This is a genomic window from Cellulomonas fimi, from assembly GCF_028527925.1.
Lineage (GTDB): Bacteria > Actinomycetota > Actinomycetes > Actinomycetales > Cellulomonadaceae > Cellulomonas > Cellulomonas fimi_C.
Genome location: NZ_JAPESW010000007.1, coordinates 57,672 through 114,505 on the forward strand (window position 1 = coordinate 57,672; position 56,834 = coordinate 114,505).

Consider the following 56,834-nt stretch of genomic DNA (forward strand, 5'->3'; position numbering starts at 1 on the left):
AGCCCGTCTCCGTCGGTGCCGGCGACAAGTGGCCCGCCGCGCACTACTGGTACTACTACGCGCTGCGCGAGTGCTCGCAGGACGTCCTGACCGACGCCGTGACCAGCCTCGACTTCTCCGACGCGTGCTTCCTCAACGCGGGTGCGGACCTCGAGGACCTCATCAAGACCGAGCCGTTCAACGCCGGCTTCCTCTCCACCCCGGCCCAGTCCGGCCCGACCTCTGCCTCCGGCCTGCTGGCGACGGGCAAGGTCGCGATGGAGCTGGCCGGCCACTGGGAGCCCGGCGTCATGCAGGGCCTCACCGAGGACGGCAACGGCCTCGGCGAGAACACCGGCTGGTTCGCGTTCCCCGAGGTCCAGGGTGGCCAGGGCGAGCCGACCGCCGCGCTCGGTGGCGGTGACGCGTGGGCCGTGTCGCAGGACGCGCCCGACGCTGCCGTCGACTTCGTCAAGTACCTGCTGTCCGACGAGGTCCAGAAGGGCTTCGCCGAGCTCGACATGGGTCTGCCGACGAACCCGACCGCCTCGCAGTACGTGTCGGACCCGGCGCTCGCCGGCCTCCTGCAGGTCCGTGACGCGGCCCCGTACGTGCAGCTCTACTTCGACACCGCCTTCGGCGCCTCCGTCGGTGGTGCGATGAACGACGCCATCGCCCTCATGTTCGCCGGGCAGGCGACCCCGCAGGACATCGTCGACGCCACGCAGGCGGCGGCTGACGCGGAGAAGTGATCCACGTGGCAGACGGAGCGACCGCCCGCATGGGCGCCCCCGCCTCCTCTGCGACGTCCCCCGCGGTGACCCCGGTCGCCGGTCGTGCCTCGGCACGGCCGGCGGCCGGGGGGCCCGGAGAGCGTCGCTGGGGTGGCAAGACCCTTCGCCGGAACCTGGAGATCGCGTTCTTCGTGACGCCGGCCCTGGTGCTCTTCCTGGGCTTCGTGGTGTGGCCGATCATCAAGGCCGCCCAGATGTCGGTGTACCGCTGGAAGGGCTTCGGCCCCATGGTCGACTTCGTCGGCCTGAAGAACTACGTCAGCGTGCTCCAGAACGAGGTGTTCACCGACGCGCTGGTGCACAACCTGATCATCGTCGTGGCGTCGATCGCCATCCAGCTCCCGCTGGGCCTCGGCATCGCGCTGCTGCTCAACCGCAAGATGAAGGGCCAGGGCACCCTGCGCACCATCATCTTCGTCCCGTACGTGCTGGCGGAGGTCATCGCCGCCGTCGTGTGGTTCCAGCTCCTGCAGCCGAAGTACGGCGTCATCGACACGATGCTCGCGGCGGTCGGCCTGTCCGGTCCCGCGCAGGGCTTCCTCGGTGACCCGGACGTCGCGCTCTTCACCGTGATCGTCGTGCTGACCTGGAAGTACCTGGGCCTCGCGATCATCCTGTTCCTCGCCGGCCTGCAGGGCGTGCCGGACGAGCTCTACGAGGCGGCGCAGCTCGACGGCGCCGGCTGGTGGGACATCCAGCGCCGCATCACGATCCCGCTGCTGGGTCCGACGCTGCGCACCTGGGCGTTCCTGTCGATGATCGGCTCGCTGCAGCTGTTCGACATGGTGTGGATCCTCACCGGCGGCGGCCCGGCCAACGCCACCACCACCATGGCGACGTTCCTCGTCACCGAGGGCACCAAGCGCCAGAACTACGGCATCGCCGCCGCGGCGTCCGTGATCCTCTTCGTGGTCGCCCTCGTCGCCGCCCTCCTCTACCAGTACTTCATCCTCCGGCGTGACACGCTCGGGGACGCCCCGCGGAAGAAGGCGAAGGCATGAGCGTCGCACCGATGGTCCGGCCGCAGGCCGCCGTCTACCAGCCCGAGGGCAAGCAGCGCGCCGGGACCGGGAACGCCCTGCAGGGCGGCAACCCGCTCGTGTGGGCGATCGCGCTGGTCGTCATCGGCCTCACGCTCGGACCCGTGCTCTACGGCATCCTCGGCGGCTTCCGCACCAACGCGCAGCTCGCCGAGTCCCCGGCCGCGCTGCCCGACCCGTGGGTGTTCAGCAACTACGCCAAGGTGCTGACCAACTCCAGCTTCTGGACCTACGCGTTCAACTCGACGGTCATCGCCGTGCTCACCACCGCGATCGTCGTGGTGTTCGGGATCATGGCCGCGTACCCGCTGGCCCGGTACCAGTTCAAGGGCCGCGAGGCGCTGTTCATGGTGTTCGTCCTCGGTCTGCTGTTCCCGACGACCGTCGCGATCATCCCGCTGTTCATCATGGTCACGCGTGACCTGCAGCTCGGGAACACCTGGTGGGGCGTCGCCCTCCCGCAGGCCGCGTTCGCGCTGCCGGTGACGATCGTCATCCTGCGGCCGTTCCTCATGGCGCTGCCCAAGGAGCTCGAGGAGGCCGCCCTCATCGACGGCGCGTCCCGGCTCGGCGTGTTCTGGCGGATCCTGCTGCCGCTGTCGGCCCCCGGGATGGTCACGGTCGGCGTGCTCGCGTTCGTCGGCTCGTGGAACGCCTACCTGCTGCCGCTGCTGCTGCTGCAGGGCGACATGCGGACCCTGCCGCTGGGTGTCGCGGACTACTCCTCGGAGTACTCGTCCGACACTGCGGGCGTGTTCGCGTTCACCTCGCTGGCCATGATCCCCGCGCTCGTGTTCTTCCTCGCGATGCAGAAGCGGATCGTCAACGGGCTGCAGGGCGCGGTCAAGGGCTGAGGCCCCGCGCGTCGGCGCGCCGGCGGGTCGTGCCCGCCTCCGGAACACAAGCACGTCCAGAAGGAGTGGATCCGTGACGGATCTCCAGGTGTCGCGCCCCGCGGGCGTCGACGAGCGCGTGCAGGACCTGCTCGCGCGCATGACCCTCGAGGAGAAGCTCGCCCAGATCGTCGGCTTCTGGGAGAAGTCCGACGGCGAGGCCGTGGCTCCTCTGCAGGGCGAGTTCACGCGCGAGCAGACCCTCGACGACGCGTCTCGGCACGGGCTCGGGCACCTCACCCGCGTCTACGGCACGCGGCCGGTCGACCCTGCGGCGCGGGCGCGGTGGCTCTGGTCGTTCCAGCGCCGCCTCGTCCGTGAGACGCGGCTCGGCATCCCGGCGCTCGTGCACGAGGAGTGCCTCACCGGGCTCTCCGCGTGGCGGGCAGCGACGTTCCCGACGCCGCTCGCGTGGGGCGCGTCGTTCGACCCCGAGCTCGTGACCCGCATGGGTGAGGTCATCGGCGCGTCGATGCGCCAGCTCGGCGTGCACCAGGGCCTCGCCCCGGTGCTCGACGTCATCCGGGACCCGCGCTGGGGCCGGGTCGACGAGTGCATCTCCGAGGACCCGTACCTCGTCGGCACGCTCGGCACGTCGTACGTCCGGGGCCTGCAGTCGACGGGCGTGCACGCCACGCTCAAGCACTTCGTCGGCTACTCGGCGTCGCAGTCGGGCCGCAACTTCGGACCCGTGCACGCGGGTCCGCGGGAGATCGCGGACGTGCTGCTGCCCCCGTTCGAGATGGCGATCCGCGACGGCGGCGTGCGTTCGGTCATGAGCGCGTACGTCGAGATCGACGGCGTGCCGGTCGCGGCCGACCCGACGATCCTCACGGACCTGCTGCGCGGGACGTACGGCTTCGACGGCACGGTCGTCGCCGACTACTTCGGCGTCGCGTTCCTGCACCTGCTGCACGACGTCGCGCCGGACCTGGGCGACGCCGCGGGTCAGGCGCTCGCCGCGGGCGTCGACATCGAGCTCCCGACGGGCGACGCGTACCTCGAGCCGCTCGCGACCGCGATCCGCGCGGGCAAGGTCGACGAGGAGCTCGTCGACCGCGCGGTGGCGCGGGCGCTCCGGCAGAAGGCCGAGCTCGGCCTGCTCGACGCGACGTTCGACGACGAGCCCCCGACCGACATCGAGCTCGACAGCGACGAGCACCGCCGGATCGCCGCGCGGCTCGCGGAGGAGTCGGTCGTCCTGCTGACGAACGACGGCACCCTGCCCCTGCGGCCGGGCCTGCGCGTCGCGGTGATCGGCCCGAACGCGGACCGGCCCGAGGCGATGTTCGGCTGCTACTCGTTCGTCAACCACGTCCTGCCGCACCACCCCGAGGTGGGCGTCGGCATCGACGTGCCGACGCTGCGCCAGGCGCTCGCCGCCGAGCTCACGGGCTCGACGGTCGTGGCGGCGCGCGGGTGCGCGGTCGACGACGACGACCGCAGCGGGTTCGCCGACGCGGTGCGCGTCGCGACCGAGTCGGACGTCGCGGTGCTGGTCGTGGGCGACCACGCGGGGCTGTTCGGCCGTGGCACGGTCGGCGAGGGCTGCGACCGCGACGACCTCGAGCTGCCGGGTGTGCAGCGCGAGCTCGTCGAGGCCGTCCTGGAGACGGGCACGCCCGTCGTCCTCGTGATGCTCACGGGCCGTCCGTACGCGGTCGGCTGGGCCGTCGAGCGCTGCGCCGCCGTGGTGCAGTCGTTCTTCCCGGGTGAGGAGGGCGGTCCCGCGCTGGCCGGCATCCTGTCGGGTCGCGTCAACCCGTCGGGCCGGCTGCCGGTCAGCCTGCCGCGGTCCGCGGGCGCGCAGCCGTTCACGTACCTGCACCCGACGCTGGGCGGCGACGGCGACGTCACCAACCTGTCGACCAAGCCGGTCCTGCCGTTCGGGCACGGCCTGTCGTACACGACGTTCACGCACTCCGACCTCACGGTCGAGCCCACGGCGACGACGGGCGGCCCGCTCGTCGTGACCGTCCGCGTGACGAACACGGGCGAGCGGGGCGGCGACGACGTCGTCCAGCTCTACGGGCGGGACGTCGTCGCGAGCGTGACGCGTCCGGTCGCGCAGCTGCTCGGGTACCAGCGCGTGCACCTCGAGCGGGGCCAGACGGCCGTCGTCGAGCTGGTCGTGCCCGCCGCACGGCTCGCGTTCACCGACCGGACGGGGGAGCGCGTCGTCGAGCCGGGCGACCTCGACCTGTGGGTCGGACCGTCGTGCGCCGAGCGCGAGACGCAGGCGCGCGTGACGCTCACGGGCGGCGTGCACCGGCTCACGCCCGCGGACGGCCGCTGGACGGCGACCGTCGTCCGCTGACCCGTTCCCGCGGCGGAGGGTCGGGGCTCGCTGCTGGTGAGCCCCGGCCCTCCGTCGTCCGTGGACCACGGTGCGGACGTCGAGCGGCCCGTGGCCTGCGGCGGCGTACTGTGACCGGGCGCTGCCGACGGGCAGCCGTCCGCCCGCCTTGCCGTCCGACATGCCCCGCTTGCCGCACCGACGAGGTCCCCTCGAAGGAGAACTGCCGCGATGAGCCGTCCTCTGCGCTCTCGTACCTCGACCCACGGCCGCAACATGGCCGGTGCCCGCGCGCTGTGGCGCGCGACGGGCATGACGTCGGAGGACTTCGGCAAGCCGATCGTCGCGATCGCCAACTCGTACACGCAGTTCGTCCCCGGGCACGTGCACCTCAAGGACATGGGCGACCTGGTCGCGTCGGCCGTCCGCGAGGCCGGCGGCGTCGCGAAGGAGTTCAACACCATCGCGGTCGACGACGGCATCGCGATGGGCCACGGCGGCATGCTCTACTCGCTCCCGAGCCGCGACCTCATCGCCGACTCGGTCGAGTACATGGTCAACGCGCACTGCGCGGACGCGCTCGTGTGCATCTCGAACTGCGACAAGATCACGCCCGGCATGCTCAACGCGGCGCTCCGGCTGAACATCCCGGTGATCTTCGTGTCGGGCGGGCCGATGGAGGCCGGCAAGGCGGTCGTCGCCGACGGCGTCGCGAAGACGCACCTCAACCTCATCAACGCGATCAACTACTCCGCGGACGACAACGTCTCCGACGAGGCGCTCGGCCGCGTCGAGGAGAACGCGTGCCCGACGTGCGGCTCGTGCTCGGGCATGTTCACGGCCAACTCGATGAACTGCCTCACCGAGGCGCTCGGCCTGTCGCTCCCGGGCAACGGCTCGACGCTCGCCACGCACTCCGCGCGCCGCGAGCTGTTCCTCGAGGCCGGCCGGACGATCGTCGACCTGGCCCGCCGCTACTACGACGACGAGGACGACAGCGTCGCGCCGCGCTCGATCGCCAACCGCGCCGCGTTCGCCAACGCGATGGCGCTCGACGTCGCGATGGGCGGCTCGACCAACACCGTCCTGCACGTGCTCGCCGCCGCGCAGGAGGCCGAGCTCGACTTCACGCTCGCGGACATCGACGCGATCAGCCGCCGCGTGCCGTGCCTGTCGAAGGTCGCGCCGAACCACCCCGACTTCCACATGGAGGACGTGCACCGCGCGGGCGGCATCCCCGCGCTGCTCGGCGAGCTCGACCGCGCAGGCCTGCTCGACCACGACGTCACGTCGGTGCACACGCCGACGCTCCGCGCGTGGCTCGACGACTGGGACATCCGCGGCGGCAAGGCGACGGAGCGGGCGCTCGCGCTCTTCCGCGCGGCCCCCGGTGGCGTCCGGACGACGCAGGCCTTCTCGACGTCGAACGTCTGGGAGTCGCTCGACACCGACGCCGTGAACGGCTGCATCCGCGACGTCGCGCACGCGTACACCGTCGAGGGTGGCCTGGCCGTGCTGCGCGGCAACCTCGCCGAGGACGGCGCGATCATCAAGACCGCGGGCATCGACCCCGAGCTGTTCCACTTCGTCGGCACCGCGCTCGTGTGCGAGTCGCAGGACGAGGCCGTCGACAAGATCCTCCGCAAGGAGGTCCAGCCGGGCCACGTCGTCGTCGTGCGGTACGAGGGCCCGTCGGGCGGTCCCGGCATGCAGGAGATGCTCTACCCGACGTCGTTCATCAAGGGCCGGGGGCTCGGCAAGGTGTGCGCGCTCATCACCGACGGCCGGTTCTCCGGCGGCTCGTCGGGCATCTCCGTGGGGCACGTCTCCCCGGAGGCGTCGGCCGGCGGCGCGATCGGCCTGATCGAGGACGGCGACGAGATCGAGATCGACGTCGAGACGCGGCTCATCCGCATCAACGTCCCCGACGAGGTCCTCGCCGACCGGCGCGCCAAGATGGAGGCGTCGGAGAACCCGTGGCAGCCGGTGAACCGTGACCGGTACGTGTCGCCGGCGCTCCAGGCGTACGCCGCGATGGCGACGTCGGCCGACCGTGGTGCCGTCCGCGACGTGAGCCGCATCCGTCGCGCCTGACCCCGACGCCCGGCCACGAGCACCCCTCGGGTCCCGTCACACCGGGCGACGGCTGTCCTGCGCCGGGCGGGGGCGGGGGACGGTCGCGACGCGCGGGGGCCGCTCCAGGAGCGGCCCGATGTCCTCGCGCGGGGCCGGGCGGCCGAACAGGTAGCCCTGGCCCTCGGGGCAGCCGAGCGCCCGCAGCGCGTCGGCCTCGTCGTCGGTCTCGATCTGCTCGGCGACCGCGGGCAGGTCGAGGCTCCGGCACAGGTCGACGATCGCGCTCGCGAGCGCGCGCCGGCGACGCCCTTCCTCGCCAGGCTCGGCCGCGAAGCGCGTGAAGGCGCCGTCGATCTTGACGATGTCGACGGGCAGGCGCTGGAGGTAGGCGAGCGACGAGTAGCCGGTCCCGAAGTCGTCGATCGCGACCCGCACGCCGTGCTCGCGCAGCCGCGCGAGGTGCGACTCGACGAGCGTCGCCTCGGGCTCCTCGGCGGCGAGCAGCGCGGTCTCGGTGATCTCGAGGACGAGCGCGCGGCCGGGCAGGCCCGCGTCGTCGAGCGCCCGCAGCACCCGCTCGACGACGTCCGGCTCGCGCAGCTGGCGTGCGGAGACGTTGACGTGCACGCGCACGCCGTGCCGCTCGAACCACGGACGCACGTCGGCGCAGGCCCGGCGCAGCACGTGCTCCCCGATCGGGACGATCAGGCCGGTCTCCTCGGCGACCGGGATGAACCCGTCGGGCATGACGAGACCGTCGGGTGACTGCCAGCGCAGCAGCGCCTCGACCGACTGCACCCGGCCGGTGCCGAGCGACACGACGGGCTGGTAGTGCACGACGAGCTCGTCGCGCTCGACCGCGTGCCGCAGGCCCTCCGCGAGGTGCGAGCGCCGGTCCTGCGCGACACGCAGGCTCGGGTCGAACAGGCGCACCTGGTTCTTGCCGGCGGCCTTCGCGGCGTACAGCGCCAGGTCGGCATCGCGCAGCGTCGCCTGCGGCTCGACGGACGCGTCGACCAGCCGCACGCCCACGCTCGACGTGATGCGGACCGTCCGCCCGTCGACCAGGAACGGCTCGCCGAGCGCGCGCACCACGCGTGTCGCGACGTCGCGTGCGTCGGACTCGTGCGTGTCCTCGAGCACGACCGCGAACTCGTCGCCGCCGAGCCGCGCGAGCGTGTCGTCACCGCCGACGACGCGCCGCAGCCGTCGCGCGACCTGCACGAGGAGGTCGTCGCCCGCGTGGTGGCCGTGGTCGTCGTTGACGGTCTTGAACCCGTCGAGGTCGACCATGAGCACCGCGCGCTCACCGGTCCCGCGGCGGTCGGGCGCGGACAGGCGCTCGGTGAAGCGCGTCCGGTTGCCGAGGCCCGTGAGGGGGTCGTGCTGCGCCTGGTGGCTGAGCAGCTGCTGGAGCGCGTTCTGCTCGTGCAGCGCGTGCGCGAGCTCGGCGGCCTGCCGGTCGAGCGCGATCGCACGTCGCTGCGCGGTGCTCGTGCCGACGACGAGCCGGGCGACGAGGAACGCGGACAGCGCGGTCACGGCCAGCACGGGCACGGCCAGGTCGGACCAGGCCATCGTCACGGTCGACCCGACGCGGAACGTGAGCAGCAGCGCGGCGGGACCGAGGGACGCGATGACGAAGAACACGACACCGCGTGCGAGGGTCAGGCCCCGGCTCGGCTCGGCGTCCGGTGACCCCACGACGCCCGGGTGCAGCGCGGCCGCGCCGAACAGCACGAACCACACGAGCCAGCCGGCGCTCCCGACGCCCTCCGCGAGCGACGTGTCGAGCAGCGAGATGCCGGGGGCGCCGTCGCCGATGAGGGTCAGCGTGTAGAGGACGTCCCCCGTCGTGGACGCCGCGACGCCCGCGCCGAGCAGCAGGTACGCCCGGTTGCGTGCGCCGTAGCGGAACAGCAGGCGGGACGCCATGAGCACCACGGCGAGGCCTGTCCCGAGCGAGGCGATCGCGATGACGTGCCCCGAGTCCTCGAGCGCCTCGTGACCGAGGAAGCTGCGGAAGACGAGCGCCCAGTAGAGCATCGCCGCTCCGACGACCACGACGACCGCGTCCATCGTCGCGCTCTCGTGCCGGGACCGCAGCGAGTTGCGGGGGAGCAGCGTGAACCCGACGGTGAGCAGCGCGTAGGAGGGCATGTACGCGATGTCGAACCACCACGGGATCGCGTCCGCGTCACCTGTCGCGACGTACCAGCCGGTCCACACGAGGTCGGTCGCCGCCCACCACGCCGTGCCCGCGGTGAGCCACCACCACGCGCGCGCGACGGGTCGTGGGTGCCGGTGGACGCCGAGGGCCATCGCGCCGCACGCGAGCACGGGGACGACGTCCCACAGCAGCTCACCCGTCCAGCCGGGGACGACCATGACGGCGGCGGTGAGCGCGAGCCCGACCACGAGGAAGCGTCGCCACGTGACGGCGGCCAGCACGCGCGCGCGGGCCGACGCGACGTCCGACGCGGTCATCGACGCCTCCGGGGTCTCGGTCCTGCGCGCCCGGCGCGCGGGGGTGCGGGGCTGCTGACCGCACGTCGGGAGGACCGGCACGGTCCTTCGTCCGTCGGATCGGCACGAGCGGGACGCGCGTGAGCGTCGCGGGAGGACAGCACCCGCCCGGCGCACGTGGTCTGCGTCACGCGAGCGTCACCGCGGCGAGGCGGATGCCGGGCGGGCGGGCCGTGCCTAGTCTCGGCTCATGACGACGACGCAGGACGGCACGGTCGACATCAAGCCGCGGTCGCGGCAGGTCACGGACGGTCTGGAGGCGACGGCGGCCCGCGGGATGCTGCGGGCGGTCGGCCTGGGTGACGAGGACTTCGCGAAGCCGCAGGTCGGTGTCGCGTCCTCGTGGAACGAGATCACGCCGTGCAACCTGTCGCTGGACCGGCTGGCGAAGGCGGTCAAGGACGGCGTGCACGCGGGCGGCGGGTACCCGCTCGAGTTCGGCACGATCTCGGTGTCCGACGGCATCTCGATGGGGCACGAGGGCATGCACTACTCGCTCGTCAGCCGCGACGTCATCGCGGACTCGGTCGAGACGGTGATGATGGCCGAGCGGCTCGACGGGTCGGTGCTGCTGGCCGGGTGCGACAAGTCGCTCCCGGGGATGCTCATGGCGGCGGCGCGCCTCGACCTGTCGAGCGTCTTCCTCTACGCGGGCTCGATCATGCCGGGCTGGGTCAAGCTGTCCGACGGCACCGAGAAGGACGTCACGATCATCGACGCGTTCGAGGCCGTCGGGGCGTGCGCGCGCGGTCTGATGAGCCGGGAGGACGTCGACCGCATCGAGCGCGCGATCTGCCCGGGCGAAGGCGCGTGCGGCGGCATGTACACGGCGAACACGATGGCGTCGGTCGCGGAGGCGATGGGCATGTCGCTGCCCGGTTCCGCCGCGCCGCCGTCGGCGGACCGTCGGCGCGACCAGTTCGCGCGGCGCTCGGGCGAGGCCGTCGTCGAGCTGCTGCGCCGCGGCATCACAGCGCGCCAGATCATGACGAAGGAGGCGTTCGAGAACGCCATCGCGGTCGTCATGGCGTTCGGCGGCTCGACCAACGCCGTCCTGCACCTGCTCGCGATCGCGCACGAGGCCGAGGTCGACCTCACGCTCGACGACTTCAGCCGGGTCGCGGCGCGCGTGCCGCACCTCGGCGACCTCAAGCCGTTCGGCCGTTACGTCATGAACGACGTCGACCGGATCGGCGGCGTGCCCGTGCTGATGAAGGCGCTGCTCGACGCGGGCCTGCTGCACGGCGACTGCCTCACGGTCACGGGGAAGACGGTCGCAGAGAACCTCGCCGACATCGCGCCGCCCGACCCGGACGGCAAGATCCTGCGCGCGCTCGACGACCCGATCCACCGCACGGGCGGCATCACGATCCTGCACGGCTCACTCGCGCCCGAGGGTGCGGTCGTGAAGTCGGCGGGCTTCGACTCCGACGTCTTCGAGGGCACCGCGCGCGTGTTCGAGCGCGAGCGTGCGGCGCTCGACGCCCTCGAGGACGGCACGATCCAGGCGGGCGACGTCGTCGTCATCCGGTACGAGGGCCCGAAGGGCGGGCCGGGCATGCGCGAGATGCTCGCGATCACCGGGGCCATCAAGGGTGCGGGGCTCGGCAAGGACGTCCTGCTCATCACTGACGGCCGCTTCTCCGGCGGGACGACGGGCCTGTGCGTCGGCCACATCGCGCCCGAGGCGGTCGACGCGGGGCCGATCGCGTTCGTGCGCGACGGCGACCGGATCCGCCTCGACGTCGCGCACGCGACGCTGGACCTGCTGGTCGACGACGCAGAGCTCGCCGCGCGCCGCGCGGGCTGGGCGCCGATCGAGCCGCGCTACACGCGCGGGGTCCTCGGCAAGTACCAGAAGCTCGTCCAGTCCGCGTCCAAGGGCGCGGTCCTGAGCTGACGTCGTCCGGGCTCGCCAGACCAGGAAGGCGCGCGAGTTCGTCAGCACGCGCCGAGCTCGTCACCTCGAGCTGACGAACTCGGCGCCGACCGGCGAACTCGGCGCCGACCGGCGAACTCGGCGCGACCGCGCGTCAGGCGGCCGGTCGAGGGGAGACCGACTCAGTCGCCGGCGATCGCGCGGAGGGCCGCGAGGTGGTCCCGGAGGGCGGTGCGGCCGTCGGGGGTGAGGGCGAGCCACGTGCGCGGGCGCTTGCCGACGTAGCCCTTGCGGACCCTCACGTACCCCGCCTGCTCGAGCACGGTGACGGCCTTGGAGAGCGCGGAGTCGCTGATCTCGACGGCGTCGCGCACCGCGCCGAACTCGGCCTCGTCGGTCGCGGCGAGCGCGGCGACCACGGACAGCCGCACAGGGGAGTGGATGACCTCGTCGAGCCGGGCACGCGCCGGTTCGCCGACCGCGTCGGGGCCGGGCAGCGGCGGTGTCACGCCTGCGCCTCGCGCCACGCCCCGCGCGCCAGGGGGAACGTGGCGAGGACCGCCGCGGCGAGCCACCAGAGCACGGACTCGCGCAACCAGGTGAGCCCGACCACCAGCGCGATCGCGTACACGACGCCCCACGTCGTGACCGCGGCGACCCACCGCAGGCCCATGCCCTGCTTGGTCACGGGAGCACCGCGCAGCCAGGCGAGCGACAGGACGAGCAGGGTCAGGCCGTACGCACCCGCGAGGGTGAGGGCCCCCGTGTCGTCGGGGATCGTGGCGAGCCCCACGAAGAACATGAACGTCGACGCGGCGTGGCCGGTCAGCCACAGGGCGTGCCGGTTCTGGCCGTTCGCGCGCAGGGTGCCGGCCGCGGCGGCGGAGCGGGCGAGGAGTGCGCGGGCCTCGTCGGGCGTGGGCGCGGGGGTCGTCCCGTGTTCCGTCATGCGAGTAGTTTCCATCGTGGAAAGTCGATGCGCAAGGGGGAGTTGTTCCCGCGTGCCGGGGCATTGCGGCCGCTGCTCCCACGACGCGCCGTCCGGCGCCCGCCGTGACACGCTCACGAAGACTCGGGCCGCCGCCAATGGTCCCCGCCCGCCCAGCGGGGGTGGCCGCCGACGCGGGTGGTCTGACGACCGGGAGGAAGGGTCTGGATCGCATGACGTGGACCGTCGAGGACGCCCCGTGGTGGACCCGCGCCGTCGTCTACCAGGTGTACCCGCGCTCGTTCGCCGACTCCGACGGCGACGGCGTGGGGGACCTGCGGGGCGTGCTCGACCACGTCGACCACCTCGCCGCGCTCGGCGTGGACGTCGTCTGGCTGTCGCCCATCTACCCGTCGCCGCAGGACGACAACGGGTACGACATCAGCGACTACCAGGACGTCGACCCGTCGTTCGGCTCGCTCGCCGACCTCGACGCGCTGCTCGCGGCGCTGCACGAGCGCGGCATGCGGCTCGTCATGGACCTCGTCGTCAACCACACGTCCGACGAGCACCCGTGGTTCGTCGAGTCGCGGTCGTCGGCGGACAGCCCCAAGCGCGACTGGTACTGGTGGCGCCCTCCGCGGCACGGCATGGCGCCCGGGCAGCCCGGGGCCGAGCCGACGAACTGGCGGTCGTTCTTCTCGGGACCGGCCTGGGAGCTCGACGAGGCCACCGGCGAGTACTACCTGCACCTGTTCAGCCGCAAGCAGCCCGACCTCAACTGGGAGAACCCCGAGGTCCGGCAGGCCGTCCACGCGATGATGCGCTGGTGGCTCGACCGCGGGGTCGACGGCTTCCGGATGGACGTCATCAACCTCGTCTCGAAGGACCCGGCGCTGCCCGACGGTCCCGTCCGCGACGGGGTGCTCGGTGACGGCAGCGCGGCGTACACGAACGGCCCGCGCATCCACGAGTTCCTCGCCGAGATGCACCGCGAGGTGTTCGCCGGCCGGTCCGACCGGCTGCTGACGGTGGGCGAGATGCCGGGCGTCACCGTCGAGCACGCGCGCCTGTTCACGGACCCGGCGCGCGCCGAGGTCGACATGGTGTTCCAGTTCGAGCACGTCGGCCTCGACCACGGCCCGGGCGGCAAGTTCGACGTGCGGCCGCTGCGGCTGCGCGACCTCAAGGCGTCGTTCGGCCGCTGGCAGGCCGAGCTCGTCGACGTCGGGTGGAACAGCCTCTACTGGAACAACCACGACCAGCCGCGCATCGTCTCCCGGTTCGGCGACGACGGCGCCTACCGGCGCGAGTCCGCGACGATGCTCGGGACCGTGCTCCACCTGCACCGCGGGACGCCGTACGTCTACCAGGGCGAGGAGCTCGGGATGACGAACGCGCGGTTCGACTCGTTCGACGACTACCGCGACATCGAGTCGCTGCGGCACGTCGCGGAGGCCCGCGAGCACGGCCACGCGACCGATGACGAGCTGCTCGACGGGCTCGCCGCGATGAGCCGCGACAACGCGCGCACGCCCATGCAGTGGGACGCGACCGAGCACGCCGGCTTCACCACCGGGACGCCGTGGCTGCCCGTCAACCCGAACCACGTCGAGGTCAACGCCGCCGCCGCGCGCGCCGACGACCGCTCGGTCTTCCACCACTACCGCCGCCTGATCGAGCTGCGGCACACCGACCCCGTCGTCGCGCTCGGCGACTTCACGATGCTGCTGCCCGACCACGAGCACGTCTACGCGTTCACGCGGTCGCTCGAGGGAGACACCCTGCTGGTGCTCGGGAACTTCTCGGGTGACGCGCAGGACGTCACGCTCGACGTCGCTGCCGGCTCGACGCTCGTCCTCGGCAACTACGCCGACGACGCGGTGCCGGACGCCGGCGGACGGGTCCGGCTGCGGCCGTGGGAGGCGCAGGTCCGGCGCGCCGCGCGCTGAGCGGGCGCCGGCCGGCGCGCCGGCGCCCCACGGGCGACGACCAGCGCGACGACGCCGCCGTCGTCAGGACGACTGGACGTCCACCACGACGCGCACCGGGTCCTGCAGCACGAACACCCGGAACGGCCGCCGCTCGCCCGCGACGCCGATCACGGACTGCGTCATGCCCTCGAACGTCAGCGGCCGCGTGACCTCGACGACCGTGCCCTCGCGCGGCCCGACGTCCTGCGCGAACTCGTCGTGCCCGGTGTCGTCGGGGTAGCCGGTGCCGGTGAGCCAGACGTCGAGCACCGCGTCGCCCGCGACGACCACCGGTTCGCCGCTGCCGTCCTGCACGGCCTGGTCGACGTACTCGACGCGGTAGCCCGGGACGCCGACGCCCGCGACCTCGTAGACGACCCGGTCGTACCCGTCGTGCGTGCCGACACGCACGTCGACCACGGTGACGTGCGCGTCCGACGGCTCGGCCGTCGCGGTCGTGGTCGCGGGCGAGAACCCCTCCGACGGCTCGGCCTCCGGGGCCGCGCTCGGCGACGCGGTCGCGGACGGGGTCGGTGTCCCGCTCGGGCTCGGGCTCGCGCTCGCGGTGGGCGTCGGCTCAGGTGTCCCCGCTCCGCCGGTGTCGCACGCGGCCGTCGTCCCCAGCACCAGCGCGACGAGCGCCCCCGCGGACGCCCTCCGGATCCTCGTCATGGCCCCTCCTCGTCGGCGTCCTCCGAGGCTAGGCCCGCGCGCCCCGCGACGTCGGAGGTTGGGCCGGGCGGGTGAAGACGGCACGTGCCGTGGTCGTGCAGCGGTGCCCGTGCCGATGGGACGGACGAGGGGAGGTCCGACATCGACGCTGGCAGGGATCCCGCCGTGCGCGTGCGCGGGCTGCGCAAGACGTACCGCACGTTCTCGCTGCGCGAGGTGGTCGCGGTCGACCACCTCGACCTCACCGTGCCCGCGGGCGGCGTGCACGCGTTCCTCGGACCGAACGGCTCGGGGAAGACGACGACGATCCGCATGCTGCTCGGGCTCGCGCGGCCCGACGCCGGGTCGGTGCACCTGTTCGGAACGCCGGTGCCGGAGCGGCTGCCCGACGTGATCGGCCGCGTCGGGGCGATCGTCGAGAACCCCAAGTTCGTGCCGGGCTTCTCGGGTCGCCGCAACCTGCGCCTCCTCGCGACCGCGGTCGACGTCCCGCACACGCGCGTCGAGGAGGTGCTCGAACGCGTCGGCCTGCGGGACCGTGGCGTCGACCAGTTCCGCCGCTACTCGCTCGGCATGAAGCAGCGGCTCGCGATCGCGGCGACGCTCCTGAAGGACCCCGACCTGCTGATCTTCGACGAGCCGACGAACGGCCTCGACCCGGAGGGCATCCGGGACATCCGCGCCACGATGCGCGGGCTCGCCGACGAGGGCCGCACGGTCCTGGTGTCCAGCCACATCCTCGCCGAGGTCGAGCAGGTCGCCGACACCGTCTCCGTGGTCGCGCGCGGGCGGCTCGTGGCCGAGGGCACCGTCGCCGGGCTCCTCGCGGGCGAGGGCTCCGCGCGCGTGCGGGTCACGGTCGCCGACCCGGCGCGCGCGCACGCGCTGCTCGCCGCCCGCGGCTGGGCCGTGCAGGTGGACGGCCGCACCGTCGAGGTCGCGGGCGCGCCCGGACCGTCGCACGTCAACGAGGCCCTCGCGCGCGGCGAGGTGTTCGCCGACGAGGTCGTCGTCCTGCGCCGCGACCTCGAGTCGGTGTTCCTCGAGCTGACCGGTGCGCGGCCGTCGACCGTCCGGCCGGACGCCGTCGCACCGGCGGGTGCCGCGTGACGCGGCTGCTGCGGGCCGAGCTCGCGCGTGCGCGCGCCCGCCCGTTCGTCTGGTTCGTGTCCGCCGGCGTCGTGCTCGGCGTGCTGGGACTCGTGCTGAGCGGCTGGTGGGAGTCACGCCCGCCGAGCGCCGCCCAGGTCGCCGCGGCGGACGAGGCGTACCGGACCGACCTCGCCGCCTGGCAGGAGCTCGTGGCGCCGTGCGACGCGGACGACCCGTCCGTGCACCCGGACCTGCCGCCCGAGCAGGCGTCGGCCGTCTGCGCGTCGCGGCCACCGGTCCCCGAGCGCTACCAGGAGGTGCGGCCCGACGTCGCGGCCCTGGTCGTCGAACGGCTGCCCTCGGTCGGGGTCATGCTCACGCTGGGCTGCCTCATGGTGGGCGTCGGGCTCGTGACCGCCGACTTCGCGTCGGGCGCGATGGGCACGTGGCTGACGTTCGCGCCGCGGCGGGGCCACGTGTTCGTGACGAGGCTCGCGTCCGCCGCGGTCGCCGCGGTGCCGTGCGTCGTCGCGCCGCTCGTGACGCTGGTCCTCGCGCTGCTCGCCGTCGGCGTGGTCAACGGGCTCGCGGTGGGGGAGCCGGTCGGCGGGTGGGGGGAGCTGCTGGCCACGGCCGGGCGCTGGCTCGCGGTCGGTCCCGCGTTCGCGGCCGTCGGCGTCGGCCTCGCGTTCGCGCTGCGGCACGCCGCCGCGGTGACCGGCGTCGCCGTCTGGTGGGTCGCGGCCACCGAGAGCGCCCTGCCGCTCGTGCTGCCGGAGTCGCGGTGGCTGCCGCTGTCGACCAACGTCTCGGCGTGGACCGCGGGCAGCGCGTACTACGTCGTCCCGTCGTGCGTGCCCGACCCGGCGCACGCGGGCGAGGAGCTCTGCGATCCCGTGCTGCACACGGTCTCGGCGGGACAGGGGGCGCTCGTCGTGCTGGTCGTCGTCGCCGTCGCGCTCGTCGGCGGGTGGCTGTCGTTCCGCCTGCGCGACGTCGCCTGACTCAGGGGCCACGGGTCGGGCCCGCTCGGCCGGGAGCCCGCGGGGACCTCCGACGCGCCGCCGCGTCAACCGATCGGTGGACGGACGGGACGGCCCGTCGGTCGTCGCGGCGCCCGGTGGTGCGCGGCCACGCTGAGGGGCATGACGACACCGGCAGGTGGCCCCGCGATCGAGGTCGCGGGACTGCGCAAGCACTACGGACCCAAGCAGGCCGTCGACGGCCTCGACCTGCGCGTCGACCGCGGCGAGATCGTGGCGATCCTCGGGCCGAACGGCGCGGGCAAGACGACGACCGTCGAGATCCTGGAGGGCTACCGGCACCGCGACGACGGCCACGTGCGCGTCCTCGGCGAGGACCCGCAGACGGCCGGCCGCGTGTGGCGCTCCCGCCTCGGGATCGTCCTGCAGGGCACGAACGACCTCGCGGAGGCGACCGTCGGCGAGCTCGTCCGGCACTTCTCGCGCTTCTACCCGGACCCGCGCGACCCGGACGGGGTCATCGACGCGGTCGGCCTGCGCGAGAAGGTCCGCACCCGCGCCCGGCAGCTGTCGGGCGGCCAGCGCCGCCGGCTCGACGTGGCGCTCGGCATCGTCGGACGGCCCGAGCTCGTGTTCCTCGACGAGCCGACGACGGGTTTCGACCCGCAGGCGCGCCGCTCGTTCTGGGACCTCGTCGAGGGTCTGCGCGCCGACGGCACGACGATCCTGCTGACGACGCACTACCTCGAGGAGGCGGAGCGCCTGGCCGACCGTGTCGTGGTGGTCGCGTCGGGCCGCGTCGTCGCCGAGGGCACCCCGGCCGACCTGGGGGGCCGCGACGCGCGCCGGGCGCTCGTGCGGTGGGTCGAGGACGGTCGCCGGCACGAGGTCCGCACCGACGACGCGTCCCGCACGGTCGCCGACCTGCTCGCGCGGCTCGGCGACGTGCCGGGCCTCGAGGTGCTGCGGCCCACGCTCGAGGACGTCTACCTCGGCCTGCTCCAGGGCGCCGACGCGCCCGCCGACACCCCCGTGGAGGTCCTGCGATGAGCACCGTCGCCCTGCCGGCCGTGCGCCGCGCCGCCGTCCCCGGCGTCCTGCGGCTCGGTCTGGTCCGCGCCGCCTACGAGCTGCGCGTGTTCTTCCGCGAGCGCGACGCGGTCGTGTTCATCTTCGCCTACCCCGTGATCATGATGGCGATCTTCGCGACGGTCTTCGGCCAGGACGGTGCGACCGTGCAGGCGGGCGACGTCGAGATCCCGTTCGCGCAGTACTTCCTGCCGGGCATGCTCGCGACGGGCGTCATGCTGTCGAGCTTCCAGTCGCTCGCGATCTCCATCTCGGTCGAGCGTGACGAGGGCGGCCTCAAGCGGCTGCGCGGCACGCCGATGCCGGCGTCGGCGTACTTCCTCGGCAAGATCGGCCAGGTGCTCGGCAGCGGGCTCGTGCAGACCGCGATCCTGCTGGCGGTCGCCGCGACGCTGTTCGACGTGACCCTGCCGTCGACGGCCGGTGACTGGGCGACGTTCGCCTGGGTGTACCTGCTCGGCACGGCCGCGGGCTCGGTGTGCGGCGTCGCGTTCTCGTCGGTGCCGCGCTCGGGCCGCTCGGCGAGCGCCGTCGTGACACCGATCGTCCTGGTGCTGCAGTTCATCTCCGGCGTCTTCTTCCAGTGGGACTCGCTGCCGACGTGGATGCAGCAGGTCGCGTCGGTGTTCCCGCTGCGGTGGCTCGTCGAGGGCATGCAGGCCGCTTTCCTGCCGGACGCGGTCGCGGGCGACGTCGACCTGGCGGGTGCCGCGCTCGTGCTGGGCGTGTGGTTCGTCGCCGGGCTCGTGGTCGGGGCGCGGTGGTTCCGCTGGCGTCGTCGTGACGACGGCTGACGGAGCCCGCTCGGCGGGCGGGGGCGCCCGGGAGGGGGACGCCCCCGTCCGCCCGGTCGGGTCCCGGTCGGCGCGCGGCGCGTCGTGGTCGGGGTGCTGCGTGGCAGGCTCGGCGCCATGACCACGCGAATGCCCCGACCGGTCGCGCGGCACGAGTTCTGGGTCCGGGCGCTGCGCGGCTGGGACGTGGGCTTCTACGCGATCACCGCGGTCGCCGGGGTGTCGATCGCGATCGAGGTCCGCTCGGTCCGCGACGCGGTCGTCGCGGTCGTCCTGCTGGTGGGGCTCGTGGTCGCGTACCTCGCGCTCGGGCGGCGCGGGGCCAAGCGCGGTGACGTCCGTCTGACCCGCACGTACCTCGCGGTGCTCGTCACGGTCGTCGTGCTGGAGGTCGGGCTCTCCGAGCTCGGCGCGGTGCTGCTCTTCGTCGGCTACTCGCAGATCTGGTTCTTCGCGACCCGCCGCCTCGAGGGCGTGCTGTGGAGCGTGCTGCTCACGGTCGCGTTCACGGCCGCGATCGTCGTGCGCGAGCCGGGCGCGGTCGCGACGGTCGCCGACGCCGCCGAGCTGGTCGGGCAGGCCGGCACGGGCCTCGTCTTCGCCATCGCGCTCGGGCTGTGGATCACGTGGGTCTCGGAGCAGAGCGAGGTGCGCGCGGCGCTCGTCGAGGAGCTGGGTGCGGCGCAGGCGGAGCTCGCGTCGACGCACCACGCGGCCGGTGTGCTCGCGGAGCGCGCGCGGCTCGCCCAGGAGATCCACGACACGCTCGCCCAGGGGTTCACGAGCGTCGTCATGCTCGCGCAGGCGGCGTCGGCCGAGCTGGCGCGCGACCGCGTGGGGCCCGCGACGGAGCGCGTCGGCCAGATCGAGCAGGTCGCGCGCGACAACCTCGCGCAGGCGCGCGCGCTCGTCGCCGCGTTCGGCCCGCCCGAGCTCGAGCGGGGGACGCTCGGCGACGCGCTCGACCGCCTCGCGGCACGCTTCGAGGCCGAGACGGGCGTCCGGGTCGAGGTCGACGGGCTCCCGGCGCTCGGCGCCGTGGGGCCCGAGCACGCGGTCGTGCTGCTGCGCGCCGCGCAGGAGGCGCTCGCGAACGTCCGCAAGCACGCCGGCGCGTCGGTCGTGCGGCTCGCGGTGGGGCGCGACGGTGACGACGTGCGGCTCGAGGTCGTCGACGACGGCCGCGGACTTCCGGCGGGGGCCGTCGAGGGCGTCGGCCTGCGGGGCATGCGCGAGCGCGTCGACGCGGGTGGCGGGACGCTCGAGGTCGGCAGCGGACCGGGCGGCGGCACCCGCGTGGCGGTCACCCTGCCGAGCGGCGCCGCGACGCCCGCGGCGGGGCCTGCGCCGGACGGCGCGCGCCCCGCACGCACGCCCGCGCCGGACGGCGGGCGCGCCACCGGGCGGCGGACCGCGGACGGGACGGGGGAGGACGCGTGACGATCCGGGTGCTGCTGGCGGACGACCACCCCGTGGTGCGCTCGGGGCTCGCGGGCATGCTCGCGGTCGAGCCGGACCTCGAGGTGGTCGGCGAGGCGGGGGACGGCGCGCAGGCGGTCGCGCTCGCCGAGACGCTGCGTCCCGACATCGTCCTCATGGACCTGCGCATGCCCGTGCTCGACGGCGCGAGCGCGACCGCGACGATCACGAGCACGCTGCCGGGCGTGCGGGTCCTGGTGCTCACGACGTACGAGACCGACACCGACATCCTGCGCGCGGTCGAGGCGGGGGCGACCGGCTACCTGCTCAAGGACACGCCGCGCGACCAGCTCGTCGCGGGCGTGCGGGCGGCCGCGCGGGGCGAGTCGGCGCTCTCGCCGTCGGTCGCGCGCCGGCTCGTGCAGCAGGTCCGCGGCGACGCCGAACGCCTCACGGCCCGCGAGCAGGAGGTGCTCGCGGGCGTCGCGCGCGGGCTGTCGAACGCCGCGATCGGGCGGGAGCTGTTCATCACCGAGGCGACGGTCAAGACCCACCTGCTGCGGGCGTTCGCGAAGCTCGGCGTCGACGACCGGACGCGCGCGGTGACGGTCGCGATCGAGCGGGGCATCCTTCCGGGGGCGTGACCGTCTCCGGCGGTGCGACGCGGTGCGACGCGGCGCGACGCGGTGCGACGCGCGGTGCGACGTGCGCGGTGACCGGCGCGCGGACGTGGTCGTCCCGTCCCGGGCCGCGGCGGCTAGCGTGACGGGGCGGCGACGCACGGCGGCACGACGGGAGGCGGCACGATGGGCAAGGTCCACGAGCGGATCGACGAGCGGATGCGTCGCTTCCTCCTCGCGCAGCACGTCTTCTTCGTGGCGACGGCGCCGAGCGGGCCCGACGGGCGGGTCAACGTGTCCCCCAAGGGCGTCGACGGGTCGTTCGTGGTCCTCGACGACCACACCGTCGCCTACCTCGACCTCACGGCGAGCGGTGCCGAGACGATCGCCCACCTGCGGCAGAACGGCCGGATCACGGTCATGTTCTGCGCGTTCGAGGGTCCGCCGAACATCGTGCGCCTGCACGGTCACGGCCGGTTCGTGACCCTCTACGACGACGGCTTCGCCGAGCTGCTCGCGCTCTTCCCCGAGACGCGCGGGGCGCGCGCGGTCGTCGTCGTGGACGTCGAGCGCGTCTCCGACTCCTGCGGGTACGGCGTGCCGCTGATGGACTACGTCGGCGAGCGCGACCTGCTCCCGCCGTACATGGAGCGCAAGGGCGCCGACGGCCAGGCGGCGTACCGGCGGCAGAAGAACCGCACGAGCATCGACGGCCTGCCGGCGTTCGACTTCGACCCGGAGCCCGCTGCCTGACGGCGGCGCTCCGTCCGCGGTCGCGCGGCGCTTCCACGGGCCGACTCTGCGACCAGATCCGGTCACGACGTATCCACGTGGGGCCGCGGCGGCTCCTTCGGGTGTGGGCACCGGCCTGCCGCCCGTCCGCACGCCACCCACAGCGCGGGCGAGTTCCGATGCCGGCCGACGACGACGACGTCCTCGTTCCCGGCACCGCACCACCAGGGGGTTCCCCTGTCCTTCGTTTCCCGAGGTGGTGCTTCATGCGCAAGTGGATCGTGTCTGTCCTCACGCTGGTCCTCGTAGCAGGTCTGCACCTGCTCTCCGCCCCCGCCGCGTCCGCAGCGCCCTACTGCGGCCAGGTGTGGGGCTCTCTCGCCAAGTCGGCCTCGGGGCCGTCGGCGGAGCACGTCGTGGGCGTCCGCGCCGGTCGCCACACGTGCTACGACCGGCTCGTCCTGGACCTCGACTCGCCGCTCGGCGGATGGTCCGTGCGCTACGTCGACGTCGTCCGGCAGGACGGGTCCGGTGAACCCGTGACCGTCCGCGGCGGCGCGAGGCTCGAGGTCGTCGCCTGGGCGGGCGTCGTCCCGACGGACTCCTGGTTCGTCGGCTCCGGCGGCCGGCTCGTCGACACCTCCGGGTACCGCACGTTCCGTGACGTCGTGTGGGCGGGCAGCTTCGAGAGCGTGACGACCGTCGGGCTCGGGGTCCGGGCGCGGCTGCCGTTCCGGGCGTTCGTGCTCGCCGGGCCGGGCAGCGGCTCGCGGCTCGTGGTGGACGTCGGGCACCAGTGGTGCGCGACGGGCACATCCTGCTGACCGCCACATCAGGGCGGCCGTCCGACCTGCGGGGACGGGCGGCCGCCCTTCCGATGGGTGGACACGTGAACCATCATGTGAGACGGCGTGACACCGAACCGACGGAGGCGTAGGGTCGCTCGCGTGCAGACGATCCTCGTAGTACTTCCTGAGCGCGCCGGCTGAGGCCACCGCACCCAGGTCTCGTCCGCGCGCGCACCCCTCGTCCCGTCTCACGTCGGGGCCCGAGGGGTTTTTCTGTGTTCCGGCCCGACGCAACACCCCCACCCGCACCACCCAGGGAGACACCGATGGTCCAGGGTCCTCACCCGGCACCGCCGCGAACGCCCGCGCCGCCCGTCCCGCAGGCCAGCCCCGCCGCCGTCGCGCACCCGCGCGCCGACCGTGAGCGCGTCCCGGCCGCCCCGACGACGGTCGAGAAGGTCACGGGCGCGCAGTCGATCGTCCGCTCGCTCGAGGAGCAGGGCGTCGAGGTCGTCTTCGGCATCCCCGGCGGTGCGATCCTCCCGACCTACGACCCGCTCATGGACTCGGCCAAGGTGCGCCACATCCTCGTCCGGCACGAGCAGGGCGGCGGCCACGCGGCCGCCGGCTACGCCGCCGCGACGGGCAGGGTCGGCGTGTGCATGGCGACGTCGGGCCCGGGCGCGACCAACCTCGTGACCCCGATCGCCGACGCGCACATGGACTCCGTGCCGCTCGTCGCGATCACCGGCCAGGTCGGCGCGTCGCTCATCGGGACGGACGCGTTCCAGGAGGCCGACATCGTCGGCATCACGCTGCCGGTCACCAAGCACAACTACCTCGTGACGAACCCGGACGACATCCCGCGCGTGATCGCCGAGGCGTTCCACATCGCCGCGAGCGGTCGCCCCGGCCCGGTGCTCGTCGACATCGCGAAGTCGGCCATGCAGTCGCCGACGACGTTCTCCTGGCCGCAGGAGGTGTCGCTGCCCGGCTACCACCCCGTGACCAAGCCGCACGCCAAGCAGATCCGCGAGGCCGCGCGCCTGCTCGCGACGTCCCGCCGGCCCGTGCTCTACGTCGGCGGCGGCGTGATCCGCGCGGGTGCCGCGGCGGAGCTGCGTGCGCTCGTCGACGCGTCGGGCGCCCCCGCCGTCACGACGCTCATGGCCCGCGGTGCGCTGCCCGACACGCACCCGCAGCACCTGGGCATGCCCGGCATGCACGGGACCGTCGCCGCCGTCGCGGCCCTGCAGAAGGCCGACCTCGTCGTGGCCCTCGGCGCGCGCTTCGACGACCGCGTGACCGGCCAGCTGTCGTCCTTCGCGCCGCACGCGACCGTCGTGCACGCCGACATCGACCCGGCGGAGATCGGCAAGAACAAGGCGGTCGACGTGCCGATCGTCGGCGACCTGCGCGAGGTGCTGACCGACCTGCTGCCCGAGCTCGCGCGCGAGCACGGCCAGCACGGCAAGCCGGACCTCGAGGCGTGGTGGAAGCAGCTCGACGCGTGGCGCGAGACGTTCCCGCTGGGCTACGACGAGCCGTCGGACGGCCACCTGGCCCCGCAGCACGTCATCCAGCGCATCGGCGAGCTGTCCGGTCCCGAGGCCGTGTACGCGGCGGGCGTGGGCCAGCACCAGATGTGGGCCGCGCAGTTCATCAAGTACCAGCGGCCCAACTCGTGGCTGAACTCGGGCGGCCTCGGCACCATGGGCTACTCCGTGCCCGCGGCGATGGGCGCGAAGGTCGGCCAGCCCGACCGCACGGTGTGGGCGATCGACGGCGACGGCTGCTTCCAGATGACCAACCAGGAGCTCGCCACCTGCACGATCAACGACATCCCGATCAAGGTCGCGGTCATCAACAACTCGTCGCTCGGCATGGTGCGCCAGTGGCAGACGCTGTTCTACGAGTCGCGGTACTCGAACACCGACCTGCACACCGGCCACGGCACCGTGCGCGTCCCGGACTTCGTCAAGCTCGCCGACGCCTACGGCTGCGTGGGCCTGCGCTGCGAGTCGAAGGCCGACGTGGACGCGACCATCAAGCGCGCGCTCGAGATCGACGACCGCCCCGTGGTCGTGGACTTCACGGTGTCGCGCGACGCCATGGTGTGGCCGATGGTCGCCGCGGGCGTGAGCAACGACGACATCCAGTACGCCCGGGGCATCAGCCCCGCGTGGGACCGGGAGGACTGACCCATGAGCCGCCACACCCTCTCCGTGCTGGTCGAGAACAAGCCCGGCGTCCTCACGCGCGTCGCCGGCCTGTTCGCCCGCCGGTCGTTCAACATCCACTCGCTCGCCGTGGGCCCGACGGAGCACGAGGAGATCTCGCGCATCACCGTCGTCGTCGACGTCGACGAGCTGCCCCTGGAGCAGGTGACGAAGCAGCTCAACAAGCTGATCAACGTCATCAAGATCGTCGAGCTCGAGGACGCGTCCTCGGTGCAGCGCGAGCTGCTGCTCGTCAAGGTCAAGGCCGACACCGCGCAGCGCACGTCGGTCCTCGAGGTCGTCCAGCTGTTCCGGGCGCACGTCGTCGACGTCGTCCCGGACACCGTCGTCGTCGAGGCGACGGGCAGCCCCGGCAAGCTCGACGCCCTCCTGACCGCCCTGGAGCCGTTCGGCATCCGTGAGATCGTGCAGTCCGGCACGGTCGCCATCGGCCGCGGCTCGCGCTCGATCACGGACCGGGCGCTCGAGCGCGTCTCGCGCTCCGCCTGACACCCTTCACGACGCACCACCGAACACGAACGAGGAGATCCACCGTGGCTGAGCTGTTCTACGACGACGACGCCGACCTGTCGGTCATCCAGTCCAAGAAGGTCGCCGTCATCGGCTACGGCAGCCAGGGGCACGCGCACTCCCTGAACCTGCGCGACTCGGGCGTCGACGTCACCGTCGGCCTCCGTGAGGGCTCGGCGTCCCGCGCCAAGGCCGAGAACGAGGGCCTCAAGGTCGCGACGGTCGCCGACGCGGTGCGCGACGCCGACGTCGTCGTCATCCTCGCGCCCGACCAGGTGCAGCGGATCGTCTACCGCGACGAGATCGAGCCGAACCTCAAGGACGGCGCCGCGCTCGTCTTCGGGCACGGCTTCAACATCCGCTTCGGCTACATCAAGCCCGCCGCGGGTCACGACGTCCTCATGGTCGCCCCCAAGGGCCCGGGCCACCTGGTCCGCCGCGAGTACGCCGACGGCCGTGGCGTGCCGGTCATCGTCGCCGTCGAGCAGGACGCGTCGGGTGAGGCGTGGAAGCTCGCGCTGTCCTACGCCAAGGGCATCGGCGGCCTGCGCGCCGCGGGCATCAAGACGACCTTCACCGAGGAGACGGAGACTGACCTCTTCGGCGAGCAGGCCGTCCTGTGCGGTGGCGTGTCGCAGCTCATCCAGTACGGCTTCGAGACGCTGACCGAGGCGGGCTACCAGCCCGAGGTCGCGTACTTCGAGGTGCTGCACGAGCTCAAGCTCATCGTCGACCTCATCTTCGAGGGCGGCATCACCAAGCAGCGCTGGTCGGTCTCCGACACGGCCGAGTACGGCGACTACGTCTCGGGCCCGCGCGTCATCACGCCGGACGTCAAGGCGAACATGCAGGCCGTGCTCGCGGACATCCAGAACGGTGCCTTCGCGAAGCGCTTCATCGACGACCAGGACGCCGGCGCGCCGGAGTTCAAGGAGCTGCGCGAGAAGGGCCAGAACCACCCCATCGAGCCCGTGGGCCGTGAGCTCCGCAAGCTCTTCGCGTGGGTCAAGCCGTCGGACTCCGACTACGTGGAGGGAAGCGCGGCGCGCTGACCGGAGGTACGGGTCGCGTGCAGCGCGGCACGTGCCGGAGGGCAGCGCAGAGCGCTTCGGCGACCACAAGCACAGCGGGTCGGCTGACGACGAGCCCCGCGGGCGTGCGACCGGGTTCCCGCCCAGGTCGCACGCCCGTCGTGCTTCGCGCCAAGATGGGCGCACCACCGACGGAGGGACGACGATGACCGACCAGTCGACGATCGGCGCGCAGGGCGAGGACCAGCGGATCACCGCGTTCTGGCAGGCGGCCCGCGGGCACCTCGGGCTCGGCAAGCTCGACGCCGTGATGGGGGAGCAGCCGAAGGACGTCGTCCCGCCGCCGTCGTGGTCGTTCGGCGACAACCCGGCACTGGCCGACCAGCTGCTCGCGCTCGTGCTCGACGGCCGCAAGACGGGCACGTCGACGGCCCTGGCGGAGCTCGAGGACGAGGGTCTGGCCCTCCCGGTGGTGGGCGACCTGTCGATCGTCCTGGACGGCACGGGCGAGCCGCGCGCGCTGCTGCGCACGACCGAGGTCGAGGTCGTGCCGTTCGACCAGGTCGGCGACGAGCACGCGCGCGCCGAGGGCGAGGACGACCTGTCGCTCGCGTCGTGGCGCACCGAGCACGAGAAGTACTGGCGTCGCGTGCTGGGCGACGACCGGTTCACGCCGGACCTGGCCGTGGTGACCGAGCGGTTCGAGCTCGTCTACCCGACGAGCGGGCCGACGCCGCCGGTCGACTGAGGCCGCGCGTGCGCCGCGCCAGCGCCCCGCAGGTCCGGCGCACGCATTCCAGTTGTCGAGATGGCCGTTCCGGCCACTGGGACGAGCGTTAGGGTGCTCTCATGGCACCGAACGCTCCTGCCCCGGACCTCCGCCTCGCCGTCGTCGCCGGTGACGGCATCGGGACCGAGGTCGTCGAGCAGGGCCTGCTGGTGCTCGAGGCCGCGCTGCACGGGTCGGGCACCACGGTGTCGACCACGGACTTCGACCTGGGCGCGCGCCGCTGGCACGCCACGGGCGAGACGCTGACGGACGCCGACCTCGACGCGATCCGCGGTCACGACGCGATCCTCCTGGGCGCGATCGGCGACCCGTCGGTGCCGTCGGGCGTCCTGGAGCGCGGTCTGCTGCTCAAGCTGCGCTTCGCGCTGGACCACTACGTCAACCTGCGCCCGGGGCGCCTGTACCCGGGTGTGACGAGCCCGCTCGCGAACCCCGGCGAGGTCGACTTCGTCGTCGTGCGCGAGGGCACCGAGGGCCCGTACGTCGGCAACGGCGGCGCGATCCGCGTCGGCACGCCGGCCGAGGTCGCGAACGAGGTGAGCGTCAACACCGCGTTCGGCGTCGAGCGCGTCGTGCGCGACGCGTTCGCCCGCGCCGCCGCGCGCCCGCGCAAGAAGCTCACGCTCGTGCACAAGCACAACGTCCTCGTGCACGCGGGCCACCTGTGGCGCCGCACGGTCGAGGCCGTCAACGCCGAGTTCCCCGACGTCACGGTCGACTACCTGCACGTCGACGCGGCGACGATCTTCCTCGTGACCAACCCGTCGCGGTTCGACGTGATCGTCACGGACAACCTCTTCGGCGACATCCTCACGGACCTCGCCGCCGCGATCACGGGCGGCATCGGCCTGGCCGCGTCGGCGAACATCAACCCGGACCGCACCGCGCCGAGCATGTTCGAGCCCGTGCACGGCTCCGCGCCGGACATCGCGGGCCAGGGCAAGGCCGACCCGACCGCCACGGTGCTGTCGGTCGCGCTCCTGCTCGACCACCTGGGCCAGACGGACGCGGCCCGCCGCGTCGAGGCCGCCGTCGCCGCCGACCTGGTCGAGCGCGGCTCGGCCGAGCGAGTACGGTCGACGGCCGAGGTGGGCAAGGACCTCGCCGCGCGCGTCGCCGGCTGACGTCCGCTCCCCGCGCCGCCGCGACCGCGGTCGACCCGGCGTCGACCCACGGTCCTGGCGCGACCTGTCCACCCGGCCGTCCTCACCGGTACCGTCATCAACGACCCTGGTGAAAGGCCCCCCGACATGAGCACCCTCGCAGCACCCACGTCCGCCGACCAGTTCGAGATCCGGCTGACGGACACCCCGGTCGACCCCGCGACCCGCGCCGCGGCGCTGGAGTCTCCCAAGTTCGGCACCGTGTTCACCGAGCACATGGCCCGCATCTCCTACCGGGACGGCGAGGGCTGGCACGACCGCCGCGTCGAGAAGTACGGCCCGCTGCAGCTCGACCCCGCGACCGCCGTCCTGCACTACGCGCAGGAGATCTTCGAGGGCCTGAAGGCGTACCAGCACGCCGACGGCTCCGTCTGGACGTTCCGCCCGCAGGCCAACGCCGCGCGGTTCGCCCGGTCCGCGCAGCGCCTCGCGCTGCCGCAGCTGTCGGAGGCCGACTTCCTCGGCTCGATCACCGCGCTCGTCCAGACGGACCGCGACTGGGTGCCGTCGGGCGAGGAGACCAGCCTGTACCTGCGCCCGTTCATGTACGCCTCCGAGAGCTTCCTCGGCGTGCGCCCGTCGCTCGAGGCCGAGTACCTCGTCATCGCCTCACCGGTGGGCCCGTACTTCTCGGGCGGCCTCACGCCCGTGTCCATCTGGGTCGACACCGAGTACCACCGCGCGGGTGCGGGCGGCACGGGTGCCGCGAAGTGCGGCGGCAACTACGCCGCGAGCCTCCTGCCGCAGCAGAACGCCTACGCGAAGGGCTGCGAGCAGGTGTGCTTCCTCGACGCGACGACGAACACGCTGCTCGAGGAGCTCGGCGGCATGAACATCGTCGTGATCGGCGCCGACGGCAGCGCCTCGACGCCGCCGGTCTCGGGCTCGATCCTCGAGGGCGTCACGCGCGGCTCGATCCTGCAGCTCCTGTCCGACGCGGGCCACGAGGTCAACGAGCGGCCCATCCCGCTCGCCGAGCTCCGTGCCGGCATCGAGGACGGCTCGGTCGCCGAGGTGTTCGCGTGCGGCACGGCCGCGGTCGTGACGCCCATCGGCCGGCTCGCGAGCGACGACTTCGACCTCACGGTCGGCGACGGCGGCACGGGCCCGGTCACGGGTCGCATCCGCGCGGAGCTCACCGACATCCAGTACGGGCGCGCGACCGACCGCCACGGCTGGCTGCACCGCCTCGTCTGAGCGCGTCCCCGACGGTCGACGGCGACGAGGGCGAGGCCTGGCGACGGTCAGGCCCCGCCCTCGTGCCGGATCGGCCGGTACCCCTCGAGCGCGGCGACCCCGCGTCGCGCCACCTCGGCGCGCTCCGTGTCACCCGCCGACTCGTACAGCGCGGCCTCGTCGGCGAGCCGGCGCGCCGTGGTCTCGGCGAGCGACCGGACGCGCGCGTCCGACCAGGGCTGCCCCTCCTTCATCTCGGCGTACCCCACGGCGCCGATGACGTGGGTCAGCGCGGCGGCCGCCGCGTCGTCGCCCCGGCCGCGCAGGGTCTCCCGGGCGGCCCTGATCCCGGCCAGGAGGGGTGCCTCGGTCGGGATCTGTGCCTCGTCCATGCCTGCATCGTGCCAGCGCGTGCCGACGGACGCGGCCGTCGTCCCGGACGACCACCGCGTCCGTCGGGCTCGGCCGCTAGACCCTCGGCACGGGCCGGCGCGTCCACGTGAGGACGCCCGAGAGCAGCGACCAGATCGCGATGCCGATGACGAGGTGGACGATCCCGGTCGCCACGGCCGAGGTCGCGTCGTCGGTCCACGTCAGCGGCAGCAGCGCGGCGACGAGCGTGACGAGGCCGACGATCCAGCCGAAGAACGCGCGGGGCCGCGGCGTGGTCAGGACCAGCACGTGCAGCAGCGCACCGGCGAGGAGGGCGGCGATCACGGCGCCGACGACGAGCGACGTCATGGGCGAGTCCGTGCCGAACACGTCCTGGACGACCAGGTCGATGCCGAGGATCTCCTGCAGGACGACGACGCCGACGACCGCGACGAGCGCGGCGACCAGGGCGGTCGCGCCGACGCCCGCCCAGTACCGGCCCGCGTCGAGCCCGGGACGGACGGGTGCGACGGGGACGGCGGCGACGGGCGTTCCCGCGGCGTAGAGCGGCTGTGCGGCGGGCGCGGCCACGACAGGCTGCGCCACCGCGGGCTGCACGACCGGCGGCTGCGCGACGGGCTGCGCCACGGGCTGTGCGACCGGCTGGGCCACCGGTGGCGCGACGGGCGGTACCGCGGGCTGCGCGGAGGGCTGGGCGGGCGGCTGGGCGGCGGGTCGCGTGGAGTGCCGCTCGGGCGGCTGGGGAGCGGGCGCGTTCGGGTCGGACATCGGGTCTCCTCGCGGCTCGTCGCGCGGGCCGTGCCCCTCACCTGCGGGGCGCCGCCCGGCTGTCCATTGGGTGGAACGAGTGACCACTCATCGTGACGTGTGCCACGATGAGGCCGTGACCATCTTCACGCTCATTATCGAGTAGCGCGTCAGCAGACACCGCTGACGCGCAGACCTCCCGTTCTCGGGGGGTCTTTTTGTTGGTCGGGCACCACCCCCGCCCGGCCGCACGCCGACCGACGTCACCGCCCACCACCGCGGGGCGCAGGTCGACGGGACGCCGCCTCCCGCGCGGGTCCGCAGGTCGCCGCAGGGCGTCCGGGGACCCGCGCGGGCGACGGCACCGGGCGCCGCCACCCGCAGGTAGCGTCAGGACGCCGCCGGGACGCCCGGCCCCGCACCGAGGAGAGCCGACCGTGACCGCAGCCACCCAGCCCACGGCCCTGTCGTTCCAGGTCTACGACACGACCCTGCGCGACGGCGCCCAGCAGGAGGGCATGAACCTCTCGGTCGCCGACAAGCTCGCGATCGCTCCGCTGCTCGACGAGCTCGGCGTGGGCTTCATCGAGGGCGGCTGGCCGGGAGCGGTCCCGAAGGACACGGAGTTCTTCAAGCGCGCGGCGAAGGAGCTCGACCTCAAGAACGCCGAGCTCGCGGCGTTCGGGTCGACGCGCAAGGCGGGGACGCGGGCCGTCGACGACCCGCAGGTGCGGGCCCTGCTCGACTCCGAGGCGCCCGTCGTCACCCTCGTCGCGAAGAGCGACCTGCGGCACGCGGAGCGCGCGCTGCGCACGACGGGCGAGGAGAACCTCGCGATGATCGCGGACACGGTGCAGCTCCTCGTGCGGGAGGGGCGGCGTGCGGTCGTCGACGCGGAGCACTTCTTCGACGGCTACCGGTTCGACCCGGCCTACTCGCGCGCGGCGGTGCTCACGGCGTTCGAGGCGGGTGCCGAGGTCGTCGCGCTGTGCGACACCAACGGCGGCATGATCCCGGCCTGGGTCACGCAGATCGTGCACGAGATCCGCGAGGCCGTCGGCCCCGACGCGGTGCTCGGGATGCACGCGCACAACGACTCCGGCTGCGCGGTCGCGAACACGCTCGCGGCCGTCGAGGCGGGGTGCTCGCACGTGCAGGGCTGCGTCAACGGCTACGGCGAGCGCACCGGCAACGCCGACCTGCTCTCGATCGTCGCGAACCTCGAGCTGAAGTACGGCCTGCCCGTGCTGCGCCGCGCCGACGACGTCCCCGGCGGTCTCGCGGAGCTCACGCGCATCTCGCACGCGATCGCCGAGATCACGAACATCTCCCCGTTCGCGCGCCAGCCGTACGTCGGCGCGAGCGCGTTCGCGCACAAGGCAGGCCTGCACGCGTCGGCGATCCGCGTCGACCCGGACCTCTACCAGCACATCGACCCGATGCAGGTCGGCAACGACATGCGGATGCTCGTGTCCGACATGGCGGGGCGCGCGTCGATCGAGCTCAAGGGTCGCGAGCTCGGCTTCGACCTGTCCGGGCAGCCCGAGGTCCTGGGCCGCGTGACGGACCGCGTCAAGGACGCCGAGGCCCGCGGGTACACCTACGAGGCCGCGGACGCGTCGTTCGAGCTGCTGCTCGTCGAGGAGGTGCACGGCGCGCGCCCGCAGTACTTCCGCGTCGAGTCGTGGCGCGCGATCGTCGAGCGCGTCGGCGGCCGCGGCACGCTCGCGACGGCCGAGGCGACGGTCAAGCTGCACGCCGGCGGCGAGCGGATCGTGAGCACCGGCGAGGGCAACGGACCGGTCAACGCGCTCGACCACGCGCTGCGGCAGGCGCTCGTGCGCGTCTACCCCGAGGTCGAGACGTTCGAGCTTATCGACTTCAAGGTGCGCATCCTCGACTCGATGCACGGCACCGACGCGGTGACGCGCGTGCTCATCGAGACGACCGACGGCCAGCGGTCCTGGAGCACGGTCGGGGTGGGCCCCAACCTGCTCGAGGCGTCGTGGGAGGCGCTCACCGACTCGACCATCTGGGGGTTGCACGCCCGCGGGGTGTCGCCTCGCTGAGATTTCGCCCTCCGCGCACCGTGCGCGCGTCCTAGGGTCGGTGCTGACGGGCTGCTGACCTGGACGAACCCGTCGGGAGGAGCGAGCACGTGGCCGGCACCGAGGCGTACGCCGACGGGAGCGTGCCCGGCGACGGGCCCGGAGAGCGGGGCGGCCCCGCGGGCTCGAGTCGCGGTCGTCGGGGCTGGTGGTGGCTGCTCGTCGTGGCCGTCGCCGTCGTCGTCGTGCTGCTCGTGGTCGAGCCCTGGGCGTCCGAGGGCGAGCCCTCGCCCACGACGACCCCGTCGACGAGCTCGGCCTCGACCGCGGCACCCACGCCTACGCCCACGGTCAGCGTCGTCCCGCCCGCCGAGGACGCGGTGTTCGACGCGACGACGCTCGACGGCCTGCTGCTCACGGTCGGTGACCTCGAGGCCGGTGTCCCGCTCGCCGCCGACGGCATCGAGCGCACCGACGACGGCACGATCGCCTGGGGGCTGCCCGAGGGACTCACCGTGACCCCGCCCGGGTGCGCTCTCCCCGAGACCGTCGTCGCGGAACCGCCCGCGGCGTTCGGCGCCCGACGGTGGGCCAACGACGCGGTCGAGGTGACCCAGGAGGTCGCCGTGCTCCCCGACCCGGCGACCGCACGCCAGGCGTTCGCCGAGCTCGTCACGACGGTCGACGCGTGCCCGGGCTACGAGGTGTTCGCGCCGGGGTCGGACGGCGCAGGCATCACGGCGGACGCGGCGATCGAGGGGCAGGGCGTGTACCCGTCGATCGTGCAGCCGCTGTCGCTCTTCGTGGAGGGCAACGGTCGCGCGATGTACCGCGGCTACGTGCTCGTCGGGAACGCGATCGTGTCCTGGTCGGTGGCCACGCAGTCGGACACCGACCCGCAGGAGGAGCTCGACAGCCTCGGTGAGCCCGAGGCGCTCGACACGATGGTCCAGCAGCGCGCGCAGGAGGCGGTGCTCGCGCTGGGCTGACGCGTCGTCCGCCTAGGGTGGGGGCGTGCACGGCGAGTACAAGGTTCCGGGTGGCAAGCTCGTGGTGGTCGACGTCGACGTCGTCGACGGCGTGCTGAGCGGCACGAGCGTGAGCGGCGACTTCTTCCTCGAGCCCGACGAGGCGCTCGACGTGGTGCGGTCCGCGCTCGACGGCCAGCCCGCCGACGCCCCGACGTCGCGGCTGGCCGCCGCGGTGGACGACGCGCTCGCGGCGGCGCACGCCGACGGGGTCCTCGCGCAGCCGCCCGTCATGGTCGGGTTCGACGCCCGGGCCGTGGCCGTGGCGGTGCGCCGCGCGCTCGGCCTGTCGACGGCCTGGTCGGACCACACGTTCGAGATCCTGCACCCCGGTCCGCTGCCGCCCGCGGTGCACACCGCGCTCGACCAGGTGCTCACCGAGGAGCTCGCGGCGGGCCGGCGTGGTCCGACGCTGCGGTTCTGGGAGTGGATCGAGCCCGCCGTGGTCATCGGGTCGTTCCAGTCGCTGCGCAACGAGGTCGACCTCGAGGCCGTCGAGCGGTACGGGATCACCGTGGTGCGCCGCATCTCGGGCGGCGGGGCGATGTTCATGGAGGCCGGGAACTGCATCACGTTCTCGCTGGTCGTGCCCGCGTCGCTCGTGGACGGCATGAGCTTCGAGGAGTCGTACGCGTTCCTCAACCAGTGGGTGCTCGGCGCGCTCGCCGACGTGGGCGTGCGCGCGGAGCTGAGCGGGCTCAACGACATCTCGTCGCCCGCGGGGAAGATCGCGGGGTCGGCGCAGAAGCGGGTCGTGGGCGGCGCGGTGCTGCACCACGTCACGATGTCGTACGACATCGACGCGACGAAGATGCTCGAGGTGCTGCGGATCGGGCGCGAGAAGCTCTCGGACAAGGGGACCCCGAGCGCGAACAAGCGGGTCGACCCGGTGCGCTCGCAGACGCACCTGCCCCGCGAGGCGGTGATCGCGGCGTTCCGCGCGCACTTCGCGTCGCGGTACGCGACCACCGACGGCGAGCTGCGCCCCGAGGAGCTCGAGCGCGCGCAGGACCTCGCGCGCACGAAGTTCGCCGACCCCGCGTGGACCGCGCGCGTGCCCTGAGCGGGCTGCCCGCGGTCAGGCGGTCCCGTGCGCGACGACGACGGCCAGTGCGGCGACGCCGAGCAGCGTGACACCGACCGCGCACACGCCCACGAGCTGACCGCCGGGCCGCTCCCCGCGCCGCGTCGCGAGCAGCCAGCCCCGGCGCCGGCCGGCGGCCAGGAGCACGAGTCCGGCACCGACCAGCCCCGCGAGCCCCAGGACCCAGGAGACGGGTCCGACCACGTCCTGCAGCAGCCGCCCGCCCGCGACCCCGCCCGCGGCGAGCCCGAGCGCGGTGCGTCGCCACGCGAGCCGTGTGCGCTCGGCCGCCAGGCCCACGTCCTCGACCGTCACGACAGCAGCAGCCCGAGCAGGACGAGCAGGCCCGCGACCAGCACCCCGACGACGAGGGCGAGGAAGCCGACCGGCGGCGGCAGCGGGTCACCGCGGCGCATCGCGCGCTCGGCACGCGCCCACCCCAGCCACGCGAGCAGGGGAGCGGCGGCGCCGAGCACGACGAGCAGCGTGGCGGCGGCGAGCCGGAGCCGCGGCTCGACCGGCAGGTCGAGCGTCTCGAGCGCGACACCGCCCGCGAGCAGGGCGAGCGAGGTGCGGACCCAGGCGAGGAAGGTCCGCTCGTTGGCGAGCGAGAACCGGGCGTCGGGCTCGTCGCCCGTGCCGTAGACCCAGCGGGGGCGGCGGGTGTCGGGGGACATGGCCCCATCCTCGCGTCATGCGCGCCGGTCGGGCGTCACGGACGTCACCTGGACGTGCGACCTGGATCACCCCGGCGCGACGTATCTGCGGGGGCGCGGGCGCCTCCTGAGCCACGACCGGCCGAGGGAGGGGACGACCATGACGCTGCTCGAGCGCGACCTGCGTCGGATGCACGTGCTGCACCAGCGGGAGCTGCACGCGCGCCTGCACCGCAGCGCCCGGGCCGAGCTCCGCACCGCGCAGGAGGTCGTGCTGCGCGGCGGGCACCCGGCTCGCGGCGACCGCGCCCTCGTCCGCCGCAACGCTCCGGGCACCGTCCGCTGACGCCACCCGCGGGTGGAGCACACCGCGCCCGTCGCGTGCCACGGCCCCACCGGCGCCCGGCGCGTCAGAGCGGCGGACGCGCCCCGAACACCGCCGAGCCGACGCGGACGAGCGTCGCGCCGTGCCGCACCGCGATCTCCAGGTCGCCGCTCATCCCCATCGACAGCTCGCGTGCCTGCGACGTGCCGGACGCACCGGACGCGACGACGTCGTCCCGCAGGGTGGCCAGCGCCGCATACCCCGCGCCGACAGCGGCCGGGTCGGGCGACCTGAGCCCCACGGTCATGAACCCCGCGAGGCGCAGGCCGGGCAGCGCCGCGACCGCGCCCGCGAGGTCCGCGGCCGCCTCGAGCGGCACGCCGTGCTTCGTCGGCTCGCCGGAGACGTTGACCTGGACCAGCACGTCGAGCGGCGTCTCGCGGTCCGTGCAGCGCTCGGAGAGCCTGCGCGCGAGCGCGAGCGACTCGACCGACTCGACGCACGACACCCACCGCAGCGCCGCGTTCACCTTGTTCGACTGCAGCGGTCCGATCAGGTGCGTCACGGGGGCGAGGTCGGCGAGCGCCGGCCCCTTCGCCACGAGCTCCTGGACGCGGTTCTCGCCGATCAGGACGGGCGCGAGCGTCGGGTCGGCCGCGACCGCCGTCGCGTCGGCGGCCAGCGCGGCACGCACGCGCGCGGCGGCGACCGTCTTCGTCGCGAGCAGAACCCGCACGGCCCCCGGGTCACGCCCGGCCGCGGCGCAGGCCGCCGCGACGCGCCCGCGCACGGCGGCGAGGCGGCCGGCCAGCAGGGCGCGCTCGTCGTCGGCGGCAGGCGCGGTGTCGGTCACGGCGTCAGACGGTACCGCGCGGTCCGCGCTCAGCCGCGCGCGATGTCGGCGACGGTCGCGGACGTGAGCCGGACGAGGTCGTCGGGTGCGAGCTCGACGTCGAGGCCGCGCCGCCCGCCCGAGACGAACACGGTGTCGAACAGCCACACGGTCTCGTCGACGACGGTCGGGTGCGCCGTCTTCTGGCCCAGCGGCGAGATGCCGCCGGCGACGTAGCCCGTCGCACGCTCGGCGTCGGGCCGGGCCGCCATCACGGCCTTCTTGCCCCCGGCCGCCTGCGCGAGCGCCTTGAGGTCGAGCTTCCCGGTGACCGGCACGACCGCGACGGTGAGCCGGCCGTCGACGCTCGTCATGAGCGTCTTGAAGACCTGCTCGGCAGGGACCCCGAGCACCTGCGCGGCCTCGAGCCCGTACCCGACGTCGCTCGCGGGATCGTGCTCGTACGGGTGCGCGGTGTGCGGCACCCCGGCCGCGGCGAGCGCGACGAGCGCAGGGGTGCCGGTCGGGGCGTGCTTCGCGTCCTTCTTGGCCACGGGCGCCAGCCTAGGACGACCGCGCCGGCGAGGGTCGGGCCGTCCGGGCCGTCACGCGGGGCCCGCGAGGTGCGAGGCTGGGGGAGTGAACACCCTGCTCAACGTCATCTGGCTGGTCTTCGCGGGCCTGTGGCTCGCGCTCGGGTACGTCGCCGCGGGCGTGCTGTGCTGCCTGCTCATCGTCACGATCCCGTTCGGCATCGCGTCGTTCCGGATCGCCGGGTACGCGCTGTGGCCGTTCGGCCGCACGGTCGTCGACAAGCCGACCGCGGGCGCGTGGTCGACGATCGGCAACGTCATCTGGGTCGTCGTCGCGGGGATCTGGCTCGCGATCGGGCACGTCGTCACGGCGATCCCGCTGTTCCTGTCGATCATCGGCATCCCGATGGGCATCGCGAACCTCAAGCTCATCCCGGTGTCGCTGCTGCCGCTCGGCAAGGAGATCGTGCCGACGGACCGCCCGTTCGCGGCCTCCGGCTCCTGACGCCGGCGCCGCCGCGGGGCCGCCCCGGTCAGAGCGCGAGCCCGACGACGCTGCCGACGCCGTAGGTGACGGCCATCGCGAGCCCGCCGCCGATCACGTTGCGGAGCACGGCCCGCCGGACGGGCGCGCTGCCGGCCCGGGCGCTCAGCGCACCGGTGACGACGAGCGCGACGATCACGGCCGCGGCGACGACCGGCACGCGGGCGCCCGCCGTCGGCACGAGCAGGACCGCGAGGACGGGGACGAGCCCGCCGACCAGGAACGCGACGAGCGACGCGCCGGCGGCGTGCCACGGGTCGGTGAGCTCGGTGTCGTCGTCGAGCGCGCCCGTCGCGATGCCCGCGCGCTCGGCGTCGCGCTGCGACGAGACCGACACGTACTCGCCCGCGGCCATCGACAGGGCCCCGGCGACGAGGCCCGCGATGCCCGCGGTGAGGACCGCGGACCGGGCGGGTGCGGCGCCGGCGACGCCGACGACCATGGCGGCGACGGACACGATGCCGTCGTTGGCGCCCAGGACGGCGGCGCGCAGCCGGTTGAGCCGGCCGGCGCTCAGGGGCTCGGGGGTCGGTGCGGACGGCTCGACAGGGCTCCCGGCGGGGGAGCGACGCGGTCCGACGAGGTGGGTCGACAGGACGCTCATGGCGTCACCGTAGGCACGTGCCCCGGGCCCTGTCATCGCAGGAAAGGCTGCCCTGACCTGCGCAAACACAGTCGAGCCTTACCTCACTGAGCCTCGCCTCACCGCCGCCGGGGCGCCCGCGCGAGCCGCCGGCGCGAGCCCGTCAGAGCGGCCCGACGGCCGTCACGCGGAGCTGCACCTCGCCCGTCTCGTCCGAGCCCGGGAGGTCGACGACGGCGTCGATCCGCCAGTCGTGGTCGCCCTCGGGGTCGTCGAGCAGCTGCCGGACCTGCCACGTCGTCGACGTCGCGGTCACCTGGAACAGCGCGGGCCCGCGCGCCGCCGGGCCGGTGAGCACCTGGTCGTGGTCGTCGTAGAACGGGTCGAGCGCCTCGGCCCACCGGTCCGACGTCCACGGCGAGCCCTGGTCGTCACGGTCGCCGAGCGCGGCGAGTGCGTCGTACGCCTCCCGGGCCACGAGCTCGACGCGGCGGAACAGCGCGCCGCGGACCAGCGCGCGGAAGACCCGCGGGTTGGCCGTGATCGGCTCGGGCGTGTCGTCGTCGGTGCCGCCGGGGGCGTCGGCGCCGGGCTCGTCGAGCGGGTTCGACAGCCGCTCCCACTCGTCGAGCAGGCTCGAGTCGGTCCGGCGGACCAGGTCACCGAGCCACTCGACGATCTCCCAGAGCTCCTCGGTGCGCGCGTCCTCGGGAACGGTCTGGCGCAGCGCGCGGTACGCGTCGGCGAGGTAGCGCAGCAGCACGCCCTCGGTGCGGTCGAGCTGGTAGTGCGACACGTACTCGGCGAACGTCATCGCCTTCTCGTGCATCTCGCGCACGACCGACTTGGGCGACAGCGCGAGGTCGGCGACCCACGGGTTGGTCTGCCGGTACGTCGTGAACGCGGCCTCCAGCAGCTCGGCGAGCGGCTTCGGGTACGTGACGTCCTCGAGCAGCGCCATGCGCTCGTCGTAGTCGAGACCGTCGGCCTTCATCGCGGCGACCGCCTCACCGCGGGCGCGGTTCTCCTGCGCCGCGAGCACCTGGCGCGGGTCGTCGAGGGTCGCCTCGAGGACCGAGACGACGTCGTGCGCGTACGCGGGGTCGTCGCGGTCGAGCAGGTCGAGCGCGGCGAACGCGAACGGCGACAGCGCCTGGTTGAGCGCGAAGTTGGCGGGCAGGTCCTGCGTGAGCCGGACCGCGCGGCGACGGCCGTGCGGCGCCGACGGGTCCTCGACCCAGGGCCGCTCGACCACGCCCGACGCACGCAGGGACCGGTAGACGGCGATCGCACGGCGCACGTGCCGGCCGCGCGCGGACTCCGGCTCGTGGTTGTCGGTGAGCAGGCGCGTCATGTGCGCGACCGGGTCGCCCGGCCGGGCCAGGACGTGCAGGACCATCGCGTGCGAGACGGCGAACGACGACGTCAGCGGCTCGGGCGGCGCGTCGCGCAGGCGCTCGAACGTCTTGTCGGTCCAGTTCACGTGCCCGGCGGGCGCCTGCTTGCGGACGATCTTCTTGAGCTTGCGCGGGTCGTCGCCCGCCTTCTCGAGCGCCCGGCGGTTCTCGATGACGTGCTCGGGCGCGAGGACGATGACCTCGCCGACGGTGTCGAACCCGGCCCGGCCCGCGCGCCCGGCGATCTGGTGGAACTCGCGCGCCGACAGGTGCCGCATGCGGACGCCGTCGTACTTCACGAGGCTCGTGAGCAGGACGGTCCGGATCGGCACGTTGATGCCGACGCCGAGCGTGTCCGTGCCGCACACGACGGGCAGCAGGCCCTTCTGCGTGAGCCGCTCCACGACCCGGCGGTACTTGGGCAGCATGCCCGCGTGGTGCACGCCGACACCGTGCCGGAGCAGGCGCGACAGCGTCCGGCCAAAGCCGGGCCCGAACCGGAACGCGCCGAGCTCGGCGGCGATCGCGTCCCGCTGCTCGCGGCTCGCGAGCGTCGTCGACAGCAGCGACTGCGCGCGCTCGACGGCCTCCTTCTGCGTGAAGTGCACGACGTAGACGGGTGAGCGGCGCGTCTGCACGAGCTCGTCGAGCAGCTCGTGCAGCGGCTCGACCGCGTAGGTGAACGTGAGCGGGACCGGGCGCTGCGCGTTCGCGACGACGGCCACGTCGAGACCCGTGCGGCGGTGCAGGTCGTCGCGGAAGAACGTGACGTCGCCGAGCGTCGCCGACATCAGCAGGAACTGCGTGAGCGGCAGCTCGAGCAGCGGCACCTGCCACGCCCAGCCGCGCTGCGGGTCCGCGTAGAAGTGGAACTCGTCCATGACGACCTGGCCGACGTCGGCGTCCTCGCCGTCGCGCAGCGCGAGGTTCGCGAGGATCTCGGCGGTGCAGCAGATGATCGGCGCCGACGGGTTGACCGCCGAGTCGCCCGTCATCATGCCGACGTTCTGCGAGCCGAACGCCTCGACGAGCGCGAAGAACTTCTCGCTGACCAGCGCCTTGAGCGGCGCGGTGTAGTACGTGCGGCGGCCCTGGGCCAGCGCGACGAAGTGCGCGGCGGTCGCGACGAGCGACTTCCCCGAACCCGTCGGCGTCGACAGGATCACGTGCGCGCCTGTCACGAGCTCGAGCAGCGCCTCCTCCTGGTGCGGGTACAGGGCGAGCCCGCGGTCGGCGGCCCACCCCGTGAACGCCTCGTAGAGCGCGTCGGCGTCGGTCGGGTCGGCGGGGATCCGCTCGGCGAGGGTCGCGGTGCTCATCGCGGTCGATGCTCCCACGCGAACGCACGGTCCCGTGCCCCCGTCGCGGCCGGGGCCGTCGGGGTCAGGTCGCCCGGGCCGGCACGGGGACGGTCCCGCACCGGCCCGGGCGCGCGGTCACGACCGCGGCTTGGAGCCCTTGCACACGACGCCCACGCACTGCGGCTGGTTGCCGTTGCCCTTGGCCTTGTTGCCGCCGCCGTCGACCACGCCGGGCGCGTGGATGCCCCAGCCCCGGTTGTCGTTCGCGGTGTTCTTCGTGAGGCGGGTGTTCGGGCCGCCCTCGATCTCGTCGAAGAAGATCGCGTCGTCGTTGCGCTCGAACAGGTTGCCGCGCACGAGCGTCTCGGCGAACCACGTCGGGTCCGTGCCGTCCGTCGTGAACGCGAGGCCGTTGCCGCGGAACACGTTGTCGAGCACGCGTGCCGAGCTCGACTGCAGGTCGATCCCCGTGCCGTTGTCGAGGATCTCCGACCCGCTCACGTAGTTCGCACCCCACGCCCCGAACGAGCGGAGGGCGACGTCGTTGCGCTCGAGCACCGAGTCGACGACCTCGGCCCCGAACGTCCGGACGTCGAACGCCGCGCCGTTGTCGGCGAGCGTCGAGCGGTGCACGCGGCAGCCGGACTCGTCGCAGTACAGGCCTGTCGAGTTGTTCTCGATGCGCGAGTCCTCGATGAACACCCCCGCCGTGATGAGGCTCACGGCGGACGCGTTCCCCGTGAAGACCGACCGCACGACGTGCGCGTAGCCGTAGAACGCGCCGATGCCCTCGGAGTTCGAGGTGAACGTCGAGTCGCTCACCTCGTACGTCTTGCCGGAGGCTCCCCACCGGCCGGACGGGTCGACGCCCGTGCCGTTCTCGGTGAACGTGACGTCGGCGATCGTGACGACCCCGTCGATCTCGAACTCGGGCTCGTCGTTGCGGATGCCGGTGCCCCAGCCCGCGATGGTCCCGTTGCGGACGCCGGCGTCGCCGAGCACCTGGACCTTCACCCCGATGCCGGAGCCCGGGCCGCGCAGGGTGTGGCCGCCGAGGTCGAGCGTGACGCCCTCCGCGAGCTCGAGCCCGCCCGCGCCGGCAGGACACGTGAGGTCGGCGGTGAGCACGGAGTCGGTCGTGAGCAGCGTGCCGCAGCCGGGCACGGGGTCGACGAGCGCGTGCGCGGGTGCGGCGACGAGGACGGCGCCGGCCGCGAGCGCGGCCCCGGACAGCATGGACGTGAGACGCATGTGGTTCCCCCTGGTGATGTGTCGGACGTGCTCAGGACCGCGGCCCGCCGGTCGGGCAGACGACACCCACGCACTGCGGCTCGTAGCCGTTGCCGCGCGCGCGGTTGCCGCCCAGGTCGGTCGCGTTGGGTGCGTAGATGCCCCAGCGCTCGTTGTCGTTCGCGACGTTGTCCTGCAGCGACGTGCCGGGCGCCTCGAAGACGATCGCGTCGACGTTCCGCACGAACCGGTTGCCGACGAGCGTCGCGGTGAAGTCCGGCAGGCCGCCGTCCGTCGTGAAGCCGAGCTCGTTGCCGCGGAACGTGTTGTCGCGCAGCGTCGCGTTGCTCGTCGACAGCGTGACGGCGGTCCCGTTGTCGAGGAGCCTGCTGCCCTGGACCGTGCTGTGGCCCCACACGCCGAACGACGTGAACGCGGTGTCGTTGCCGCGGAGCGTGCTGTCGTAGACGTCCGCGCCGAACGTGCGCACGCTCACGCCGACGCCGTTGTCGGCCAGGGTCGAGCGGCGGACCTCGCACCCCGACTCGTCGCAGCTCAGCGCGGTCCCGTTCCCCTCGACGCGCGAGTCCTCGAGCGAGACGCCGCCGGTGATGAAGTCGAGCGCGGTGCCGTTGCCGGTGAACGTCGAGCGCACCACGTGCGCGCCGCCGTACACCGCACCCACGCCCGAGCCGTTGTCGGCGAACGTCGAGCGGCTGATCTCGTGCACCTTGCCCGTCCCGCCCAGGCGGCCGGACGCGTCGACGCCGCGGCCGTTGTCGCGGAACGTGACCTTGGTGATCGTCGCGGTCCCGCCGACCTCGTCCCACACGTCGTACGTCTGCACGCCGGCGCCCCACCCGGCGACCGTGCCGTTGCGGATCGTGACGTCGCCGACGTTCGGCAGGACGATCCCGGTCGCCGTCGCGGACCCGCGGAGCGTGTGACCGCGCAGGTCGAGCGTGACCCCGGGGGAGAGCGTGAGCCCGTCCCCGCTGGGGCACGTCAGGTCGGCGGTGAGGCGCGAGTCGCTCGTGAGCACCGCGCCGCAGCCCGGCACGGGCGCAGCCGCGTGCGACGGTGCGGCGACGAGCACTCCGCCGGCCGCGAGGACGAGACAGGACAGCACGGACGTCAGGCGCATGGTGGATCCCCCTGTGAGCGCGGCGCCCCGGAGGACCCAGGGCGGTCGGCGCCAGTCTGGCGGCGAGGACACGGCGCCGTGTCCGATATGCCCGGTCTTCGCCCGGGTGAAACGCACCCGGCGAGAACGCGCGCGGCGCCGGTGGCACGCTCGACGCATGAAGCCGTTCGTGCTGCTCGCGACGCGGGCGCAGGATGTCGCCGCCGACGCCGAGTACGCGGCGATGCTCACGTACGGCGGCCTGCGCGCCGACGAGCTGCGTCGGGTCCGCCTGGAGGCGGCGCCGATGCCCCGGATCGACCTCGACGCGGTGTCCGGTGTCCTCGTCGGCGGCAGCCCGTTCGACGCGAGCACCCCGCAGGACGAGAAGTCCGCGGTGCAGGTCCGCGTCGAGGCGGAGATGTCGGCGCTGCTCGACGAGGTCGTCGAGCGCGACCTGCCGTTCCTCGGCGCGTGCTACGGCGTGGGCACCCTCGGAGTCCACCAGGGCGGCGTCATCGACCGTCTCCACGCCGAGCCGATCTCCGCGGTCCGTGTGACGCTCACCCCCGACGGCCGCGCCGACCCGCTGCTCGCGGACGTGCCCGACGCGTTCGACGCGTTCGTCGGGCACAAGGAGGCGTGCCGCGTGCTGCCGCCCACCGCGACGCTGCTCGCGTCGTCGCCCGCCTGCCCCGTGCAGATGTTCCGCGTCCGCACGAACCTCTACGCGACGCAGTTCCACCCCGAGCTCGACGTCGACGGCATCTCGACCCGCATCCGCGTCTACCGGGAGTACGGGTACTTCAGGCCCGACGAGGCCGACGCCGTGCTCGCGGGCGTCCGGGGCGCCGACGTGTGGGCGCCTCCGCGGATCCTCGCGGCGTTCGTCCGGCGGTACGCGCGCGACTGACCGCAGCGGCCCTCGGGCGCGCGGGCGGCGCCGGTGCCCGCCCGCGCGCCCGCCCAGCCGAGGCGCGATCTCGCGGTCAGGACGCCGCGCAGACCACGCCGACGCACTGCGGCTCGGTGCCGTTGCCCCGCGCGACGTTGCCGCCGAGGTCCGTGACGCCGGGCGTCCAGATCCCCTTGCCGGTGCTGCGCCGGACGTCGTTGCCGCCGACCTGCACGGACGCGTCGCCGTTCTCGATGACGATGCCGTCACCGTTGAGGCGCAGCGTGTTGTCGAGGATGGTCGCGTCGTAGACGACGGCGTCCGGGACCCGTGTACCGATCCCGACGCCGTTGCCCCGCAGGTCGTTGCCCTCGACGCGCACGCCGAGCTCGCCCACGCCCACGCCGAGGTCGTTGGACGTGAAGCGGGAGTCGCGCACGACCGCGCCGAGCCCGTTGGCCGTGTCGACGCCCACGCCGTTGCCGACGAACCGGCTGGCCTCGACCGTCGCGAAGGCGTTGTACAGCGAGCCCACGCCCGTCCCGTTGTCCAGGAACGTCGAGCGCGTGACGGTGAGACCCGCGTCCGCACCGCGCACGGCGACGCCGTTCCGCGTGAACGTGCTGTCCGTGACGGTCGCGCTGCCGCCGCTCCAGACGCCCGACGCGTTGTCGCTGAAGGTCGACGCGCGCACGTCCACCTCTGCGAACCAGCCGCCCTCGACCGCGATCTCGAGCGAGCGGAACGTCGACCGCTCGATCACTGTGGCCTTGCGGTACCGGCCCGTGCCCGACTCGCCCGACGCGTCGACCCCGACGCGCGCGTCCTCGAACGTGACCCGCGTGACCGTGAGCGGGCCGTCCTCGACGCCGGGGTCGTCCGGGTCGGCGTCGGCCCACGTGTCGATCCCGGAGCCCCAACCGGCGACCGTGCCGTTGCGCACCACGACCGGGCCGCTCCACGCGACCTCGACGCCGTTCCCGCTCCCGGGCCCGCGCAGGGTGTGGCCGCCCAGGTTGAGCGTCACGCCCGGGGCCAGCCGCAGGCCCGGCGCGCTCGTGCACACCAGGTCGGCCAGCAGCGTGGTGCTCCGGGTGAGGGTCTCCCCGCACGTCGGCTGGGGCGGGCGTGCGGACGCCGGCGTCGCGACGAGTGCGGCACCCAGTGCGAGGACGGTGGACAGGACGAGCGGACGACGTCGCATGCGGACCCCCTGGTGTGACGGCCGACGGCGTCGGTGCCGCGGGCGCGATCGGTCGAGCGTGCCTGTCTGCGATGTCCGGTAACAACCGGTTGGGACCGGTCCTGCGGGTGAAACGTGCGCTCGCGGCCGACGGGGCGCCGGGAGACGATCGGCCGCATGACGACGACCGACGACCGCACCACCCACCGGTCCGTACCCGGGGCGCGGCAGCTCCGGCCCGCGGCCTGGGTCGCGACCGCCCGGCGCGAGGTCGGCACCCGCCTCTTCCTGCGCGTCGCCGGGCCCGACGGCGTCGAGCAGCGCGACCGGATCCACGGCACGCCCGGACCGCGGTGGTTCCCGCCGGGGAGCGCGATCCGGACCGTCCACGGCGACGCGTCGATGTTCGTCGGCGGGATCCGGGCGCTGCTGCTGCAGTCGCTGCACCCGGCGGCGATGGCGGCCGTCGGCGCGCACTCCGGCTACCGGGGCGACCCGTGGGGGCGGCTCGCCCGCACCAGCACGTTCCTCGCCGAGACGGTGTTCGGCACGGCCGACGACGCGGAGGCGGCGGTCGAGCGGGTCCGCGCGGTGCACCGGCGCATCCGCGGCACGACCCCCGACGGCGTCGCGTACGCGGCGGACGACCCGCAGCTGCTGCGCTGGGTGCACATCGCGGAGATCGACAGCTTCCTGCGCGCCCACCGCCGCTACGGCAGGTACCCGCTCGACGACCGCGGCGCCGACGAGTACGTCGCGCAGGCCGCCGTCGTGGGCCGGGCGCTCGGTGCCGCCGACGTGCCGACCACGGTGGCGGGCCTCGCCGACGCGATCGAGGACTTCCGCCCGGTCCTCGGCCCGAGCGCCGCGGCACGCGACGCCGCGCACTTCCTCCTGCACGAGCCGCCCGTCCCGGTGACGATGCGCGCCGGCTACGTCGGGCTCGCCCGTGCCGCCGTCGCGTCCCTGCCGGGGTGGGCGCTCGACGACCTCGGGATGGCGCGTCCGGGCCGGCTCCGGCGACGCGTGGACACGGCCGCGGGCGGCGGCGCGACGCGCGCGATCCGGTGGCTGCTCGCCGCCGACGCCTCGGGCCGGGTGACGTACGGCGACGACGCGCTGGCCGCGCCGGGTCGCTGACGACCGTCAGCCGCCGCTCGTCCCCGCCGTGGCACGGGGAGCGGCGGCACCGGCCGGGAGTCCGTCGACCCTGCCGGGTGGATCCGTCACCCGAGAGGGCCGGTCGGGTGGTCGTTCCGCCGGAACCGTCCCCTTCGTCCTGCGTCGGGACCATGATGAGGCTGGCGGTCCGGCAGCGCGGCCGCCGCGGGCCGGAGGACGGTGGTCCATGGCGTCGAGCGATGAGCGGGCGACCCGCGCGCGGGCCGTGTGCACGGCGTGCCGGCACGCGTGGGCCGAGCACCCGGGGGCGCTGCACGCCGCCTCGGTCGTCGGCGCGTGCGCGCGGTGCGTGCTCGACGTGGAGCACGGCGACCGGCCGACGGCGTGCGAGGTGCACGCGCCGCGCGCGATCGCCGACGCAGCGCCGCGCGTCGACTTCGTCGTCACCCTCGGCCCGGCCTCGCGCGCGGCCGGTCTCGGGACCCTGCTCGACGCGGTGCGGTCCGACGCGGTCGCGGTCGCGTTCGACCTGCCCGAGGGCGACGCGCGGAGCTGGACGCCGGAGGCGAGCGCCGCGTCGGCCGTGCTCCGGGCCGCCGCGGGGCTGCCCGCCGACACCCGGTACCGCACGGTGGACTGGCTGGCGCTGGACGACGCGGTGTGGGCGGCCTTCCGGGCGGTCGTGCCGCACGTGTTCACCGCGGACGTCTGGGGAGCCCGTGGGATCGGCGACTCGCTGCTGGAGGCGAACGACGAGGGCACGTCGGTCGTGGCGCGGCTCCGTCCGGACCAGTACGCCGCCGCGCTGCACCGCCTGCCGGCGGACGCGCTGACGGTCCTGCCGCGTCGCGCGACGATCCTGCGGCGCGTGGCCGCGTGGCGGCCCGGACGACGCGAGCCGCGCCCGGTCCGGGATGCGGGCTGACGCTCAGCGCGTGACCGGGAGCCCCTCGGCCGTGGCCTGGGAGGCGGGGGCTGCGTCGACGGGTGCGGCGGGAGCCGTGCGTCGGCGGGCGACCGCGCGGCCCGCGCGCTGCGACAGCCGGTGCGACGGGCGCTCGACGACGACGTAGAACAGCGCGGCGCACGCGAGCGAGACCGGCACGGCGACCGCGGCCGTCAGGAGCGGGCCCACGGTGACCGTCCAGGAGATCGCCACGGCCGCCACGACGGGCTCCTGGACCAGGTAGAGGCTGAACGAGCGCGTACCCAGCCACTGGACGGGCGGGGACTCCAGGACGCGACGCAGCGCCGGCCCGTGCCACGCGCAGAACACCGCGAGCGCGGCGCCGGCGACCCCGGTCGTGTGACCGAACGCCGCGACGAGCTCGCTCGGCGTCGTCACCAGGAAGATCATCCAGTACGCGCTCACCGCGACCGCGACGGCGCCGTAGGCGACGGCCCATGCGTGCCGGCGCGCGTCGAGCGCGGCGGCGACCCGGCCCAGGCGATCGCGCTCGAACGCCATGACGACGCCCAGCCCGAACACGGGCAGGTAGCGCAGCGGGCCGAGCGCGTTGACGACCCAGCCAACGCCCACGAGCGCGAGCAGCAGCACCGCGACCGCGGGCAGCCACCGGCGCAGCAGCCGCGCGGCCAGCAGGTAGAACGGCAGCAGCAGCGAGAAGATCACCTCCCACTGCAGGGTCCAGAGCGAGCCGTTGAGGGCGTCGACGCCGCCGACGAGCAGGGCGTCGCGGGGCAGCCCGGACAGCGAGTACGCCTCGCGGTGCTGGAGCCACGTCGAGCCCAGACCCTGGTGCCGGTCGACGAGGACGGTGGTCACCCACGCGAACGCGAGCGACCCCCACACCGGCAGGTAGAGGCGCAGGAGTCGGCGCACGTAGTAGACGTCCCAGCGCGCGGGCGTCCCCGACGCCGCCGGGAGCGCGAGCACGAGCCCGGACAGGACGAAGAACACGAAGACCGCGCTGGTGCCGTCCCACAGGAGGTGCAGGGGCGTCGCCGTGAGGATCCACTGCCACGTCCACGGCTCGAACCGCACGGGGTCCTTGAGGTAGGGCCCGAGCAGCACGGCGGACGTGAGGAAGCTGTGGTGGACGACGACGACGAGGGCGGCGACGCCGCGCAGGCCGTCGAGGGACGCCAGGCGCGACGTCTGCCGCCGGCCGGTGTCGACGGAGGTGTGCGTCACGTCGGACGACGCTAGACGCGCGACCGGGGCGCGTGTCCGGATCGTCCGGATATCACCCGGTCGCAGCGCCCGCCGCCACCATTTCACCCGCCGACCCCTCGCCGGCTCGTGCCGGGAGGGCTAGAGGACGCGCGCGAGCGCGTGGCACACGTCGAGCAGCCGTCGGCGCAGCGCGTTGCCCGCGACCGCGTGCTCGCGCTGGCGTCGGACGTACTCCGCCTTGCCGTCGACGGTCTCGATCGCGACCGGCGGCAGGCCGTAGGACGTGACGTCGTAGGGCGACGCCTGCATGTCGAGCGTGCGGATGCGGCGTGCGAGCGCGAAGCAGTCGAGCAGCAGGTCGCCCGGGACGGCGGGGCCGAGCTTGAGCGCCCACTTGTAGACGTCCATGCCCGCGTGCAGGCACCCCGGCTGCTCGAGCGCGACCTGGTCCTCGCGGGTCGGCCGGAGCGTGTTGCGCGCGACCGCGTCGGGCGTGAAGAAGCGGAACGCGTCGAAGTGCGAGCAGCGGATCCGGTGCGACTCGACGACCGCGTCGGTGCCCGCACCGCCGAGCCGCAGCGGCAGCGGGTGACGGTGCGCGTCGTCGCCCTCCCGGTACACCATCGCCCACTCGTGCAGCCCGAAGCACCCGGTGAACGCGGGCCGGTCGAGCGTGGCCGCGAGCAGCCCCGCGACGAACCGCACCGTGTCGTCCCGCTCGGCGAGGAACGCCTCGACGTCGAGCGCAACCGTCCTGTCGTCGCCCGTGCGGTACCAGCGCCACCCCGCGTGCGGCGCGGGCGTGCCGTCGTCCGGCCCGAGCGCGACGCCCACGCCCGGGTGCCAGCGGCGCAACGTCGCGGGCTTCGTCGGGTAGTACTCGAACAGGAAGTCCTCGATCGCGTGCCGTTCGCCACGCTGCCGCCGCGCGCGGTGCGCGGCGGTGAACGCGTCGGCGCGCTCGGCGTGCGCGGCGGCGAGGGCCTGCCACCGTGCGGCCGGCAGCGCGAGCGGCGGCGCGTCGGCGGTCGTGGTCACGTCTCCAGGGTAGGTCGGCCCGTCGGTGCTCCCGACGCGGCCGCGCGTCGCCCGGCCGCCGCTGCCGGCCTCGGTCCGCCTGGCGTGCGCCGCGGGCCGACCGACACACTGTCCTCGTGCTCACCGTCGCCCTGGTCCTCGCCGCGCTCGCGGGCCTCCTGCACGTCTACATCTTCGTGCTCGAGTCGCTGCGGTTCGACCGTCCCGAGGTCCACCAGCGGTTCCGCACCCGGACCGAGGACGTGCCCGCGGTGCGAGCGTGGGCGTACAACCAGGGCTTCTACAACCTGTTCCTCGCGATCGGGGCCCTCGTCGGCGTGCTGGTCGCCGCGACCGGACCCGACGACGTCGGCCTCGCGCTGGTGCTGCTCGCGTGCGGCTCGATGCTCGCCGCAGCGCTCGTCCTGGTCGCGACCGACCGCCGGATGGTGCGGGCCGCGGCGTCGCAGGGCACGATCCCGCTGCTCGCCGTCGTGGCCGCCGTCGTCGCGCTCGCGGCGTGAGGCGGGTCCTCCCTCGTCAGGTCGACGGCGTGGTGGTCCAGGACGCGGCGTCGGCCACGCGCCGAGGTCACGCATGGCTGCGGGCGTCCGGGCGACGCGCCGTCGCTGCGCGCGGCGAGGCGGCGCAGCCGTGGATAGCGTGGCGGGCAGGGGCGTGCGGCAGGGGGCGTCGCTGAACGGCAGCACGACGTCGCGGGCGCGGCAGGTCGTCCCGTGACGGACCGGAGGACCGATGGTCGACATCCTGCGCGACGTGCTCGTCGCGCTGCTCGTGGCCTGCGTGGCCACGGCGCTCATCCCCGTCGTCGGGGGCATCGTGCTGTACGGCATCGTCCCGTTCCACGCGGTGCGCTCGCACCTGCGCCGGGCGGGCGCGTACCTGCCGCGCGTGGTCGTGCTCATCCCCGCGTGGAACGAGGCACCCGTCCTGACGGCGTCGCTCGAGCGGCTCATGGCGCTCGAGTACCCGCCCGACCGGCTGCGGGTCTTCGTCATCGACGACGCGAGCACCGACGACACGCCCGCGGTCGTGGGCGCGGTCGCCGAGCGGTTCCCCGGGCAGATCGTCCACCTGCGGCGCGAGAAGGGCGGGCAGGGCAAGGCGCACACCCTCAACCACGGGATCCGGCGCGCGCTCGCGGACGACTGGATGGAGGCGCTGCTCATCATGGACGCCGACGTCGTCTACCGGCCGGACTCGCTGCGCCGCATGACGCGGCACCTCGCGGACCCGCGCGTCGGCGCGGTGTCGGCGTACATCCGGGAGGGGTCGCGCCGGCCGAGCGCCGTGACGCGGTTCATCGGCTACGAGTACGTGACGGGCCAGGCGGCCGCACGCCGCGCGGAGAACGTCGTGGGCGCGATGGACTGCCTGGCGGGCGGTGCGCAGCTGCACTCGCGCGTCAACATCGAGGCGATCGGCGGGCAGGTCGACACCTCGACGCTGGCCGAGGACACGATGACGACGTTCATGACGCAGCTCGACGGGCGCCTCGTGGTGTTCGACCCGTCCGCGGTGGTGCTGGCGGAGGAGCCCGACTCGGTCACGGGGCTGTGGAAGCAGCGCCTGCGGTGGGGGCGCGGCAACGTGCAGATCTCCAGCCGGTTCCGGCGGATGTGGTTCCGGCCGACGCGGCAGCACCGGCTCGGGTCGTTCGTGTTCGGCTTCATGTGGTTCGCGATCTACCTGCTGCCGTTCTTCATGACGGCGGCGAGCGTCGGCCTGATCGGGTTGTTCCTCCTGGACGAGCTGCTCGCGACGTGGATGTTCCAGGCGCTGTGGTGGGCGGCGATCACCGCGTACGTGTTCATCACGGCGACGACCCTCATGCTCGACCGGCAGACCGCCCGCCGGTCGTGGCTCGAGGCGCTGATGTTCCCCGGCCTGGGCTTCCTCGTCATCATGGCCGCGGTGTTCGTCCCCGGGCTGTGGGACGAGCGGATCCCGGCGGCGCTCGACGTCCAGCTGGGGCCTGTCGCGGTCACCGCGTGGACGCTGCTGCTGTACGCCTGGCCGGTGCTCTCGATGGTGTGCGCGTGGGGCCTCAAGCAGCTCGAGCGCGTGCCGGGGGGGCGGCGGGCGGTGCGCTTCCTCATCTACCTCGTCGGCTACGGGCCGGTGCTGTGCGCCGTCTCCGCGGACGCGTACCTGAAGGAGTGGCAGGGCGCCGCGCAGGTGTGGGACAAGACCGAGAAGAAGGGCACGGTGGCGGCATGAGCACCCCGACGTCACGCACGGAGGAGGAGCGCGCGGCCTGGTGGGCGACGCTCGCGCCCGACGCGCTCGAGGACGAGATCCGCGTGAACCTGCGGGCCGAGCGGCGGCTCGTGCCGATCGCGCTGGTCGCGGGCGCTCTCACGGTCGTCGTGCTGGTGCTACGGACGGTGCTCTTCTCCTGACCCGGGCCGGGCGCCGACACCCGCCTCCTGCGGGGCGGGCGCGTCGGGCAGCATGTCGGGGCGCACGTCCGCGGCGCGCGTCGAGACGCCGTGCAGGACGCGTTCGAAGGGACCGCGGCCCAGCGCGGCGCGCCACGACCAGCACAGCACGGTCGTGGTGACGAGGAACGCGAGCCACGACGCGACGGCCGGCGCGTAGACGACGCCCTCGCCCAGCACCGCGATGACGACGACGTGGACGGTGTACGCGGACAGCGCGAGCTCGCCGACGGCCGCGACGGGGCTGACCAGGCCCGGGGCCGCCTCGGCGACGACGAGGCACGCGACGAGCACGAGCAGCGCGACGCCCGTGTTGCCGAGCACCTCGAACGTCGACGACGAGTGCGGCTCGGTCGTCGCGATCGACGGGGGCCAGCCGAGCGCGTCCCGCGCGACCCACGCGCCCACGTGCCCGACGACGACGAGCCCCGCGCCGACGCCCGCGGCGACGAGCCGCACCCGGCGGGAGCGCAGGTCGCACCGGCCGACCGCGAGGCCCGCGCACAGGTACGCGAGCCACACGACGGCCGGGTAGAAGTGCCCGACGGCGATCTCCGCGAGCAGCGTGGGCCGTGGCTGCCACGCCGCCAGCCCGGCCTCGAGCGCCGCGCGGAGGACCGGGCCGACGACGGCGACCGCAGCCGCGACGACCAGCAGGGTCCGCACGGACCAGCGCAGCGCGAGGCAGCCGATGGCGAACAGCACCGCGTAGGTCGGCAGGATCACCGCGACGGGCGTCCCGAGCATGACGAGCAGCTCGCCGAGCACGAACAGCAGGACCGCGCGCACCAGGACCCGCAGCCGTGCCTGCACGAGCCGCGTGCCGACGACGGGCGAGGCGCCGCCGGACAGCAGCGCGAGGCCGATGCCCGCGAGGACGACGAACAGCGCCGACGGGCGGCCGTCGGCGAGCTGCGCGAAGCCGCCGGGCAGCACGCGCGAGTCCGCGTCGTCGGGACCGACGTGGGCGGTCATCATGCCGAGCACGGCCAGGCCGCGGGCGACGTCGACTCCGGCGATGCGGCGCATGGGTCGATCATGCCGTCCCGGCCCGTGTGACGGACCGTGCGCCGCGCTCGCGCCTCGGACCGGCTGGTCTCAAGCCTCGGAACGATTCGTCCCGTGCCTTGAAACCGACTCCGCACAGGTGATTAGAGTCTGATGTGAACACCCCCGTCCACGCCGACGTCTACACGCACGGGCACCACGAGTCGGTGCTCCGCTCGCACCGCTGGCGCACCGCCGAGAACTCCGCGGCGTACCTGCTGCCCCACCTGACGCCGGGGCAGAGCCTGCTCGACGTCGGCTGCGGGCCGGGCTCGGTGACCATCGACCTCGCGGCGCGCGTCGCACCCGGGCGGGTCGTCGGCGTCGACGTCTCCGCGAAGGTCATCGACGTCGCACGCACCGCCGCGGCCGACGCCGGGACCGACGTCACGTTCGACGTCGCCGACGCCTACGAGCTGCCGTTCCCCGACGACTCCTTCGACGTCGTGCACGCGCACCAGGTCCTCCAGCACCTGTCCGACCCCGTCGCCGCGCTGCGCGAGATGCGCCGCGTCGCCCGGCCGGGCGGCGTCGTCGCCGTCCGCGACGCCGACTACTCCGGCATGACGTGGTACCCGCCGTCGCCCGGGCTCGACGAGTGGCAGGCGCTGTACCAGGAGGTCACCGAGGCGAACCGCGCCGAGGCCGACGCGGGCCGTCGCCTCCTGTCGTGGGTGCGCGCTGCGGGCTTCGACCCCGCCGGCATCGCGCCGTCGGCGGGCGTGTGGTGCTACGCGACCCCCGAGGACCGCACGTGGTGGGCCGACCTGTGGGCCGACCGCTGCACCAAGTCGAACTTCGCCGCGCAGGCCATCGACCACCACCTCGCCGACGAGGTCGGCCTCGAGCTGCTCGCCGACGCGTGGCACGAGTGGGGCGCCGAGCCCGACGGCTGGTTCGCCGTGCTGCACGGCGAGGTCGTCGCGCGCGCCTGACACGTAGGCTGGCCACGTGCGCATCGCCCGCTTCACCACAGGTCAGGACCCGCGCTACGCCGTCGTCGAGGGCGACCCCGGCGCGGAGGAGCTGGTCGTCCTCACCGGCGACCCGATCTACACGCCGATCCAGCCGACGGGGGAGCGGCGCCGCCTCGACGACGACGGCGTCCGCCTGCTGGCGCCCGTCATCCCGCGCTCCAAGATCGTCGGCGTCGGCCGCAACTACGCCGACCACGCGGCCGAGCACGGCAACGAGGTCCCGACGTCGCCGCTGCTGTTCCTCAAGCCGAACACGTCCGTGATCGGCCCCGATGACCCGATCGTCCTGCCCGACTGGACCGAGCACGTCGAGCACGAGGCCGAGCTCGCCGTCGTGATCGGCAAGGTCACCAAGGACGTGAGCCCCGAGCGCGCCCTCGACCACGTCTTCGGGTTCACCGTCGCGAACGACGTGACCGCGCGGGACATCCAGCGCAGCGACCTGCAGTGGACCCGTGCGAAGGGCTTCGACGGCTCGTGCCCGATCGGCCCCTGGATCGTCCCCGGCCTCGACGTCGACGACCTCGCGGTGACCGCGCGCGTCAACGGCGAGACCAAGCAGGACGGCCGCACGTCGCAGATGGTCTTCGACACCGCGTACCTGGTGTCGTACGTCTCCGAGGTGTTCACGCTGCTGCCCGGCGACGTCATCCTCACCGGCACGCCCGCCGGCGTGAGCCCGATCGTCGACCGCGACGTCGTCGAGGTCGAGGTCGAGTCCATCGGCGTCCTGCGCAACCCGGTCCTCCGCCGGAACTAGCCGCAACTAACCTGTACCCGTGACCACCCCCGCCCCCGCCGGCTCCGCCGTGCGCGTCCGCTTCTGCCCGTCGCCGACCGGCACCCCGCACGTCGGTCTCATCCGCACCGCGCTGTTCAACTGGGCGTACGCCCGGAAGACGGGCGGGACGTTCGTGTTCCGCATCGAGGACACGGACGCGGAGCGGGACTCGGAGGAGAGCTACCTGCAGCTGCTCGACGCGCTGCGCTGGCTCGGGCTGGACTGGGACGAGGGCGTCGAGGTCGGCGGCCCGCACGCGCCGTACCGGCAGTCGCAGCGCTACGACCTGTACGCCGACGTCGTGCGCCGCCTCGTCGAGGGCGGGTACGCGTACGAGTCGTTCTCCACGCCCGAGGAGATCGAGGCGCGTCACCGGGCCGCGGGTCGTGACCCGAAGCTCGGCTACGACGGGTTCGACCGTGACCTGACCGACGAGCAGAAGGCGGCGTACCGCGCCGAGGGCCGGTCGCCCGTGCTGCGCGTGCGCATGCCCGACGAGGACGTCACGTTCACCGACCTGGTGCGCGGCGAGATCACGTTCAAGGCCGGATCGGTGCCGGACTACGTGATCGTCCGCGCGAACGGCCACCCGCTGTACACGCTGGTCAACCCCGTCGACGACGCGTTCATGGGCATCACGCACGTCCTGCGCGGTGAGGACCTGCTGTCGTCGACGCCGCGCCAGGTCGTGCTGTACCGCGCGCTCGTCGAGCTCGGCGTCGCGTCCGTCGTGCCGCAGTTCGGCCACCTCCCGTACGTCATGGGCGAGGGCAACCGGAAGCTGTCGAAGCGCGACCCCGAGTCCAACCTCTTCCTGCACCGCGAGCGCGGCTTCACGCCCGAAGGCCTGCTCAACTACCTCGCGCTGCTCGGCTGGGGCATCGCGCCCGACCGGGACGTCTTCACGCTCGACGAGCTCGCGCACGCGTTCGACGTCGCCGACGTGAACCCGAACCCCGCGCGCTTCGACCTCAAGAAGGCCGAGGCGATCAACGCCGAGCACGTGCGCCTGCTCGCGCCCGACGACTTCCGCGACCGGCTCGTGCCCTACCTGCACGCGGGCGGGCTCGTCCCGGCCGACTCGTACGCCGACCTGTCCGCGGAGCACCGTGCGCTGCTCGACGCGGGTGCGCCGCTCATCCAGACCCGCGTCACGCTGCTCGGCGAGGCGGTCGGGATGCTCGGCTTCCTGTTCGTCGCCGACGACGCCCTCGAGGTCGCCGACGACGCGCGCGGCGCCCTGCGCGACGACGCGGCGGCCGTGCTCGACGCGTCGCGCGCGGCCCTCGCGGCCCTGCCCGCGGACGGCTTCACGACGGCCGCGACGCAGGAGGTGCTGCAGGCCGCGCTCGTCGACGAGGGCGGGCTCGGCATCAAGCCGCGCTTCGCGTTCACCCCGCTGCGCGTCGCGCTGTCCGGCCGTCGGGTGTCGCCGCCGCTGTTCGAGTCGATGGAGATCCTGGGCCGCGACGCGACGCTCGCCCGGATCGACCGGCTCCGCGCGACGCTGTGACGGCGGCCGCGGGTCGGCCGCAGCCGCTCGTGGACGGCGTGCTGTTCGACATCGACGACACGCTGGTCGACACCCGGGGGGCGTTCGGGTCGGCGCTCGCCGCGATCGCCCGGCGCTACCTGCCGGACGTGCCGCCCGAGCGCGACCACGAGCTCCTCACGATGTGGCGTGCCGACGTCAGCGGGCACTACGCGCGGTACACGCGGGGCGAGGCCGGGTACGAGGAGCAGCGGATGGCGCGCGCCAACGAGCTGCACGCCCGGTTCGGCGGCCGCACGCTCGACGAGGACGCGTTCGCGCGCTGGGACGAGGTGTTCCAGGACGGCTTCAGCAGCGCGTGGACCGCGCACGACGACGCCGAGGCGGTCGTCGACGCGCTGCTCGCCGCGGGCG

54 protein-coding genes (2 of these 54 cut by a window edge) are annotated in these 56,834 nt (G+C 73.9%); 36 read left to right on the forward strand and 18 right to left on the reverse strand.

The genetic code is table 11. The features are described 5' to 3' along the window. The 5 genes from OMK64_RS05250 to ilvD (OMK64_RS05270) all read left to right on the forward strand — a co-directional run. A protein-coding gene (locus tag OMK64_RS05250) for an extracellular solute-binding protein (RefSeq protein ID WP_272727027.1) crosses the window boundary here: on the forward strand, positions 1-731 show its 3' portion. Its footprint begins 568 nt before the window's first position; the window shows 731 of its 1,299 coding nt (coding positions 569-1,299); its start codon lies off the left edge, out of view; the stop codon is at positions 729-731. A gap of 29 nt (positions 732-760) precedes the next feature. After that, positions 761-1,774 (forward strand): carbohydrate ABC transporter permease, encoded by a 1,014-nt coding sequence (locus tag OMK64_RS05255; RefSeq protein ID WP_272727097.1) that lies wholly within the window; start codon positions 761-763, stop codon positions 1,772-1,774. Beyond that, positions 1,771-2,667 carry a carbohydrate ABC transporter permease gene (locus OMK64_RS05260; RefSeq protein WP_272727028.1) on the forward strand — a complete coding sequence of 299 codons (897 nt, stop codon included), beginning with the start codon at positions 1,771-1,773 and terminating at the stop codon, positions 2,665-2,667. Before OMK64_RS05255 ends, OMK64_RS05260 begins: the two co-directional genes overlap by 4 nt. Positions 2,668-2,740: 73 nt before the next feature. Next, positions 2,741-5,023 carry a beta-xylosidase/alpha-l-arabinosidase gene (locus tag OMK64_RS05265; protein WP_445292846.1) on the forward strand — a complete coding sequence of 761 codons (2,283 nt, stop codon included), beginning with the start codon at positions 2,741-2,743 and terminating at the stop codon, positions 5,021-5,023. 210 nt (positions 5,024-5,233) lie between these two features. Further along, the gene (ilvD, locus tag OMK64_RS05270; protein ID WP_272727029.1) at positions 5,234-7,096 is read left to right on the forward strand and encodes a dihydroxy-acid dehydratase; all 1,863 of its coding nucleotides are present in this window, start codon (positions 5,234-5,236) and stop codon (positions 7,094-7,096) included. A 36-nt stretch (positions 7,097-7,132) separates the two neighbouring features. Here ilvD (OMK64_RS05270) and OMK64_RS05275 read toward each other — a convergent pair whose 3' ends face one another. Next, positions 7,133-9,565, reverse strand: coding sequence for a putative bifunctional diguanylate cyclase/phosphodiesterase (locus tag OMK64_RS05275; RefSeq protein WP_272727030.1), 2,433 nt, complete (start codon positions 9,563-9,565; stop codon positions 7,133-7,135). Positions 9,566-9,794: 229 nt separating this feature from the next. Between OMK64_RS05275 and ilvD (OMK64_RS05280) the strand changes: the two genes are divergently transcribed. After that, positions 9,795-11,504 carry a dihydroxy-acid dehydratase gene (ilvD, locus tag OMK64_RS05280; RefSeq protein ID WP_272727031.1) on the forward strand — a complete coding sequence of 570 codons (1,710 nt, stop codon included), beginning with the start codon at positions 9,795-9,797 and terminating at the stop codon, positions 11,502-11,504. Between the two features lie 161 nt (positions 11,505-11,665). Here the strand turns inward: ilvD (OMK64_RS05280) and OMK64_RS05285 are convergent, their stop codons facing one another. Both OMK64_RS05285 and OMK64_RS05290 read right to left on the reverse strand, forming a co-directional pair. Beyond that, the gene (locus tag OMK64_RS05285) at positions 11,666-11,992 is read right to left on the reverse strand and encodes a winged helix-turn-helix domain-containing protein (RefSeq protein WP_272727032.1); all 327 of its coding nucleotides are present in this window, start codon (positions 11,990-11,992) and stop codon (positions 11,666-11,668) included. Beyond that, positions 11,989-12,432 carry a hypothetical protein gene (locus OMK64_RS05290; protein ID WP_272727033.1) on the reverse strand — a complete coding sequence of 148 codons (444 nt, stop codon included), beginning with the start codon at positions 12,430-12,432 and terminating at the stop codon, positions 11,989-11,991. Before OMK64_RS05290 ends, OMK64_RS05285 begins: the two co-directional genes overlap by 4 nt. Before the next feature lie 212 nt (positions 12,433-12,644). Here OMK64_RS05290 and OMK64_RS05295 point away from each other — a divergent pair, with 212 nt between their 5' ends. Then, positions 12,645-14,363: a glycoside hydrolase family 13 protein gene (locus OMK64_RS05295; protein WP_272727034.1), complete on the forward strand. Its 1,719-nt coding sequence runs from the start codon at positions 12,645-12,647 to the stop codon at positions 14,361-14,363. Between the two features lie 63 nt (positions 14,364-14,426). Here the strand turns inward: OMK64_RS05295 and OMK64_RS05300 are convergent, their stop codons facing one another. Then, positions 14,427-15,056, reverse strand: coding sequence for an AMIN-like domain-containing (lipo)protein (locus tag OMK64_RS05300; RefSeq protein ID WP_272727035.1), 630 nt, complete (start codon positions 15,054-15,056; stop codon positions 14,427-14,429). 165 nt (positions 15,057-15,221) lie between these two features. On the opposite strand from OMK64_RS05300, the gene OMK64_RS05305 reads away from it, so the two are divergent. From OMK64_RS05305 to OMK64_RS05370, 14 genes are all read left to right on the forward strand, one after another. Beyond that, positions 15,222-16,166, forward strand: coding sequence for an ABC transporter ATP-binding protein (locus OMK64_RS05305; protein ID WP_272727036.1), 945 nt, complete (start codon positions 15,222-15,224; stop codon positions 16,164-16,166). Beyond that, positions 16,163-17,152, forward strand: coding sequence for an ABC transporter permease subunit (locus OMK64_RS05310; RefSeq protein ID WP_272727037.1), 990 nt, complete (start codon positions 16,163-16,165; stop codon positions 17,150-17,152). The genes OMK64_RS05305 and OMK64_RS05310 overlap by 4 nt, the downstream gene beginning before the upstream one ends. 141 nt (positions 17,153-17,293) lie before the next feature. Beyond that, positions 17,294-18,181 (forward strand): ABC transporter ATP-binding protein, encoded by an 888-nt coding sequence (locus tag OMK64_RS05315; RefSeq protein ID WP_272727038.1) that lies wholly within the window; start codon positions 17,294-17,296, stop codon positions 18,179-18,181. Continuing rightward, positions 18,178-19,014, forward strand: coding sequence for an ABC transporter permease (locus OMK64_RS05320; RefSeq protein ID WP_272727039.1), 837 nt, complete (start codon positions 18,178-18,180; stop codon positions 19,012-19,014). The genes OMK64_RS05315 and OMK64_RS05320 overlap by 4 nt, the downstream gene beginning before the upstream one ends. A 117-nt stretch (positions 19,015-19,131) precedes the next feature. Continuing rightward, positions 19,132-20,454, forward strand: a complete 1,323-nt coding sequence (locus OMK64_RS05325; protein ID WP_272727040.1) for a sensor histidine kinase — start codon at positions 19,132-19,134, stop codon at positions 20,452-20,454. After that, positions 20,451-21,077: a response regulator gene (locus OMK64_RS05330; protein WP_272727041.1), complete on the forward strand. Its 627-nt coding sequence runs from the start codon at positions 20,451-20,453 to the stop codon at positions 21,075-21,077. The genes OMK64_RS05325 and OMK64_RS05330 overlap by 4 nt, the downstream gene beginning before the upstream one ends. 162 nt (positions 21,078-21,239) lie before the next feature. Continuing rightward, a complete protein-coding gene (locus OMK64_RS05335; RefSeq protein ID WP_272727042.1) occupies positions 21,240-21,806 on the forward strand; it encodes a pyridoxamine 5'-phosphate oxidase family protein in 567 nt (188 codons plus the stop codon). A gap of 245 nt (positions 21,807-22,051) precedes the next feature. Then, positions 22,052-22,609, forward strand: a complete 558-nt coding sequence (locus OMK64_RS05340; RefSeq protein ID WP_272727043.1) for an AMIN-like domain-containing (lipo)protein — start codon at positions 22,052-22,054, stop codon at positions 22,607-22,609. 290 nt (positions 22,610-22,899) lie between these two features. Then, positions 22,900-24,774 carry an acetolactate synthase large subunit gene (locus OMK64_RS05345; protein ID WP_272727044.1) on the forward strand — a complete coding sequence of 625 codons (1,875 nt, stop codon included), beginning with the start codon at positions 22,900-22,902 and terminating at the stop codon, positions 24,772-24,774. 3 nt (positions 24,775-24,777) lie between these two features. Continuing rightward, positions 24,778-25,302 carry an acetolactate synthase small subunit gene (gene ilvN, locus OMK64_RS05350; protein WP_124342018.1) on the forward strand — a complete coding sequence of 175 codons (525 nt, stop codon included), beginning with the start codon at positions 24,778-24,780 and terminating at the stop codon, positions 25,300-25,302. Positions 25,303-25,346: 44 nt separating this feature from the next. Continuing rightward, positions 25,347-26,375 (forward strand): ketol-acid reductoisomerase, encoded by a 1,029-nt coding sequence (ilvC, locus tag OMK64_RS05355; protein ID WP_162351346.1) that lies wholly within the window; start codon positions 25,347-25,349, stop codon positions 26,373-26,375. A gap of 184 nt (positions 26,376-26,559) precedes the next feature. Further along, entirely contained in the window at positions 26,560-27,102 is a 543-nt protein-coding gene (locus tag OMK64_RS05360; protein WP_272727045.1) for an ASCH domain-containing protein, read from the forward strand. 101 nt (positions 27,103-27,203) lie between these two features. After that, positions 27,204-28,268, forward strand: a complete 1,065-nt coding sequence (locus OMK64_RS05365) for a 3-isopropylmalate dehydrogenase (protein WP_272727046.1) — start codon at positions 27,204-27,206, stop codon at positions 28,266-28,268. A gap of 126 nt (positions 28,269-28,394) precedes the next feature. Continuing rightward, positions 28,395-29,504, forward strand: a complete 1,110-nt coding sequence (locus OMK64_RS05370) for a branched-chain amino acid aminotransferase (RefSeq protein WP_272727047.1) — start codon at positions 28,395-28,397, stop codon at positions 29,502-29,504. A 47-nt stretch (positions 29,505-29,551) separates the two neighbouring features. Here the strand turns inward: OMK64_RS05370 and OMK64_RS05375 are convergent, their stop codons facing one another. Next, entirely contained in the window at positions 29,552-29,875 is a 324-nt protein-coding gene (locus OMK64_RS05375; protein WP_272727048.1) for a hypothetical protein, read from the reverse strand. A 76-nt stretch (positions 29,876-29,951) separates the two neighbouring features. Beyond that, a complete protein-coding gene (locus OMK64_RS05380; RefSeq protein WP_272727049.1) occupies positions 29,952-30,644 on the reverse strand; it encodes a DUF6069 family protein in 693 nt (230 codons plus the stop codon). A gap of 416 nt (positions 30,645-31,060) precedes the next feature. Between OMK64_RS05380 and cimA the strand changes: the two genes are divergently transcribed. The 3 genes from cimA (at position 31,061) to lplB (ending at position 34,762) form a co-directional block, all read left to right on the forward strand. Beyond that, positions 31,061-32,692, forward strand: coding sequence for a citramalate synthase (gene cimA / locus OMK64_RS05385; protein ID WP_272727050.1), 1,632 nt, complete (start codon positions 31,061-31,063; stop codon positions 32,690-32,692). Between the two features lie 89 nt (positions 32,693-32,781). Next, positions 32,782-33,660 (forward strand): sensor domain-containing protein, encoded by an 879-nt coding sequence (locus OMK64_RS05390; protein WP_272727051.1) that lies wholly within the window; start codon positions 32,782-32,784, stop codon positions 33,658-33,660. Between the two features lie 25 nt (positions 33,661-33,685). Next, positions 33,686-34,762 (forward strand): lipoate-protein ligase small subunit, encoded by a 1,077-nt coding sequence (lplB, locus tag OMK64_RS05395; protein ID WP_272727052.1) that lies wholly within the window; start codon positions 33,686-33,688, stop codon positions 34,760-34,762. Positions 34,763-34,777: 15 nt separating this feature from the next. Here lplB and OMK64_RS05400 read toward each other — a convergent pair whose 3' ends face one another. Together OMK64_RS05400 and OMK64_RS05405 are read right to left on the reverse strand one after the other, a co-directional pair. Beyond that, positions 34,778-35,098 carry a DUF202 domain-containing protein gene (locus OMK64_RS05400; protein WP_272727053.1) on the reverse strand — a complete coding sequence of 107 codons (321 nt, stop codon included), beginning with the start codon at positions 35,096-35,098 and terminating at the stop codon, positions 34,778-34,780. Next, positions 35,095-35,460: a YidH family protein gene (locus OMK64_RS05405; protein ID WP_272727054.1), complete on the reverse strand. Its 366-nt coding sequence runs from the start codon at positions 35,458-35,460 to the stop codon at positions 35,095-35,097. The genes OMK64_RS05400 and OMK64_RS05405 overlap by 4 nt, the downstream gene beginning before the upstream one ends. A 139-nt stretch (positions 35,461-35,599) precedes the next feature. Between OMK64_RS05405 and OMK64_RS05410 the strand changes: the two genes are divergently transcribed. After that, positions 35,600-35,785: a hypothetical protein gene (locus OMK64_RS05410; protein ID WP_272727055.1), complete on the forward strand. Its 186-nt coding sequence runs from the start codon at positions 35,600-35,602 to the stop codon at positions 35,783-35,785. 64 nt (positions 35,786-35,849) lie between these two features. On the opposite strand, the gene OMK64_RS05415 is transcribed toward OMK64_RS05410, so the two are convergent. Further along, positions 35,850-36,617, reverse strand: a complete 768-nt coding sequence (locus OMK64_RS05415) for a YggS family pyridoxal phosphate-dependent enzyme (protein ID WP_272727056.1) — start codon at positions 36,615-36,617, stop codon at positions 35,850-35,852. Between the two features lie 29 nt (positions 36,618-36,646). Next, entirely contained in the window at positions 36,647-37,150 is a 504-nt protein-coding gene (gene ybaK, locus OMK64_RS05420; RefSeq protein ID WP_272727057.1) for a Cys-tRNA(Pro) deacylase, read from the reverse strand. 85 nt (positions 37,151-37,235) lie between these two features. Here ybaK and OMK64_RS05425 point away from each other — a divergent pair, with 85 nt between their 5' ends. Further along, positions 37,236-37,634: a YccF domain-containing protein gene (locus OMK64_RS05425; RefSeq protein ID WP_272727058.1), complete on the forward strand. Its 399-nt coding sequence runs from the start codon at positions 37,236-37,238 to the stop codon at positions 37,632-37,634. A 28-nt stretch (positions 37,635-37,662) separates the two neighbouring features. Here the strand turns inward: OMK64_RS05425 and OMK64_RS05430 are convergent, their stop codons facing one another. The 4 genes from OMK64_RS05430 to OMK64_RS05445 form a co-directional block, all read right to left on the reverse strand. Then, the gene (locus OMK64_RS05430; RefSeq protein ID WP_272727059.1) at positions 37,663-38,277 is read right to left on the reverse strand and encodes a VIT1/CCC1 transporter family protein; all 615 of its coding nucleotides are present in this window, start codon (positions 38,275-38,277) and stop codon (positions 37,663-37,665) included. Positions 38,278-38,419: 142 nt separating this feature from the next. Then, positions 38,420-40,972, reverse strand: a complete 2,553-nt coding sequence (locus OMK64_RS05435; RefSeq protein WP_272727060.1) for a DEAD/DEAH box helicase — start codon at positions 40,970-40,972, stop codon at positions 38,420-38,422. A gap of 117 nt (positions 40,973-41,089) precedes the next feature. After that, a complete protein-coding gene (locus tag OMK64_RS05440) occupies positions 41,090-42,205 on the reverse strand; it encodes a right-handed parallel beta-helix repeat-containing protein (protein ID WP_272727061.1) in 1,116 nt (371 codons plus the stop codon). 31 nt (positions 42,206-42,236) lie between these two features. After that, a complete protein-coding gene (locus OMK64_RS05445) occupies positions 42,237-43,328 on the reverse strand; it encodes a right-handed parallel beta-helix repeat-containing protein (RefSeq protein WP_272727062.1) in 1,092 nt (363 codons plus the stop codon). 157 nt (positions 43,329-43,485) lie between these two features. Between OMK64_RS05445 and OMK64_RS05450 the strand changes: the two genes are divergently transcribed. Further along, entirely contained in the window at positions 43,486-44,220 is a 735-nt protein-coding gene (locus OMK64_RS05450) for a glutamine amidotransferase (protein WP_272727063.1), read from the forward strand. Positions 44,221-44,296: 76 nt separating this feature from the next. Here the strand turns inward: OMK64_RS05450 and OMK64_RS05455 are convergent, their stop codons facing one another. Further along, entirely contained in the window at positions 44,297-45,406 is a 1,110-nt protein-coding gene (locus OMK64_RS05455) for a right-handed parallel beta-helix repeat-containing protein (RefSeq protein WP_272727064.1), read from the reverse strand. Between the two features lie 156 nt (positions 45,407-45,562). Between OMK64_RS05455 and OMK64_RS05460 the strand changes: the two genes are divergently transcribed. Beyond that, positions 45,563-46,525: an oxygenase MpaB family protein gene (locus OMK64_RS05460; protein ID WP_272727065.1), complete on the forward strand. Its 963-nt coding sequence runs from the start codon at positions 45,563-45,565 to the stop codon at positions 46,523-46,525. Between the two features lie 208 nt (positions 46,526-46,733). After that, the gene (locus tag OMK64_RS05465) at positions 46,734-47,432 is read left to right on the forward strand and encodes a hypothetical protein (RefSeq protein ID WP_272727066.1); all 699 of its coding nucleotides are present in this window, start codon (positions 46,734-46,736) and stop codon (positions 47,430-47,432) included. Between the two features lie 3 nt (positions 47,433-47,435). On the opposite strand, the gene OMK64_RS05470 is transcribed toward OMK64_RS05465, so the two are convergent. Both OMK64_RS05470 and OMK64_RS05475 read right to left on the reverse strand, forming a co-directional pair. Beyond that, positions 47,436-48,662 carry an acyltransferase family protein gene (locus tag OMK64_RS05470; protein WP_272727067.1) on the reverse strand — a complete coding sequence of 409 codons (1,227 nt, stop codon included), beginning with the start codon at positions 48,660-48,662 and terminating at the stop codon, positions 47,436-47,438. Positions 48,663-48,782: 120 nt separating this feature from the next. Beyond that, positions 48,783-49,682, reverse strand: a complete 900-nt coding sequence (locus OMK64_RS05475; RefSeq protein WP_272727068.1) for a 3-methyladenine DNA glycosylase — start codon at positions 49,680-49,682, stop codon at positions 48,783-48,785. Between the two features lie 116 nt (positions 49,683-49,798). Between OMK64_RS05475 and OMK64_RS05480 the strand changes: the two genes are divergently transcribed. The 3 genes from OMK64_RS05480 (at position 49,799) to OMK64_RS05490 (ending at position 52,084) form a co-directional block, all read left to right on the forward strand. After that, positions 49,799-50,185 carry a DUF1304 domain-containing protein gene (locus tag OMK64_RS05480; protein WP_272727069.1) on the forward strand — a complete coding sequence of 129 codons (387 nt, stop codon included), beginning with the start codon at positions 49,799-49,801 and terminating at the stop codon, positions 50,183-50,185. A gap of 232 nt (positions 50,186-50,417) precedes the next feature. After that, positions 50,418-51,902: a glycosyltransferase family 2 protein gene (locus OMK64_RS05485; RefSeq protein ID WP_272727070.1), complete on the forward strand. Its 1,485-nt coding sequence runs from the start codon at positions 50,418-50,420 to the stop codon at positions 51,900-51,902. Beyond that, positions 51,899-52,084: a hypothetical protein gene (locus tag OMK64_RS05490; RefSeq protein ID WP_272727071.1), complete on the forward strand. Its 186-nt coding sequence runs from the start codon at positions 51,899-51,901 to the stop codon at positions 52,082-52,084. Before OMK64_RS05485 ends, OMK64_RS05490 begins: the two co-directional genes overlap by 4 nt. Here OMK64_RS05490 and OMK64_RS05495 read toward each other — a convergent pair. Continuing rightward, positions 52,061-53,152: a heparan-alpha-glucosaminide N-acetyltransferase domain-containing protein gene (locus tag OMK64_RS05495; RefSeq protein ID WP_272727072.1), complete on the reverse strand. Its 1,092-nt coding sequence runs from the start codon at positions 53,150-53,152 to the stop codon at positions 52,061-52,063. The two genes, OMK64_RS05490 and OMK64_RS05495, sit on opposite strands and share 24 nt — an antisense overlap. A gap of 134 nt (positions 53,153-53,286) precedes the next feature. On the opposite strand from OMK64_RS05495, the gene OMK64_RS05500 reads away from it, so the two are divergent. The 4 genes in view from OMK64_RS05500 to OMK64_RS05515 are tightly spaced (at most 38 nt apart) and all read left to right on the forward strand, a layout consistent with a single transcriptional unit that may run on beyond the window. Continuing rightward, positions 53,287-54,105 (forward strand): methyltransferase domain-containing protein, encoded by an 819-nt coding sequence (locus OMK64_RS05500; protein WP_272727073.1) that lies wholly within the window; start codon positions 53,287-53,289, stop codon positions 54,103-54,105. Positions 54,106-54,121: 16 nt separating this feature from the next. Then, positions 54,122-54,907, forward strand: a complete 786-nt coding sequence (locus tag OMK64_RS05505; RefSeq protein ID WP_272727074.1) for a fumarylacetoacetate hydrolase family protein — start codon at positions 54,122-54,124, stop codon at positions 54,905-54,907. A 19-nt stretch (positions 54,908-54,926) separates the two neighbouring features. Next, complete coding sequence (gene gltX / locus OMK64_RS05510; protein WP_272727075.1) at positions 54,927-56,441, forward strand: glutamate--tRNA ligase; 1,515 nt, start codon at positions 54,927-54,929, stop codon at positions 56,439-56,441. Between the two features lie 38 nt (positions 56,442-56,479). After that, positions 56,480-56,834 carry the 5' end (the start) of an HAD family hydrolase gene (locus OMK64_RS05515; protein WP_272727076.1) on the forward strand. It continues 359 nt past the right edge of the window, so the window shows 355 of its 714 coding nt (coding positions 1-355); it begins with the start codon at positions 56,480-56,482; the stop codon falls past the right edge of the window.

Coding starts and splice junctions, on each gene's coding strand:
- OMK64_RS05450 (WP_272727063.1), top strand. CDS start 43,486: ATGAAGCCGTTCGTGCTGCTCGCGACGCGGGCGCAGGATGTCGCCGCC.
- OMK64_RS05335 (WP_272727042.1), top strand. CDS start 21,240: ATGGGCAAGGTCCACGAGCGGATCGACGAGCGGATGCGTCGCTTCCTC.
- OMK64_RS05375 (WP_272727048.1), bottom strand. CDS start 29,875: ATGGACGAGGCACAGATCCCGACCGAGGCACCCCTCCTGGCCGGGATC.
- OMK64_RS05340 (WP_272727043.1), top strand. CDS start 22,052: ATGCGCAAGTGGATCGTGTCTGTCCTCACGCTGGTCCTCGTAGCAGGT.
- OMK64_RS05455 (WP_272727064.1), bottom strand. CDS start 45,406: ATGCGACGTCGTCCGCTCGTCCTGTCCACCGTCCTCGCACTGGGTGCC.
- OMK64_RS05325 (WP_272727040.1), top strand. CDS start 19,132: ATGACCACGCGAATGCCCCGACCGGTCGCGCGGCACGAGTTCTGGGTC.
- ilvN (WP_124342018.1), top strand. CDS start 24,778: ATGAGCCGCCACACCCTCTCCGTGCTGGTCGAGAACAAGCCCGGCGTC.
- OMK64_RS05320 (WP_272727039.1), top strand. CDS start 18,178: ATGAGCACCGTCGCCCTGCCGGCCGTGCGCCGCGCCGCCGTCCCCGGC.
- ilvD (WP_272727031.1), top strand. CDS start 9,795: ATGACGACGACGCAGGACGGCACGGTCGACATCAAGCCGCGGTCGCGG.
- OMK64_RS05275 (WP_272727030.1), bottom strand. CDS start 9,565: ATGACCGCGTCGGACGTCGCGTCGGCCCGCGCGCGCGTGCTGGCCGCC.
- OMK64_RS05255 (WP_272727097.1), top strand. CDS start 761: ATGGGCGCCCCCGCCTCCTCTGCGACGTCCCCCGCGGTGACCCCGGTC.
- OMK64_RS05300 (WP_272727035.1), bottom strand. CDS start 15,056: ATGACGAGGATCCGGAGGGCGTCCGCGGGGGCGCTCGTCGCGCTGGTG.
- OMK64_RS05370 (WP_272727047.1), top strand. CDS start 28,395: ATGAGCACCCTCGCAGCACCCACGTCCGCCGACCAGTTCGAGATCCGG.
- OMK64_RS05295 (WP_272727034.1), top strand. CDS start 12,645: ATGACGTGGACCGTCGAGGACGCCCCGTGGTGGACCCGCGCCGTCGTC.
- OMK64_RS05485 (WP_272727070.1), top strand. CDS start 50,418: ATGGTCGACATCCTGCGCGACGTGCTCGTCGCGCTGCTCGTGGCCTGC.
- OMK64_RS05490 (WP_272727071.1), top strand. CDS start 51,899: ATGAGCACCCCGACGTCACGCACGGAGGAGGAGCGCGCGGCCTGGTGG.
- OMK64_RS05360 (WP_272727045.1), top strand. CDS start 26,560: ATGACCGACCAGTCGACGATCGGCGCGCAGGGCGAGGACCAGCGGATC.
- OMK64_RS05445 (WP_272727062.1), bottom strand. CDS start 43,328: ATGCGCCTGACGTCCGTGCTGTCCTGTCTCGTCCTCGCGGCCGGCGGA.
- OMK64_RS05380 (WP_272727049.1), bottom strand. CDS start 30,644: ATGTCCGACCCGAACGCGCCCGCTCCCCAGCCGCCCGAGCGGCACTCC.
- OMK64_RS05405 (WP_272727054.1), bottom strand. CDS start 35,460: ATGTCCCCCGACACCCGCCGCCCCCGCTGGGTCTACGGCACGGGCGAC.
- OMK64_RS05410 (WP_272727055.1), top strand. CDS start 35,600: ATGACGCTGCTCGAGCGCGACCTGCGTCGGATGCACGTGCTGCACCAG.
- OMK64_RS05495 (WP_272727072.1), bottom strand. CDS start 53,152: ATGCGCCGCATCGCCGGAGTCGACGTCGCCCGCGGCCTGGCCGTGCTC.
- OMK64_RS05365 (WP_272727046.1), top strand. CDS start 27,204: ATGGCACCGAACGCTCCTGCCCCGGACCTCCGCCTCGCCGTCGTCGCC.
- OMK64_RS05440 (WP_272727061.1), bottom strand. CDS start 42,205: ATGCGTCTCACGTCCATGCTGTCCGGGGCCGCGCTCGCGGCCGGCGCC.
- OMK64_RS05465 (WP_272727066.1), top strand. CDS start 46,734: ATGGCGTCGAGCGATGAGCGGGCGACCCGCGCGCGGGCCGTGTGCACG.
- OMK64_RS05430 (WP_272727059.1), bottom strand. CDS start 38,277: ATGAGCGTCCTGTCGACCCACCTCGTCGGACCGCGTCGCTCCCCCGCC.
- OMK64_RS05460 (WP_272727065.1), top strand. CDS start 45,563: ATGACGACGACCGACGACCGCACCACCCACCGGTCCGTACCCGGGGCG.
- OMK64_RS05435 (WP_272727060.1), bottom strand. CDS start 40,972: ATGAGCACCGCGACCCTCGCCGAGCGGATCCCCGCCGACCCGACCGAC.
- ilvD (WP_272727029.1), top strand. CDS start 5,234: ATGAGCCGTCCTCTGCGCTCTCGTACCTCGACCCACGGCCGCAACATG.
- OMK64_RS05345 (WP_272727044.1), top strand. CDS start 22,900: ATGGTCCAGGGTCCTCACCCGGCACCGCCGCGAACGCCCGCGCCGCCC.
- OMK64_RS05260 (WP_272727028.1), top strand. CDS start 1,771: ATGAGCGTCGCACCGATGGTCCGGCCGCAGGCCGCCGTCTACCAGCCC.
- OMK64_RS05290 (WP_272727033.1), bottom strand. CDS start 12,432: ATGACGGAACACGGGACGACCCCCGCGCCCACGCCCGACGAGGCCCGC.
- OMK64_RS05315 (WP_272727038.1), top strand. CDS start 17,294: ATGACGACACCGGCAGGTGGCCCCGCGATCGAGGTCGCGGGACTGCGC.